The organism is Oceanisphaera ostreae, assembly GCF_042676125.1.
Classification (GTDB): Bacteria; Pseudomonadota; Gammaproteobacteria; order Enterobacterales; family Aeromonadaceae; genus Oceanimonas; species Oceanimonas ostreae.
Genome location: NZ_JBHTJS010000061.1, coordinates 1 through 49,981, shown reverse-complemented (window position 1 = coordinate 49,981; position 49,981 = coordinate 1). Strand labels below are relative to the sequence as shown.

Here is a 49,981-nt window from a genome sequence, read left to right as displayed (position 1 = left end):
AAGCCTTTAGGCTGTGCGTGACGGTCGTTACCCACAAAGGGCAGTAACTCTTTGGGCTGCCCTCCTTGTTTTGCTGCATTAATCCGACGCTGGATACTGGTGAAGTTCGAACGCTCAGGCGTATCTGCCATGTTGGCGCGGATGGGGTTTAAATCTACGTAGGTCATGCAAGCCAGTACGGCAGCTTCATCCAACAAGGCTTGGGATTTAAACCTTCCTTCCCAGAATCGGCCGGTGCACTCATCCTCTTTATTGGCCGACCTCGCAATAGGCTCGTTCAATGCCCGCATAAACCAGCTGATGTTCGTTAACCGTTGTCGGTACTCGCTAATGCGCTCATCCAATAGGTCTATAAAATAGTGCTCAATGTCTTCGCCGTTAGCAAACCGTTGAGTGAGTAACGTACCGCCAAACACCTGATGCCACTGTTTTACCACCTCCATGTCGGACCAGGCCTGTGCCTTTTCTGCATCTACTTTCAACACCACATGCAGGTGATTAGACATCACCGCGAAAGCGGCAATATCAATGGCAAACACCTGCGCCAAATGCAGCAAGCGCTTCTCTATCCAACCTCGTCTGTGTTCAAAGCATTGACCAGTGTAGGGATCTGCACCACATAAAAATGCCCTTCTTACCGTACGACTGATGCAATGGTAAAAAGGCGTATCTTCCAAGCTCACTTGGGAAAAGCGGGGTCTGGGCATGAGTGCCTCCTCAAAAAGTCCAAACGCGAACTCTTTAAGTGTAGATATCAGCTCAAAAACTAACCAGTTAACATGGGTGGCCTGTTAGTTTGTTAACATGGGTGGCCTGTTAGTTTAGTTGTCTAGTTGGTTGGTTAGTTGTTATGGCAAGAAGCGCTCACCGTGCGATTTATTACAGGAACACATCACCACCTATTTATAAGACTCGTAAAGGTATTTGCGAACCAAGTCGTATTGATTTAGAATTTTCGAATATAGATGCGTACCGTTATGAGTAATAATTTACGCATAGCACCAAGCTCACCAGCAGTGACTTTGATGTAACGAAGCGCAGACAAAGGCATCCGAATGCCGCATCTGGCTAAATTGCTATTGTTCCCCCCAAGCCATACCAGAGGAATAATGAGGGTGCTGGTATGAATCCAATATCAACCGACATATTTGCCGAAAACCCTATCGCGTACAGAATCAGCTGCCGGAGCTATTTCAACTGGCGTCACGATTTTGGGGAAACCTGGGTTGAAAACCACCGGTAGAGTTCATTCCTTTGGTTTGTCTCACCACAGCACAGAAATGAGTGCCGAAATGGCTCCCTACTGCAGCACTTGGACAAGCAGGGAGAGCGCTAACGGTGAGGCGATTAATGATCTTAGATGGAGGCAGTACCTAGCAATGGAAGATGAAAACTCTCCTGCTCTGCGGGCCGGTGTGGACTTTCGTGGCACCAAAAACGCGACTCAGCCAGTCCTTGAGCACATTAGGCCCGGCAAAAAGCGCGCTCCGTTGTTGCGCTACATCCGTATCAACCTGCCGCGTACCACCCGACTGCTACTCGTTGCCGTGATCGCCGTGATCGGCGGCGCTTCGGCGGCGGTTGCGCTATCGAACCATGAGCCATTTCTGTTCGCTGTCCCGGCGCTGTGGAGTGTCTTTGGGACGGCCGTGGTGTTCGTTACCGTTGGTTTGCTGTCCTCTGCCCGCATTTGGACATGGGGGTTAATCATCGCGCTGTGTTCTCTATTGATCTACGTTGGCGGCCTGCTCGGCAATGCCCCCTATATCTGGAATGGCGCCAGTGTGGTTGACGCTGCGATTTGGAACCTGACGCTGTTTGCCTCCATAGGCTACATGGTACTTTTTTGGGCGCTACGCTACGGCATGATCGTCGCCGCTCCCGACAACCAAAATTTTATGGACTGATAAGGGTTTTTTAATGGATCTCGGATTTCCGTGGTGGCTTCGTGTAGAGCACTTCCTCAATATCATCTTCATTTCGTTCCTCGTTCGCTCAGGCCTCGAGATTCTAGGTACCTACCCTAAACTTTACCGCTCACAGCACACCGTGCCCGGCACATCCTGGGCTCAGTTTACGGTTCAAGACGAACCTAAGCATAAGTACTACACCGTGGGCGGTGAAGACAGCAACTACTCTCCCCGCATTTCGCTCCCCGGGCGTGGCCTGCTGGGTCTGGGGCGTTACTGGCACTTTATGGCGGTGACGGGTTTTGTTACCTGCTGGGTAATCTACTTCGTGTTGCTGCTGGTTACCGGCCAGTGGCGGCGCTACGTGCCCACCAGTTGGGATGTTTTTTCTCAGGCGGGTCAGGATATGCTGGCCTACCTTGCCTTCACCATGCCCCACCCCGTCGATGGCATGGTGTTTAATGCCCTGCAGCAATTGTCTTACGGTTTCGTGATCCTGATACTAACGCCTTTGGTCATCTTAACTGGTGCATTTCAGTCTCCGGCCATTGCCAACCACTTTTCGCGTATTACGCGTGCACTCGGTGGCCGCCAAGTAATTCGTAGCACGCACTTTTTGTGCCTGCTTGGGTACGTCGCATTCTTCGCAATACACGTAATCTTGGTCTTTATGCACGGCTACTTGCACGAGACATCAAAGATGGTGTTAGGACACTCCAACAGTCCGGTTGTGGGCGGCGTCATTTTCAGTATCGGCCTGGTCCTCATAGTAACCCTGCACGTGGTCGCTACACGATGGACCTTGGCAGACGGCCGTGCCGTTGAGAAGTTGCACAACGTGATTGTGCGGCCATGGTCGAACCTGCTGTACAAGCTGCCCGCGCGCATGCACTACGATCGCTCCAATATCACGGGTAAAAACGTGGGTATTGATAACACCACTCACAACTTCCGTGGCAGCGGGCGGCCACCAGAAACCGCCGAGTACCTGGCTCTAATGGCCAACTGCTACGAAGACGACTACGTGCTCGAAATCGGTGGTTACGTTGAGCGCCCAATGACACTAACGATTGCGCAGCTTCGCGAACTTGCTGCGGGCCACTCCCAGACCACGTTGCACCACTGTGTGCAGGGCTTCACCTCAATTGGGCGGTGGCGAGGCATTACCGTGTCCGACCTTTTGGATCTAGTGAAACCCTTGCCCGGTGCAACTGACGTCGTATACACCAGCTTTCAGAACATGGGCCGCGATGATGTTCTGTATGAAGGGGGAACCTATTATGAGTCTACCCCCATGGTTGAGGCACGAATGCCCCAGACGCTGATTGCCTTTGAGCTCAACGACGAAGGCGAAATTCCGGCCAAAAATGGCGGGCCAGTGCGGCTGCGCCTAGAAACCTCGACCGGGTTTCGCAGCCTGAAGTGGCTGGAACGTATTGAGGTGACCAACCGCTACGATATTATCCTTGAGGGCCGCGGTGGCTTCTTCGAAGACACGGACTTCTACGACCGCAACCAGCTGATCTGACCGTCCGCGAAAAGAAGAGGAAATAGCAGCATGACACGGAAAAAAACACGCCCACGCACCCAAGCCGAACTAGATGCTTACATTGCCGCGCGCCCCAGACCGGTACGCAACACGTATGAAGGTATGTACCCTCTGCACGAGGATCTTGAGCTGTCGGACGAGCAAGTGCAGATTGTACAGGACTATCTGCAAGCGGTTAATTTCCATCTGCCCGGCGCCGCTGCCCATGATTTTCTCGTGGTCCGTTGGGCACGTTACACTGGGTTTCAGTTTTTGCAGGAACACCTAGAAGCTTACGCCATCGGGCTTAGGTGCACCCATCCCGGAATGGAAGATCAGCACACCTTCATTCGTATGTCTTGGGGCCAGCTGATGGGGGATCCCGAGGCCATACGTTTACCGGTCAACGAACCTGTGCTGGCGAGCGATATGATGACGCTCGCACGCTATCGCGATACCCGTACTGGACCCTCGCAAACGGGCGTTGACGCCTATGCTGCTGCGCCCGATGGCCCTGTAGCTAATTCTCTACCAGACTCTGTACCTAATTCTATACCTGAGCCGGTACCGGGCGCCGATTTCGATCTGAAGCTGTTAAACGGAGCACTCGATGACGTGCTGGAGCAGCATCTTACTGGCAAGGGTCGTGAAATAAACTCATGGTGGAACCCCGCACTTAACTGGGGTGTCGCGCTGGCCGGACGTTATCCGCGACTGAAGTACTTCGAGTCTCAGGGACGCCTCGATGAGAAAGCGCTGGCTGCTTTGCACTCTTTCGAGGCGCGAGCAGCGCGCGCGGATACAGCGTTGCAGGAGCTCGGTCTGGCCTCGCCTGCATCCGTGGCCGAGTCTGCGCTTAAGCAGGCGGAGCAAGCAGAGAGTGGAAAATTTTCCCGCCGCCATCGTATCCGCAATCCACAATCGGTCACCGAATCAAGGCCTGAAAAACCGAGCGGCAACGAATAGGCAGTCTGTGGAGGCCCATCTGGCCCGAAACAAACTGGAACTATTGGTTGGCCGAAAGCGTTACTGTGCCTGGGTGGAAGTCTTAAACTGTGCCGCAAACATAGTCACCACTAACCCAGAAGCCTTTCAGGTGCATCTATATCCTCGCGCAGAAAACGAACAATAAGCTTCTGTCTGCATTGTGTCAGGATTCAGCTATTATCATTATCGAAAGCAACGCTCAAGAAGACTCAATCTTAAAGCAACTTACACACATTTATGGTTGGCCAAAGGAGATTTAAATGAGCGACATGAAAGCCAATCGCAGTGATGACGCCGAAAAGAAGGCCAAAGAAGCCGCAGACGATCGAGAGACTCGCGCTAGGGTTAAGGATCGCGAGTCACGAGAACAAACACCAACTTCAAGCGAAAAATCGTTAACCCGCAAAGAGCGTGACTCCGTAGCCGAACACGGCAGTTTGTCGGCACTAACGGTTTACTCCATCATATTGCGCGAAGGCGAAGATGAGTTGCAACGGCCAAAAATATCACTGTGGTGGTCCGGTGTCGCAGCAGGAATTGGGATCTCTACCTCGGTTATCGCTGAGGGAATTATCCGCTCCAATTTGGGTTCAGATCATCCCTACCTGACGTTGATTGAAAGCCTAGGTTATACGTTTGGGTTTGTGTTGGTCATTTTGTGCCGACTACAACTGTTTACCGAGAACACCATTACTGTGGTGCTGCCGGTTCTGGCCGATCCAACGCGTAACCGCTTCTATTGTGTCGCGCGCCTGTGGGGAGTGGTGCTTATAGCCAATTTTATTGGTACCTTTTTAACTGCTGCCATCAGCGTTCACGGGGGTATTTTTTCTGCCGACATCTTAGTGGCGATCCTAGAAATATCTCACCATGTGGCGGAGCTGACTCCGGCCGAGACATTTTTGCGTGGCATTCCATCCGGTTTTTTTATTGCCGCATTGGTGTGGATGCTGCCTTCGGCGAAAGGAGCTGAAGTGTTGGTTATTGTGATGTTTACTTGGCTTATCGCGGCGGGTGGTTTTACCCATGTGGTTGCTGGGTCAAACGAAATCTTCGTACTGGTGCTCAATGGAGAAATGAATATCTTTACTGGCTTTATTGACCATATTTTACCAGTACTTATCGGCAACATTCTCGGCGGTACCGGTTTGTTCGCCATGCTGGCCTACGGCCAAGTTCATGAAGAAATGTGATGCACCGCTAGTGACGGGAACGCACTGAGTAAGAATTAATACCAATTATACTAGGGTCTGATGTTATTTCATGTAAAGGTCGAACAAAGGGCCTAAATTTCTTTAGGCCCTTTTAGCCGCTAACTAAGTTACCGGTTGTTGACTTTATTTATAAAAGGCTTCAACCGTTCCTTTTAGCGTCATCAGCATCGGCTGACCGCGACGGTCTAACGCTTTAGGCGAAGAGGCCTTTACCCAACCTTCACTGATGCAATACTCTTCAATATCGGTACGCTCTTTTCCGTTGAGTCGAATACCAATATTGTGCTCGAAAATTTCTGCCACATGATGTGGGCTACGGGGATTACCCGAAAGACGATCCGGTAAAGCGGGTAGCGATTTAGTGTCGTTCATCATTTGACCTGAGATAAATAAAAAGTGCGCTATTGTAGACAATGTAAGCCTAACGCTCAAGAACTGCAGAACCAATAACCATATGGCTCAGAATTCAATCCAGTATCCAGAAAGCTCGACGTCACACCAGCCACACCGTGCGATTAGGGTCTGTTCGCTGCTCACTCCCCCTTCAAGTGTAGATACCAAACGAAAAGCGAGCACAATCCATCAGCGGCACATAGCGGCCTCAAGATGGCGCTTAATCATGAGTCCGCCAGTTATTGTTGCCCCGCTTCTGCCAAGTTCACATCGCCATTAACGATCTGCCTGCTTCTTGCTCTTCCAATTCGTGTTGTGCCGCCAGTGATGAACTAGCTAGTTGTGTGAAATAGCGGCTTTGCTCTTGCTCAAGCGGCGTTTGTTGCCAGTGCTGCGTCAGCTCGGTGGCTCTGTTTTGCACCCAATCCGTGTAATTTTGCTTGGTGGTGGTCAGCTGCTGCAGAATGCGGGCCGAGGGCGTGAGTTCGGGCTGTTGCAGCAGCGGTTTATAGTGCTGCAGCGCAGCTGCATAGCCACTACCGGCCTTGTCCAACAGCTGGGCGATAGCGTCCAGCTCGGCAAACAGTTGCTCGCCCCAAGCTGCACGGCTAAGTTCGCCGCTGGCGGTTTCGAGCAGCAGATCGGGCCGACGGCCCTGCTCGGTCACGCGGGTTTGGTTGCGGGCCAGGCGTTGTTGCTCCTGCTCGCCAATTTCTGGGCTGTCTTGAAATAGGCAAAACAGTAAAAAGGTATCTAGAAAACGTATTTGGGTGTCATCTATGCCCAGCGCCAGCAGAGGGTTGATATCTAAGTTGCGCACTTCTATGTATTCCACGCCACGGTTAGCCATGGCCTGCAGCGGCGTTTCGCCGGCATGAGTTACCCGCTTGGGGCGAATATCACTGTAATACTCATTTTCTATCTGCAGAATATTGTCGTTTAGCTGTCGGGTTTCGCCGTTAACCTCGACTCCGATGCGGGTATAGGGCGCGTGGGGGGTGTTTAGGGCGCAAGTGAGATCGCGGCCGTATTCTGCCAAGCTGTTGGTGCTGATGTTCAAGCCCGCCTGGGCATCGCTTTGGTAGCCTAACCCGCTCATGCGTAACGAGGTGGCAAAGGGCAGATAGAGGGTGTCGGTACCAAGGCTTGCCAGCTGGTGCGGGCGGCCATCCATAAAGGAGCGGCTGAGTGCGGGTGAGGCGCCAAACAGATAAAGCAGCAGCCAGCCGTAACGTTGAAAGTTGCGGATTAATGAAAAATACTGAGCCGAGCGAAAATCAGCCAGCGAATCTTGGCTGCCGAGCAACTCTCGGTAGCCTTGCCAGAAACAGTCGGGCAAAGAGAAGTTGAAGTGAATGCCGGCAATACTTTGCATGATGCGGCCATAACGTACATCTAGGCCGCGACGGTAGGTGTGCTTCATTTGTCCCGAACGGGAGCTACCGTATTCACCGATGGGCACGCTGTTATTCCCCTGCAAGGCGCAGGGCATGCTGGCGGGCCACAAATGTTCATCCCCCAGCTGGCTGACGGCATAACGATGCAACTGCTCCATAAAACCGAGGGTGTCGCCAATCTGTTCACTGGGCGGCGTAATAAACTCCAACAACGACTCTGAATAGTCGGTGGTAATGTGCGGGTGCGTGAGCGCCGAGCCCAGTGTGTGCAGGTGCGGCTCTTGGGACAGTCGGCCTTTGGGCGTGACCCGCAAGGCTTCTTTTTCTATGCCGCGACGAATATGGGCCAGCGGCCGGATCAAGTCGACATCGGCCAGTTGTGCCAGGCGCGGAGTAAGGGATGGCGTCATAAAAACCTCTGTATCAAGTCAATTAATCAGGCCAATCGGCCTTACTCTTTTTTGCCAAGCTTGTGTTGCAAATCCAGTGTTGCTAACCCTGTGTTGCTAACCCAGCCTTGTTAATTCAGCTGTGCGCTCGGGCTGCCGCACGAGTAATAGCTGACACGGCATTATATTTACTCTGCACTAAGAGATAATGACCCCATAGTGCAAATGACTTTTGACTATCAGTAACAATGCTGGCCGTGATCGACGATTAGGCGGGAGTGTGCCTAGGACAAGCAGCCGTCTTTGGGAGTAATGGCGGGCGGAAGCTCGGTTTCTTCTAGTGCTTCCAGCAGGTTGATTTCGATGATGCGCGACAGCGCGCTCAGTGGCAGATCGTTGGCGGCTAGGCCAAAAGGCTGCTCCAGATCATCACTGAGGGCATCTAGTCCGAAGAAGGTATAGGCGATTACGGCACAGACTAAGGGAGTGGCCCAGCCCAAAGAAGAGACCAAGCCAAAGGGCAGCATAAAGCAATATAGATAGGTAGTGCGATGCACCAACAGCGAGTAGGCAAACGGCAGCGGCGTATTCTGAATACGCTCGCAGGCGGCTAAAACTCCTGCCATTGAGGTAAGCCGTTCGTCCATGCTCTGTACCAAAAATTCCGATAATAATCGCTGGCGCCGACTGTAACCAACCTTCTTGCCCATCAGCCGCAGCAGGCACTCGGGCAGGTTTTGTGCCTGACGCAGGCTGGCGTGATGCTCTGGCTCCACAAAACGGTCGACGTCTTGCCAAGGCGAGGTGTCACGCAGCCGATGGCGCAAGGCGTGGGTAAAGGCGATGGTCAGGTGTATCATCGCCGCTGGGTGTGCCGCCCGGTCTCGGTTTCCTCATCCATAAAAGAGATCACCTGGCGGGCCAGACTGCGGGCATCGATGGTCAACTGCCCCCTATTGTTCTCGCGCCTCCCACCAGCGTGCGTAGCTGGCGTTGTTTCTAAAACCGAGAAACAGAGACAAGGCAACGCCCAGCAAGGTGAAGGGAGCCGTGCTGTAAGAAGCAAAGAAGCCGGGAAACCAATGCTGAATGCCGGCTATTAAGACACTGAGCAGAGTGATCAGCAAAATTTGGGGATAAATCTGCGGGATGACAGAGCCGCGCAGGGTAAAAAACAGCTTAAGCGCATGCGGTTTTTGCCGAACGATCATGTCAGCCTCCAAATGATGAAATTGGTGAGTGTTGAGTTAATTAGCGTGGTAAATACAGGATATGTTTCAAGTGTAGTTGGCGCCGCCGCAGGACGGCAGGCTAATAGCCCCGAAGAGGAGTTCTTCGGAGCCTAGGCACTAGCAGGTATGTATTAGCGAGGGAGGTGCTTGGCATGAAAACGCAGGTGCTGCTCGATAAAGCTGGCGATAAAATAATAGCTATGATCATAGCCTTCACGCCGATTTAGCTCTAGCGGGTAATCGCTGTGGCTGGCGGCGGTTTCCAGTGCCTCCGGCTTGAGCTGCTCGGTGAGAAAATCGTCGGCCTCGCCCTGATCCACCAGCGCTGGCACAAACTGGCTAGCTTGGCGCATCAGTAAGCTGGCGTCATAATCGGCCCAAGCGGCGGTGTCTTTGCCCAAATAAGCATTAAACGCCTTCTTGCCCCAAGGGCAATTAACCGGGTTGCTAATGGGGCTGAAGGCTGACACCGAACGATAACGTTCAGGATTACGCATAGCCAATACCAAGGCACCGTGGCCCCCCATAGAGTGACCGGAAATTGAACGTTGCTCACTAACCGGAAACATGGACTCGATAAGTGCCGGCAACTCGTTCAGCACATAATCGTACATACGATAATGCCGGTTCCAGGGTGCCTCGGTGGCGTTAACGTAGAAACCGGCCCCCTTACCTAAATCGTAGCCGTCGTCATCCGCCACGCCATCGCCGCGGGGACTGGTGTCTGGTGCAATAATGGCCATACCCAGCTCGGCGGCAATGCGCTGGGCACCGGCTTTGTGCATGAAGTTTTCATCGGTGCAGGTAAGTCCAGACAGCCAGTATAAGGCTGGCACCTTGTTACCGCTTAACGCCTGCGGCGGAAGGTAAATGGCAAAGCGCATGGTACAGTTCAGCGTGTCTGAATAATGGCTATACTGCTTGTTCCAGCCATCGAAGCTTTTGTTGCAGCTCAGATTTTCAATACTCATTAGTATCTCCAAAAATACAAGGTGCCACGGGGGCAGTGGCAATATTATATTCAATTTCTTGCTGATGATAATGACTAGATATATTAAATAACTTTTACCAATGAGTAACAATAGTGGATATGTGCTATTTACTGAGCGTCACAAGGGGCTTTGGTGGAGGTCTGGTAGTGAAAAGCTTTGGCTAGAATGTATATTGTTTGCCAGTAATAATAAAAGCTAAACACATGAGGGTGTTGGGTTGGATGGCAATGCGCCACACCATAATGGCATGCGGATGTATCTTAGCCTGCCATTATAACTACCCTGTTAAAATTAATAATAGTCGGGAATTTTAAATTACTTTTACCCCAAAGAAACAATACAATGTGCCTATGTGGATGTGTTCGCCACCAACGTAAGGACGTAGACATGTTTATCTGGGAAGGAGTAAGTGAATTTGTAGCGGTGGCCGAGGTAGAAAGCTTTACCCAAGCAGCCAAAAGGTTGGGAATTTCTACCGCCCAAGTGAGTCGTCAGGTAAGCGCGCTGGAAGGTCGATTGTCGACCAAGTTATTTTACCGTACTACCCGCAAGGTGTCGGTGACCGAAGCTGGGCAAATCTATTATCAGCACTGCCGGCAAGTACTCGACGGGCTGGAGGAAGCAGAACGCACTATCACTAATTTGCAGCTGGCCCCCAAAGGCAAGTTAAAGCTAACCGCACCCATCACCTTCGGTGAAAAAACCATAGCGCCATTGGTCAACGATTTTGTGCTGCTTTATCCCGATTTAGAAGTACAAATGAACCTGACCAACCAAAAACTAGACTTGGTGGCGGAGGGCTACGACTTGGCCGTGCGCCTAGGTAAGCTGGAAGACTCCAGTATGATGGCTAAGCGGCTGTCTTCACGTACTCAGTATGTGTGTGCTTCGCCTAATTATCTGTCAACTTATGGTGTGCCCCACTCGTTATCGGAGCTGGAGCAACATAATTGCTTGCAGGGTAATTTGGATTACTGGCGCTTTCAGGAACAAGGTAAGGCGCGCAATGTGCGGGTAAAAGGCAATATTCGCTGCGACAGCGGCTGGGCCTTGTTGGATGCAGCGCTAAAAGGCATCGGCATAGTGCAACTGCCAGACTACTATGTTCAACCGGCGCTGGATGCGGGGCAATTAATCCCTTTATTAGATCTATATCAAGAGCCGGATGACGGTATCTGGGCCATTTATCCGCACAATCGCCATTTATCACCTAAAGTACGGATGCTGCTGGACTTTTTGAGTGAATCTATTAGGGGCTGTTGACCTTTCGAGGTAATTTTTGCAGCAGTTTGTGGGGGTTGTATACAAGACATAGCTTGTGCCATTGAGTCATTCCCCACATGTCCCATAAATACGAGCGATAACGCCGTAGCAAGGCTCCATAAATGCTGCCCTTCGGGTTCGGCTAAACGCCCTTCTCACTATACGACTAACGCCATCATAAAGGGCATGGTAGTTAAAACGCCGGCAAATGGTGGAAGTCGGCGGACATATCTGGTCAAATAATTACTTGATCCCGCCTGCTAAGCGAAGATATACATGACATTATTTGAGATCGTCGCCATTCTGCTGAGCCTCTCCGCGTTGTTCAGTTATATTAATGCTCGGTTTATCGGCCTACCAACGAGTATCGCCGTAATGGCGTTTTCGCTGGTATTTTCGCTTGCGCTAGTTGGTGTCAACCACTTGGGCGGGCAGGATCTAACCCGCTGGGCAGAGCAGCTGATTGCACAGGTAGATTTGGGTGAAACACTACTCAACGGCTTATTGAGCTTTTTGTTGTTTGCCGGTGCCCTGCACGTAAAGCTCGACGATCTAGCCGACCAAAAATGGCTGGTGGCGCTACTGGCTACTCTGGGGGTCGTGGTCACCACCTTTTTAGTGGGATGTGCCATGTGGTTGGTGCTAGGCTGGCTTACTATTCCGCTGCCGTTTATCTACTGCCTACTCTTCGGTGCCGTTGTCGCACCCACCGATCCGGTGGCTGTATTGGCCATTCTTAAATCGGTAAATACACCGAAAGCGCTATCCACCAAAATTGCGGGTGAGTCCCTGTTTAATGATGGTGTCGCAGTAGTTATGTTTATCGCCATTCTGGGTATTGCACAAGGAGATAGAGAGGCAACGTTGCAGGGCATTGGCCTGCTGTTTCTGGAAGAAGCGATGGGTGGATTGGTGTTGGGCTTTATACTGGGAGCGGCTGGATATTACCTGCTGCGTGGGCTCGACAATTACCAAGTCGAAATTCTGGTGACCATTGCCTTGGTAGCGGGTGGCTACGCGCTCGCCAGTCGGTTACATATGTCTGGCCCGTTGGCTGTGGTGGTCGCGGGGCTAATGATCGGCAACCATGGTCGACGGTATGCCATGTCGAAACAAACAGAGCGACATCTGGATTCGTTCTGGGGCCTGATTGATGAGGTGTTAAACGCGGTATTGTTCTTGCTGATTGGTCTTGAAGTATTGATCGTCACCTTCGAATTGCCGGTACTGTTGGCCGGACTGGCAGCGATTCCGCTGGTGCTTCTGGCGCGGCTGGTTGCGGTGGGTGTTCCGGTAATGGCGTTAAAGCCATTTCAAGAGCACACTTCAAGATCCATTCTGGCATTAACATGGGGGGGCCTAAAAGGCGGTATCTCCGTTGCGTTGGCATTGGCGCTGCCCGCAGGGCCGGAGCGGGATCTTATCCTGCCGATGGCCTACGTGGTTGTGGTGTTTTCCATTCTATTTCAAGGCTTAACGGTAAAGCGCTTTCTGGGGCGTACGGCAGAGAAATAAAGGGCCTTTGCTGATACAACATTTCGCCCTGCTCCCACCGCTATGATAACGCTGCAGGTTTGGAAAAGACCATAAAAATGAGGGCTTTCTAGTCCATAACGGCTAGGCGACATGCCACTCACATCAGGTGGATCTGGCACCTGATATCGCTTGCAGAGAACAACAGACTTTCTTGTAACATAATCGTGTTATCGCTTACCAAATAATGAACCTAAAATGCCCCGAATTATCTGTCGTCCAATCTGACTTCCCATACTTCTTGCGACACTTTTTACCATCGCTTCAACCGGAGTTTGCCGTGTACTCTGTCTTTTCGCCGCTGGCTTTTTAGCTGCTGTCTGAGCATTGGACTCTGCAAGTTTTTCAGCTTTTTGTTTTAATAGTTCATAGGCCGATTCACGGTCGATCACTTTATCGTAACGCCCTTTATAGGGTGAGCGTGTTATATATTCAGCGCGCTCCGCATCGGTTAAAGGCCCGATACGTGACTCGGGTGGTTTAATATAAACGAGCTCAACCGGTGTCGGCTTGCCATCAGCATCTAAAACGGAGACCAATGCCTCTCCTACACCCAGCTCGGTAATGAGCTGTTCAGTATTGATTTCAGGGTTTTGTCTGAACGAAGCCGCAGAGGCCTTCACCATTTTTTTATCTTTCGGGGTAAATGCGCGCAGAGCATGTTGAATTTTCATACCCAACTGGCCGAGAATATCTTCCGGTATGTCCATCGGGCTTTGACTAACGAAGTACACACCGACACCTTTTGAGCGTATCAGCCTAACCACCTGTTCGATTTTTTTGACCAGCACATCGGCGGCGTCATCAAATATCAGATGCGCCTCATCAAAGAATAATACAAATTTCGGCCTATCCGCATCACCCACTTCCGGCAGGTTTTCAAACAGCTCAGCGAGTAACCAGATCAAAAAACAGGCATATAATTTGGGGGACTCGTGTATAAGCTTTGTCACATCAAGCACGTTCACCACGCCGTTACCCGAAAAATCGGTCTTAATTAAATCATCCAGTTCAATCGCAGGCTCATTGAAGAAGTGTTCGGCCCCCTGCTCTTCTAATACTAATAATTTACGTTGGATTGCGCCGATGCTAGATGACGATATATTGCCATACTCGCTCTTCAATTCCCTTGCGTTGTCAGCCAGCCAAGATAACATCGAACGCAGATCTTTCAGATCGAGAAGTAGCCAGCCATTATCATCTGCGACCTTAAAGCAGGCATATAAAACACCGCTCTGTGTATCATTCAACTCTAACAGGCTACCAAGCAGCAACGGCCCCATATCTGATATGGTGGTGCGAATATTATGGCCTTTACTGCCAAACATATCCCAGAATACCGTGGGTACTGAGCGAAACTGAAAACCGTCAATATTCAGTTGTTTTACACGCGCGTCAATTTTGGGGTGGGTACTGCCGGGCGCAGCTAAACCGGAAAGATCACCTTTCACATCCGCAAGAAAAACCGGCACCCCTAAACGGGAAAAATTCTCCGTCAGATTTTGTAAGGTAATGGTTTTACCCGTACCCGTTGCACCAGCAATCAAGCCATGACGATTAGCCATGCTCGCATCCATCAAAAAATGGCCGCAAGCATTGCCACCAATTAACAAACTGGGCGTATCACTCATCAAGTTCTCCATTACCTGAAAAATACAGTTAAAAATTAATGGGGCTTGCGCTTAAGTAATGCCGCTTAACAGGTGCGGTTCTGCCGTCATTCCCGAAGGAACGTCATTCCCGCGAAGGCGGGAATCCAGAGCCTGTGGCGCAGATTTGTCAGCCTGCGCTTTTCCTGCAAAGACACTGGCCCCCCGCCTTCGCGAGGGTGACGAGAAAGGTAAACCTGCCTCATAATCCACATGAGTTACGCGGCCTTACTTATACTGCTGATGCGCTGCTTAGTTGTAATTGTTATCAATGCGTTGCCTTATTTCCCCAAAGCTCTGTTAGCCTTGCGTCACGACCACAGTTCCAACGATAAATCTTATATTGAATTGGACTTTTCTTATAGTAGTCTTGGTGATAAATCTCATCACCTTTAATGGGGTAGAATACCGATGCATTTAATATTGGTGTAATAACTTTTTTATTAGGAAACTGCTTTTCAACTTCTCTTTTAGTCTGCTCAGCAACTTTTCTTTCTGTTTCGTTTGCCACAAAAATGGCACTTAAATAGCTGGCGCCTTTATCACAAAACTGCCCTTGGTCATCAAAGGGATCAATATTAACCCAGTAATAATCTAACAACTCTGGGTAACTCACCTTGTTAGGATCATACGTTATTTCAACGGCTTCAAAATGACCGTCATGGTTACCACTGTATGTCGGGTTTTTTAAGGCGCCGCCGGTGAACCCTGAGATCACATCGGTTACCCCGTCAAGCTTTTCAAAATCTGCCTCCATACACCAGAAACACCCTCCCGCCAAAATAGCTTTATCTGCAACTGCATTAAAAGAAAAGGGTAATAAGCCTGCTGCTAAGGTCATAAATACTAGTGTATTTTTCATAAAAACCTCTTCTGTCTTCTAATATTTTAGTCGAACGAGATCTAGACATCCGTGCCCGCTAAAAGTCTAAACTCGAAGCTTTTAAGTGTAGGTGTTAGGCTGAAAACTAACCAACTAGTATGGATGAAGGCAAAACTCACAATCTGTGTCAGGATTAACCTATGATAGGTGCGATTAATTGATAACAGGCTCGATTACCTATGCCAAGCACAATGAACAGTAAGCAGCCGCACGTAGGCCCGGCTCGGCAGTTTCTGCAATTTGCCTATCGAGTTTTACGCAATTTTCTGCGTAATCACGGGGTGTTGCTGGCGGGCGGGGTTGGCTATAACGTGCTGCTGTCGGCAGTGCCAATGCTTGCCCTACTGGCAGTATTGCTTACCCGCGTGGTGAACGAAGAGCAGTTACTGGAAGTTATGACAGTGCAGGCACAGCATTTTGCTCCGGGCCATGCCAGCTTGCTACTCGATGCTGTGCGGGCTTTTATGGAGTCAAGAGACATCATCGGTATTGTTGGCCTGCCGGTGATGCTGTTCTTCAGCTCGTTCGCTTTTCGCATGCTGGAAGAGTCCATTGCTATTATATTCCACCGACCGGACAACCCCCGTCGCAACTTCTGGGTGTCTGCCGTGCTGCCCTATGCTTTCATCATGATACTGGGTGCCGGTCTACTGGCCCTGACGTTGGTGTTCAGCCTAGTCAACGCACTATACGAAGCCCCGGGGTTTATTCTGTACCTGATCAGTTTCTTTGGTGTGTTTATTCTGTTCAGCGCCATCTACAAGGTGCTGCCCATTGTGCGCGTCTCTCCTCGAAGAGCCATCGTCGGGGGGCTGGTTGCGGCTATTCTCTGGGAAGCGACCCGCTTGCTGTTAATGTACTATTTTCTCAATATATCCTTCGTTAATGTCATTTATGGCTCCTTGGCTACCATCATTGTGATACTAATTAGTTTAGAAATTTCGTCCATTATCCTGTTGCTCGGGGCCCAAGTGATCGCCGAGCTAGAACGCAGCGAACGACAAGGCCTACCCTGGTATGTCTCCCCAGACTGAAACCTGCCGTCCGTCGATAAAAAGCGTAATCCAGTCTCGACGATGCTTAATAGATTGACCTGAACATTTCCGAAAAATTGCCGTTGTTAGCCGCCGCAATATTTTCTTGCATAGCGGCCTACGCCAAGAGTAATGACGAGCCGGTTAATCTTTTTTGTCTATCGTTATCTCAATAGATTTGCTATCACCCGCAAACCACTTCTGAACATATAACGTACCCACTATAGGGGCAGTACCTTCATCTGGGACCTCCTTATAGCGAACGCTGTTTTTTGTTTCTTTCTCGTATTCAAACATCACTACTTTCTTCGACATAAAATGTTCCTTATCACTATCATCGACAAACCTAAGAATTAATGGGGCCACGCCTTACCTCAGACATGACTTTCGCATAACTTAATCGCCCCATTATTCTTCCGCCTAAACAAGGCTAGGGCCTCAAGATTTCTTCACAAACTTGGCAGTAACCATCATTTCACCGGCACCGTCCACCTTGCAGTCTAGCTCGTGATCTTTGCCTTCCACGATGCGTCGGATCACCGCCTTGGTGCCAATTTTCAGCACCAGAGAACTGCCCTTTACCTTAAGATCTTTAGCTAGGGTGATTTTGTCACCTTCCTGCAGCAGAGTGCCGTTGCCATCCTTTGCGGTGAGCGCTTGGTCTTGCTCTGCGGCTTGTGACGGATTCCATTCATGGGCACACTCAGGGCAGAGCAAATGGTCTTGATCTTGATAAACGTACTCGGAATGGCATTTGGGGCATGGTGGAAATGACATAGCTTCTTTCTTCTTTAAAGTGGTTTAACAGGATTGGTACTAGGGTCTGTTGACCTTTCGAGATGACTTTTGCAGCTGTTTGTGGAGTCTTTATACAAGGCCGTGCTTATGCCATGTAGTTATTCTCCACTTTTTCCATAAATACGAGCGATAACGCAGTAGAAAGACGCCACAAGCGCTGCCCTACAGGTTCGGCTAAACGCATTTAGCTCGAACAAAATTTAACCGCGAAAGGTCAACAGACCCTAATACAGCTTGGCTAATTAGTCTTATCGCACTTTATATAACCAGTCGGTGGTGGAAAATTTATTTTCTACCAGTGCTTTTGCCGCTGCTAATTCTTGCGGTAAGTACTGCCCAAGTTGGGTTTGGTGACGTTGCGAAAAATGGTGAATAAACGCATCTATAATGGAGGCTCTGGTTAAGCCCGTCTGGCTGCGCATAGGGTCAACACGCTTATTCGCACTGGTGATGCCTTTATCGGAAATTTTTTCTCGCCCTGTCCGTAAAATCTGTAACATTTTACTGGCGTCAATATCGTAAGCCAAGGTTGCATGATGCACCAATACCCCATTAGCAAAACGCTTTTGGGCCGCCCCTCCTATTTTACCTTGGGTAGAAGCGATGTCATTTAGTGGCACATAATGCGCTTTAATTCCTACCTCAGCTAATGCGGCTAACACCCAAGCATCTAAAAATTGGTAGGACTGCTCTATGCTCATGCCATCCACTAACGATGTAGGCACGGTTAAGGAATAGGTAATACAGTTGCCGGGCTCCATAAACATAGCCCCACCGCCGGTTACTCGGCGCACCACTTGCACTTGAGCATCATTAGCTGCAGCCATATCCACTTCATTTTTTACTGACTGAAAAGAGCCGATAACAACCACAGAATCATCCCAGTCCCAAAACCGTAAGGTCGGCGTACGTAACCCGGTAGCGACTGAATCGACTAACACCTCGTCTAAAGCGGCATGCGCTATTGCCGGTAAGATGACGGGCGCAATGATAGTAAATTGATGATCTTGCCAGCTGCTCGCCATGCCTAGTGCTCGGCGTACCGTTGTGGCCACCGCTGCTGCCGAAAAGCCAAACATCACCACATCGTCATCTAATGCAGCTAAAATAGCCTTGGTTAATGTTTGATGACTTGCTGTGCGAGGCAGCCCTATTAAGGCTTGATTGATACTGGTTAAGGCAGAATCTGGCTCTAAGAAAAAGTCACCAGAAATACTTACTTGGCTTAAACAACCCTGCTGCAGCTCTACATCTGCAACCACTAACTTGCCACCTGGCACCTTATATTCACCATGCATACTGATATCCTCAAGATGAGAGTGAGTCTCATGTTAAGAGTCAGCAAGCTTCTAAGCAAGCGCTTGAAGCCAATACTGAAATTTCAAACGGTGACACGCCACCGGGCTGGTAAAATTATGAGGGGATCCGTAGCGCCGCTTTATTACCTCCTATACTAATGGTTCTAGGGAGCCCAATCTGGGTTCGACTATCTATTACATGATAGAGAGGTGACCCTCATGCCCCCACCTTTTTCACAACTCAACAAGCTCGAATTCTCTGATCTACTGGTGCAGTTTAACTTCACTCGGCGCATTAATATGGTGCACGTCCACCATACTTGGCGGCCGAATCATGCTCAGTATCGGGGCCATGACTCTATAGAAAGCATGTGGCGCTATCACACTCAAAACAATGGCTGGCGGGATATCGCTCAGCATGTGTCTATTGGCCCCGAAGGAGCTATCTGGCTGGGCCGAAACTTCAATCTTGCCCCGGCGAGTGCCTCGGGGCACAACGGGTCGGCTGTGAGTGGCCCTTTTATGATTGAAGTTATAGGTGACTTCGATCTCGGCCAAGACCAGCTAATGGGGGTGCAGCATTCCGCGCTAATCCATGTTATCTCCGCCGTGCAGCAGCATTTCAATTTACCCAGTACGGCCATGATGTTTCATAATATGATGTCGAGTAAAAGTTGCCCTGGAACGTCCGTGGTATTTGACGAGCTGGTGGAGGAAGTCAGAGCCGAACGCGCTGGTGGAATGGTTAGCAGACAGATGACAGAGCAACAGCTGCGTATTGCCGATGCCTTAAAGCAACTTAACAGGGAGGTACCCGCCGCCCGAGGCGACGAATCTCTTGCTGAGCATGAACCCCATGATGAGTTTGAACGGGGTGGTTTTGGCCCGGCTTCCGGCCTAAGCCGCGATATAATCGACACCCTGCGCCCGCATGTTATCAACTTGCGCGGCGGGCAATTTTCCAGCGACGGCAACATGACAACCTCGCCTCAGGAGGTCGATATACTCATCGACCAGCATCTTGAGGCCGCTCTCGTCCAAGCCCAGGCGCAGCAGCAACCGCTGCGAATTATGCTCTATGCCCACGGTGGACTGGTTGATGAGAATGCTGGCCTGATGCAAGCGTACAACCGCCTTGCATGGTGGAAAAATAATCATATTTATCCGCTCAGCTTCGTCTGGGAGAGCGGTCTTTTTGAAACCATTACCGATCAGCTTAAAAAAGCGCTGGGCAAAGGTGAGAGAGCCATCGACTTTTTTGCCTCCACCGACTTTGTTATTGAAAAAGCAGCTCGCACACTGGGAGTAGACACCATATGGCGGGGTATGAAGAGCGCAGCAGAAGCTGCCAGCGCCCATGATGGCGGCGCCCTCTATACCGCAAAAAAATTGCAGGCGTTTTGTGCCCGCCACGGTAATAACGTTGAACTGCACGCCGTGGGTCACAGTGCCGGCTCTATCTTTCACGCCTATTTACTCACCGCCTGCCACCGGCTTGGCTTGCCAGCCTTTCGCTCGCTCCAATTGTTAGCCCCTGCAGCCAATATCGACCTGTTCAAGAGTCATGTAGTGCCTTTACTAGGGCAGAAACACGGCATTGACCAGCTTACCCTGTTTACCATGACTCGCCGTTATGAACAGGCGGACAACTGCGCCTATATTTATCGAAAATCATTACTCTATCTGGTTTCTGCAGCCCTAGATACGAGGGTAAATACACCTATTCTTGGTTTGGATGAATCGTTACGCGCCGATGCCGTCACCGCTCGGTTATTCGGCCTGACAGGCAATTCAAAACAGGCGGATATTCACTGGGCGGTATCCAGTACCACGGCGTCCACTTCTCACGGTGGATTTGATGATGATACGGCAACGCTAGCCAGTGTCGTACGTAATATTCTTGGCTTGAACCCAACGGATGCTGTCGTGAATTACCCATTGCATGATGATGGCAGCAAGAAACGCCGCACGATACACGCCAATCGCTATGCCCTGTGTATTGGTATTAACAACTATTCACGCAAACCTCTGGCTGGATGCGTGGCAGACGCCCGAGCCTGGGGTGCCTGGCTTAATGGCCTCGGCTTTCAAGTGAACTACCTGCTGGATCAAGAAGCCAAGGCTGCGGCCATTCTTGAGGGTATCGATGCATTACTGTCGAAGGCGATAGAGAACGATGTCGTGGTAATCCAATTTGCTGGCCACGGCACCCAGATTGCTGACGAATCTGGCGATGAATTGGATCGCCTTGATGAGGCGTGGGTACCAGTTGATTTTGAAGGCGGTAACTTCGTTATCGATGACATGCTAGGAGAACTATTTGCTCGTCACCGTGACCGAGGCGTAGAGCTCGTACTGTTCACCGATTGCTGCCACTCAGGTACGAGCACCCGTGCCGCATTTGACGCAAACGCACCAGAGCATCAGGCCAACAGTCGTTTTCTGTATGTAGAACCAGAGCTGCAAAGAAAATTCAATCAACAACATGCCGCTAGAATACGCTCAACGGCGCACAAAGATGAGGTTGGCTGGGAGATTCACTTCGCGGCATGTCTGGACCATCAATCCGCCTATGAAGAAAACGGCCAGGGTAATTTCACTCGCGCCACACTGAATATTCTGCAAGCAATACCCGGTGACCACATGACTTACGGTGCTCTGGCCGACAAAATCATTCAGAGCTTTACCAATGATGCTCGCCAGACCCCCAATTTTCGCTCCTTTAGTCACCGACGTAGCCAACCGTTGTTTGCCGCACTAACTCGGCAAAACGACGATCCCACCGGGAACGAAAAGCCCAATATGAAGAACAACCCAGAGTACAAAGATTCATTTGAACGAATTGAACGTAGACTGGATGAAATTGCCAGCCTGCTTCGCAACCGACTCAACTAGCTGGTGAGCCAGCATGACTGAGCAGATCCTATTTGGCGATCGTTTATTTTTACCGGTGCTAATGGCACCTTATCGCCTTGGTGAAAATGATCCGCAACATCGCAAGTTGTGGATATATGTTCTAGATCCGGCGGGCATAGGCCTGAAAAAACCGACACAATGTGTTGATGTTCTCTATGAGCCTCTAGGGGAAAAAGGTATTCGTGGCGCCTTGTTTGAAGTAGAGCACGCGCCATTACCGAATTATCTTCTGAAGCATCTCGATTGGCCTGACCGGCTTATTCAGGAGTTTGAAAATAAACCTTTGCATCTCGATGAACCCAGGCTGGCCATGTCTGGTGGCATTGAGCCTTGTACGGGTACTCCCCTGTTTGCAGGTCAGATGGCGTATGCGGTATGCCAACGGGTATACGAGTCTTTCGCCGATGCACTTGGTCGTTATCCAACTTGGGGGCCTTGGGCGGCACACCGTATTCGTAACGGCGAGGCGCCAACATTAAGAATTCAACCGTTCGCACTGGAAGAGGCAAACGCCTATTACGATGCGGATAGTGGCACACTTAAATTCGGTGTCTTTGAAACCGTACCTGACGGTTCGAGCAATCTGTTACCCGGCGGAGTGGTGATGACGACTTTGTCTCATGACATTATCGCCCATGAAGTCACGCACGCTCTGCTTGATGGTATGCGCGCTCATTTTCGGGTGAATACTCACCCTGATGTGCCTGCCTTTCATGAAGGGTTTGCCGATCTGGTGGCTCTGTTTCAACATTTCCGCTATCCCAGCCTGGTAGAACAAGCCATTGAAGATCACGGGGGGTTAAACTCAGACATGCTGCTGGAATTAGGCAGAGAATTCGGTGAAGCGCTGAGTGGTGTCGAGGGAAGGAGTCTGCGCCACGCGATACAACAGACGGTACTGCCTGGCCAACATCCAATAAACAAACCTTTGATTTATACAGAAGCACCGATAAATCAACCGCATAAGCGAGCAGGAATTCTGGTCTCAGCGATATTCTCCGCTTATTTACAAATTTACCAACGTCGCGCTAAAGAACTACTCCGACTCGCTAACTTTGCCACCCATGGAGAACAACAGCGCGCCTTGCCAAGCGAACTCATTTCTTTGCTAGCAAACGAGGCAACCGTCATCGCCGAGGAGTTTCTCAAGGTATGTATCAGAGCCATCGACTACTGCCCTCCTCTAGACGTGCGCTTCGGTGACTATCTGCGCGCAATCATTACTGCCGACCGAATGCTGAATAAAGAAGACGGTAGCGGCATGCGCGAAGCCCTTATTCGCGAGTTCCGTCGCCGCAATGTAGATTTAGGTAAAGTGCGCGATTTAAGTGAATATTCACTCGAATGGAATTCACCTTCGCCGGTAGACAGGCCGCAAATACCCGGGCTTGCGTGGTCTCAATTGCGATTCGACAATGACGGTATAACGGCGCAAAGCATCACAGAGGTAGAGCGGCAGGCCGGGGCTCTGGATGATTTTCTGAGACTTCAGTTAGAGCAAGACAGTCATCTTTTATCTGAGCTGGGTCTCACGCGTATCAACGGTGACTTTGGGCCGATAACCATTGAATCACTTCGTCCGGTTGCCAGACGTGCTCGAAACGGCCGGTTGCTACACGGCATGGTCGCCGAGATATCACAGATCTGCAGTACCCCAGACGGCCCCGTATGGGGCGGTTCCACTTTAGTGCTGACGGAAGAAGGAAGCATCGAGTTCGCTATCTATAAGCGGGTCGACAATGAAGAACGTCTATCCGCACAGCGGAAAAATCTGAGACTTTCAGCAGGCAATCCACACTTTTCATTCAAACACGGGCATGACTCGCATGACTCGCATGACTGATAAAATAAGTGTCGCAGTAAAAAAATTAGAGAATAAGAAGAATATTTTGGAACAGTACGTTTGCGAGTTTTGAAGCCTCATAAGTAACCCCGCATAACTGGTGTTGTTCTGTCGTCATTCCCGCGAAGGCGGGAACCCGGAACCCACATCAATTATGAGAGATTACTTAGGCAGAAAGTAAGAAGGTCTATGCGCTTAGCGTTAACAAGGAAAAATCACCACGTCATCCCCCTCTTGCCATGGCTGAAATTTAGTCATGGCTTGCAGAAAGCATGAGTGCTCCAGCCAGTGTTGTAGCCACAGATGCAGGTTAGGGTAAGGTAGGCTGTAAAAAACATCGTGATCCACATGAGCGAATTGGCGGACAAACGGCATAATGCCAATATCGGCAAGGGTCGCGTTATTCCCCAATAGATAAGGGTTTTTAGTCAGTAGTTTCTCTAAAACCTGTAAAAAGGCTTCACCCCGCTGCCGATACTCGGTCTGGGTCATTTCAAGATGACGGTCGGCGTATTTATAGCGATCCAGCCAGTGTTTAAATTCGTTGTCATTTTGCTCAATCAGAGCATTGGCTTGATGCAAAATCGTTGCATCTAACAGCCCTTGCGGATCTTGCTGCTCAAGCGCCCACACCATTATCTCCCGGCTCTCTTCAATTACTACACCATCAACAAGCTGTAACACAGGCACGGTGCCTTTCGGGCTAATCGCGAGCATCTCGGCCGGTTTGTTTTTCAGGGTTATCTCTCGCAGCTCTAACTGCAACTCGGCAAATAAGATGCCGAGACGAGCGCGCATGGCGTAGGGACAGCGACGAAAAGAGTACAGGCGATGAAATGAGGAAGTCATAGGTATTTTTCGCAGTTAAATCGAGATCAGTGGGCTCATAGCCGCTAACTCCAGCGGTTACTTAATTTTACCCTTGAACTCTGTTAAAAATGGGAGTCTGGTAGTGATTTATATCATCAATGTTTTCAAAATCAATGACTCAGACCTGAATGACTGTCTCGCTCCACCACCAATCTAAGTTGGAAGCTTACCGATCGAGCTTACTCGACAAAAATCGCGCTTCACCGTCAGTCGACCAATTTCTCGATAAAGAACCTCGGTGCCGGCTCGTAGGTCTGACTGGCTTCCTAATGCTGACTATGGAAGAATCGGGGACCGGGTGACAGTCCTCGATTTGGTCTATTCTCCCTTGATTTAGCCGGTAAGCCGCTCAGAGAGTCGTTTTGTGGAGTGGGCTATCGCCTCCAGATCTGGGATGAGTTTAAGATTCTCGTCGGATGTATTGTTCATCTCGCCCGACAGCTCTGCGATGTCCGTTATGTTCTGATTAATCTCATCACTGACGTTGGTTTGCTCTTCCGCCGCCGTAGCAACCTGTATGGTTGCGTCCTTAACGCTGCTCATGCGCTCGTTAATAGCGGCAATAATAACCTGGATGTCGTTTACCTGCTCGACACACTCCTGAGTAACCGTTTCACTTGCCCGCATAAATTCCGCGGCGTCTTTGGAACCGGACGCTATGTCTCCAATGATAAAATCAATCTCCACGGTGGCTTGCTGGGTTTTTGCAGCCAGATTCCTGACTTCATCAGCCACCACAGAGAAGCCTCTACCAGCCTCTCCTGCTCGGGCTGCCTCAATCGCAGCATTCAACGCGAGTAGATTAGTTTGATCGGCGATTTCTCGAATGACTTTCATCACATCACTGACTTTACTGCCACCAGCGGCAAGGTTGGCTACGGTTTCTCCGGTAGCACGAACCTGATCGGCAAGCCGTTCCATGCTGGTGGTGGTAGTACTGATATGTCGATCTGCATTATTAGTCTGGGTAGTGGTCTCATCAACCAAAGAGGAGACACCGGCAGCATGTTGCGCGACATCCTGAGCCGTGGCTGACATCTCATTCATCGCAACCGCGACCTGATCAATGCGCTGATTGCTACTCTGGGATTTCTCGGAAATGTTGTAGACACCCTCCTTAACTGATTCCGCAATCAAATTGAGCTCTTCTGTGTTCGATTTAGTGGTAGTTCGTATTTCCTGAAGAAATTGATGAAGCTTACGAGCTGCATCGGCCAGGTCGCCCAGTTCGTCCTTCCGCTTGAGGACCACAGGATCAGAGAGATTGCCATCACCGAGCTTCTGAAGCTGGTCGCTGATTTGCACTGTAGGCCTCACGACACGACGGCTGATAACCAACAGCGTGATACCCGTGCCAATAAAAATAACAAGAATTAATCCGCCCCCTGCAAGCAAGGTGTTTTTCTTCGCACTTTCTGCAATCACTGATGCATTTTCACTAGCAAGCAATGTGATTAGAGTGACGGCTTCTTCTATCTGCCGTGTCGGCTCCCGATCAATGCCAGCAACCGCGGCATCTCCTGCAGAATGATCGTAGCCGGAAGCCTCAAAGTGCTCAAAACCTCTACGATAGGCCTCTCCCATGGCTTTATGTTCTCTTTGGAATGACTGCAGGATGGCTCTCGCTTCTGCGTTCCCAAGTGTGTCTGTCAGCTTATTTAACTGCGCCTGGATACGACGTTCCTGCTCCTGAAAGCGTCCCCAATATTTCTCTCTCTGGCTGTCAACATCACCCCGGATCAGGACGTTTTTCCATTCTTGCACTTGGGTCTTAAAATCAATGAGAATGGCTTGCGCTTCGTTAGCGCTGGCAAACTCTTCCTCAAGCACAAAAGTGAATTTCTCAGTAACTGCCAGCGAGAAGATAAAATAACTACCTGCTACCGCGCCAATAAGAAGATTTACGGCCAAAATAAGACCTGTTACCTGCTTGGAAATACTCTTGCTAAAAAATACCACGGTTCAGCCTTTTGTCGGGTATGTGTGTCTGTTCTACGATGTGCGGGAGCAATTCTACTAGGGCTGTCCGTTGAAAATCTCCGTTACCACACCAAGCGCGGATTATTCCACGGCGTTCCGAAAGTCCACGCCCACAACTGCACTCTGGTTGTTCAGTTTGCCTTCTTCCAGCGGCCAGGGACTCTTCGACCCTGACGAGTCATATCCCCTGTCACCACTGCGTGAAGCCATCTGGACACCTAAAAGCGCGACACTACCGCACCCGCCCCAAAAAGTCTAATGACTCATGGTTGGATCAGGCGGATTCGGCGGCAATTTCCTGCAACGCCTCGCCTCTGCTGCCGGTTATGTTGATTTGTCACGTTAATGCTTAACAAAACCGATTAATAGCAAGATCAGAAACACAACGAGCAATGGCCAAAGCACGTAATCCAAACAACCTACCAACGCTGAAACTCCAAAAATCGCTTACCAACCAACGCCTATTTTCATGACTAGGCTGGCTTTCAAAGCCATTTGAATATGGGTGGCCTATAAAACATTCACTAGCAGGTTATTTCAAATGAGATCGTACAAAAAAATGGCCCGCAGTGCGGGCCAGATACTTTTTGGCGGGGGATCATGCGGGGTGCAGCACCTTGGTAAACAGGGTGTCGTTATTGAGATCCTTCAGGATCACGGTCATGGCTCGGCTTTCGGCGTCTATGTCCACCTGGCCGAAGAACTGTAACTCGGCCAAGGGCGACAGATTTTGTGTGGCGGGTGACTTCTCGTAAACTACCTGCAGACCAAAGGTGTCGTCCGGCTTTCCGGGGCCAAAGCTGCCGGCGTTCAGCGGGCCCGACACAAACTCCCAAAATGGCGCAAAGTCATTAAAGCTGGCTCTGGCGGGATCATAGTAATGGGCCGCGGTGTAGTGCACGTCGGCGGTAAACCACACCAGGTTCTCAATGCCCGCGTCTTTAATGCCCTTGAGCAGCCGGGCAATTTCCAGCTCCCTGCCCTTTGCGGGGCCGTGGTCGCCGTTGGCCACCGCCTCCCACCTGGTTTCACCGTCGGCTACCTGCAAGCCCAGTGGCATGTCGCAGAACACCGCCTTCCAGGTTGCAGTTGAGGCTTTTAGCTGCGCCAGCAGCCAGTCCACCTGCGTGCCCCCCAGAATGGCGGTGTCTGTGCCCGGCTTTGTTTGCAGGTTTTCAGTGTTGGGGCCACGGTAAGAGCGCATGTCAAGCACAAAGCGGTCCAGCAGCGGGCCGAACGGCAGGCTGCGATAGATTTGTTCACTACCTTCGGGGCCGCTGCGGCGAATTGGCGCATAATCGAAAAAGGCACGGGTAGCGCGAGCCTGCAACAGGGTGGTGCTTTTCACTTGGTAGCGGGCATCGCCGCTCAGGTCTTTTGAGGCGGAATAGTTGTTCACCACTTCGTGATCATCCCACTGCCATATCTGGGCCACCCGGCTGTTGAATAGCCGCACGTTCTCGTCCATCAGATTATAGCGGTAGCGGCCACGAAATTCATTGAGGGTTTCGGCCACTTTGCTCACCTCGGGCGTGACCAGGTTTTTCCACACCTTGCCATCTTCCACCTCGATGCGCTCAGGAATGGGGCCATCGGCATAGATGGTGTCGCCGCTGTGAACGAAAAAGTCCGGCTCCTGCTCGGCCATGGTGCGGTAAATTTTCATGCCACCTAGTTCCGGGTTAATACCAAATCCCTGCCCGGCGGTATCACCAGACCAGAGAAAGCGCACCGGCCCTACGGCCGTGGGCGCCGTCACAAAGCTGCCCGCCACCCACTCGGATAACTCGCCATTACCGGCGTCGCTGTAGCCTACCCGCACATGAATGCGACGACCGGCGGGCAGGTCGATGAGTTCAACCCTACTGGTGAAATCGCTGGGCGACAGTGCCCAGGGCCCACGTACTCGCCTGGGCTGGGCAAAGCGGTCGTCCGTATCCCACTCTACCCACATACGTGCCGGGCGATCGCTGCGGCCCCATACAATGGCGCTGTTGGCGAGCACGTCGCCAATCTGAATGCCGCTTTGCTGTTGCGGCTGGCCGGTGGCCGCCATGGCCGGCATTCTGCTTAGCAGCATGCCGCCGCCCAGCACCGCCATGCCCTGAAGAAAGTCGCGTCGTTTCATATCATTCTCTGCTTCGATAACAAAAGAACCACTGTAGAAGCCAAAGATGAACATCGGGTAAAAATTCGATGACGAATTGAAGACTCCCCAGCCCTCCCTTTGCGTTGTGCCCCGCTGTTATGCCGGTAATAACGAGGTCAAGGGAAGGAAAAAATAGCGCGAACCGGCAGTTAATCTGTCATGTTCGGGCATACAGAATAAACTTCGTGTCGGACGACTTATGTAAAATAATAATCACCATCGGGGGGCACTGAGCCTGCAATCTAGCCTCTGCGCTATGAATCATGGATTCCCGTACCCGCTTACGCGAAGATGACGATAGGATCCCAGCTGTGATGCAGCATTCTTGTTCTGCACAACGTGCAGTTGCGGCCACGATGACGGCCAGCTACATTCAGATATACCATTTATATGTTGGCATAACGTTTGCGACATGCGCGCCTGCGGAATGGAGCCGAAGGCGCAATGTAGTAGAAATCACCGTGCCTGCACTGGTTATGTTTTAAATCAACTCTCAAGATTCAACTTCATTTCTAGCAGAGAGCCTCGAAAGCCAAACTTCTCATACGCTCGAACCGCAGAATTATTCTCCGCATACACGTCAAGATAGAAGTCCGTCACTCCTCGTTGTCGACCCCAGCTGACCAAATTTTGCAAGATAACCTTGTTTAGCCCAAGCCCTCTGTACTCCTCTGCCACATACATGAAACCCAAATATCCATGGTTATCGTGGTCCAAGGCAGGCTTTGAGTGGCGCACTTGAACGTACCCTGTAGCGACAATACCGCCAGAAACCTCTCCAACGACCAACCTACTATTACGATCCGAAATCAGCTTTTCGATGTCGTAGTAATAGGCGCCTTTCTCTTTCACAGACGCATTATACGGTCGTTCAGCGTCAATCACTTTTTGCTCCAGTGCAACGAGAGAACGATAGTCGTCATCTCTTGCTTCCCGCACTATCACCCCATCTAAATTCATCATTACTCCAATCTCGGAAAACTAACGAGCCACCCATATTAAAAGAGCCTCAATAGTAACCTTTTGAACGAAAAATATAAGCGGTGACTTTCTTCTGTAATAAAAAAAGCTGGAAACAGCTCAACAACTGCGGGGCGGTGACTGATTTTAAAGCCACAGGTAAGAAATACGCTCCCATCGGACAGCTCTGGAAGCGAACCAACGGGGCCTTTAAACATATTCATAAACTCTTGGGTGATGTTGAGCCACGTTTCCTGTGAGATATTTAATCGCTCCAATATCTGTCTGCTACTGGTTTGAATTGCACCGTGCTTATCATTACTCAGTATGCGACCGGTATCACCCACGAGGCGGAGGTAATCTTGCAGTTCAAACAGCAAGCGCTGATCTAGCCTGTCACGACGATGCTCAAATGATTGACCGGAATAGTGGTCGACGGCACACAAAAAATACCCTCCTTACCGTACGACTGATGCAATGGTAAAAAGGCGTATCTTCCAAGCTCACTTGGGAAAAACGGGGCTTAAGCATAAGTGCCTCCTCAAAAAGTCAAACGCGAACTCTTTGAGTGTAGATATCAGGCCAAAAACTAATCCATTAACATGGGTGGCCTGTTAGAGAGTGAGCAACGCTACCATCAAACCTAGAATATTGCGCCGTAAACACGGAATCCGACCTTGAACTGAAAATGCCAAGCGTTGAGAATCACTCTTAAATACTTTGTTAAGTGCAATTATTGCCAACTTCCGCTGAATAAGTGATATCGATCGTAGGACTCAACATAAGACAAACATGACAATGCTTTTCCACCGCTTCTTGAGCTGCTCGCAAAATATCAGACTCCTGAAAACCACAGCCATGTACTGTAAAGTGCAAGTTTGCCGATTTATATAAATGAGGTTCTGATTCCGTTAGGGCAAAAGTAACCGTATTTTCTAAACCCTTAACTTCAAAACTTTGCTCTTGCAGTAACAAGACGACATCCGTCGCACTGCATGAACCTAAAGCCGACAATAGAACTTCAGTTGGACAAGGAGCTTTCTTACTTGTAGCGTCAACATTAAACGTAAAGCCGCTTTCAGTTAACACACTAAAATGACAATCGCCATCCCACTTTATATTAATACTCATACTTCCCTACTTTTTGATGTCACTATTGCTGATTGCACTTAACGCCGCCAACACAGGCAAACGTCAGCGAGTCCAACCAGCTTGCTGGCGTTTGTGATTGGCCTTGTTATGCGCTAACTTATGTATCTAACCATTAATTGGCTTCCACAATTTCTTTTATCTTTACTGCTTTTTCAAAATGATCCAGTTTATGCGTAATAATCCACCATTCAGCAGCTTCCATTAGTAATGCTGGGTCGTCATTTTTGTTTGCGAAAAAAGCATAGAATGAAAGACCAACATTTGTACCCTTAGTTGCAATCTTCTTGTCACAAACCTCTATAATTTTTCTTTTTAAGTTTTCTCTCATGCCAACTTCACACCCTAGGTTAATGACTCACCACATTATTAATGCCGTATAACGCCGCCAGCTCGCGCGGCTTTGCAGTGGAGGCGAAGCAGTAGCGGAAAAGATGTCGCAGTGCCTAGCCTTGCTAATTGTTGACCGGAATAGTAGTCGACGGCACACAAAAAATACCCTCCTTACCGTACGACTGATGCAATGGTAAAAAGGCGTATCTTCCAAGCTCACTTGGGTAAAACGGGGCTTAGGCATGAGTGCCTCCTCAAAAAGTCCAAACGCGCACTCTTTGAGTGTAGATATCAGGCCAAAAACTAATCCATTAACATGGGTGCCCCGTTAGAGAGAGTGTATGCCGTTAGTACCTTTTTATTGATCTTCACCAAACAATAACTAACCACATGCGCGATCACCAAGAATCAGCACCAATGCCATAGTTAAATAGACAGGATGACTTAAAGCAAGCGCTGAAAAATCAAACATGGCCATGCTCTAAAAATTGATAAATAAGACGAGCGCGACGGTAAACAGTGATCAACGTCCCCAGTACCAACAAAATCAAAGCCACATATAAACTATGCGAGCTGGCAAACACATAAAATTCAATAATCGCCAGCAAACAGGCGACAGTCACCAATGCCATTCGATGTTGCTTAGCCATAGGACCGGTAAAACTGGTTGGTGCCCCAAGACTGGTACCTAAAGTTCTGACATAAGCGGTCATCACAGACAACACACTAGCTAACCAACCGAGCACCACAGCATAGTTAACCTCACTGAGAGCATATCCCAAAGAAACCAAAATAATTACATCTGCTAAACGATCCGGAATATCGTTGAATAACTCACCAGCGGGTGTACTTTTACCACCCTCAATCGCGACCAAACCATCAAACAAGTTACACAGTAACCTGAACTGAATCATCACAGCAGCCAACAGCAAAAACCAAACATGATGACTCAAGCTAAATCCAACTAATCCAGCGCCAGCACATCCTGCAAAAAACACACTGGCAATGGATATTTGATTAGGAGTTATGTGTTTGGTGCTGATATAAGCCGCCACTTGACTCACCCATTTTTTATTTCTGACTTTCAGAACCCGCCTGCTACCCTCTTGCATGCATTGATTTCCTCTTTAATTGAATGGCTTTGAATAAACAAAATAAAAAACCCACAATCAATGCGGGCAGTCCAAACTAACAAAACTAACAAAAAACCAACAAAACTAACAAAACTAACAAAAAACCCATATTAAAAGAGCCTCAATAGTAACCTTTTGAACGAAAAATATAAGCGGATGACTCTCTTCTGTAATAAAAAAGGCGGGAAACAGCTCAACAATTGCGGGGCGGTAACTGACTTTAAAGCCACAGGTAAGAAATAAGTTCCCATCGGACAGCTTTGGCGCACTCTTGCTGGAGAGTAACAAAGAGAGCTTGAAACTAAGACCTGTTTGAGGTCAGCTAGCCCAATGTTGGCAGCTGCTGGCATGAGCTACACGTTGCATGCCCAAATTTTCACTGTAATGCGTAAGCTCTGGAAGCGAGCCTACGGGGCCTTTAAACATATTCATAAACTCTTGGGTGATGTTGAGCCCTGTTTCCTGTGAGATATTTAAACGCTCCAATATCTGCCTGCTACTGGCTTGAATCGCACCGTGCTTATCATCACGCAATATGCGGCCGGTATCGTCCACCAACATGAGGTAATCTTGCAGTTCAAACACCAAGCCTTTAGGCAGTTCGCTACGCTCGTTACCCACAAAAGGCAGTAACTCTTTAGGTTGTTTACCCTGTTTAGCTGCATTAACACGGCGTTGGATGCTGGTAAAGTCTGAGCGCTCTGGCGTGTCTGCAATTTTGGCGCGGATGGGGTTTAAATCCACATAGGTCATGCAAGCCAGTACCGCCGCCTCATCCAGCAAAGCTTGGGACTTAAAACGCCCTTCCCGCTCTTTCATAAAGTAATGGCCCGGTGCACTCATCCTCTTTATTGGCCGACCTAGCGATAGGCTCGTTTAACGCTCGCATAAATCTAAAATATAGCGCCAAGCGCCAAGCCAATGATTTAAAATATTGAAAGCCCAAACACAAGGTGCCACTGCTTTACCACCTTCATGCTGGACCAGGCTTCTGCCGTTTCCGCATCTACTTTCAATACCAGATGCAGGTGATTAGACATTACTGCATAGGCTGCAATATCAATGGAGAATACCTGCGCCAAATGCAGCAAGCGCTTCTCTATCCAACCTCTTCTGTGTTCAAAGCATTGACCAGTGTACGGATCTGCACCACATAAAAATGCCCTTCTTACCGTACGACTGATGCAATGGTAAAAAGGCGTATCTTCCAAGCTCACTTGGGTAAAACGGGGCTTAGGCATGAGTGCCTCCTCAAAAAGTCCAAACGCGAACTCTTTAAGTGTAGATATCAGGCCAAAAACCAACCAGTTAACATGGGTGGCCTGTTAGTACTTTGAAGATCTTGATATATTTAAAATATATAACGAGATTAAAAATACTCAATAATATTTGTCATTTTAACCATGCATTTTGTAGAACATAAAATGCATGGTTAATGCTATTGTCGATATTTTTTCGATAGTGTTGCTAGTTGACCAACGCAGGCTCACGCACAATAAACGCTCTTGCATGGTCATAGGTTAGGTTGTAGAAAAAGGCATAAATTGTTATACAAACAGTCACGCCAATATCCATTATAAGTGCTTGCCATAAGCCTATGTTTAATAAATATGCGATGACAGGAATAGTCGCAATTAATAAACCAGCTTGAAATATCATAGTGTGAACGATGCGCAATACTAATGTTCGTTTTGTTTTATCACCCGTTACAATTCGGTCAAACCCCCAGTTATAGATAAAATTCCATGCCATTGCGATCGTCGCTACAATTATCATTGTTCCTGATAGTGATTCTGCATCATGGGTTGTAAATGTGACCAGTACAAAAATCGCTAAGGTTACGGCTAATACTTCGAATAAAACAGCGTGGGAAATACGTTCAATCGGTTTCATTTTGTTTTTATCTCTCTATAAATTGATACCTCTACACATGTAGAAAGTGCGATTATAGAGTTCTAAAGCGCACAATAAAGTTAGTAGCTATCACAAATCGTGATAGTCTGGGTTTGTCGATTTAGAGGAGATGTTTAATGTACAGCCTAGAGCAATTAAAAATATTTGTGACCGTGTGTGAAACAGGATCTTTTTCTGCAGCAGCTCGCCAATTAAAACGTGCACAGTCAGGCGTTAGTCAATCGATTTCTAATCTTGAAATCGCGATTGATAAAACGTTATTTAATCGGGATAAAAATACGCCGACTTTGACTGAACAAGGCATTGCTTTGTTGCCTATTGCTAAGTCGATGTTGCACCAGCAACAAAATTTTGATCAAAAAGTGCAATCATTAGCACAAGGTGAAGAGCATGAATTAGTTATTGCTATTGATGAGAGCTTGGTAAACCAGGTCTTAATTAAGATCTTATCGTCTTTGGCTGAGCAGTTTCCAATTACGCATTTCGAACTGGTGGTAGCATCAACGTTTGATGTGGAAAAGATGGTGAGAGAAGGAGAGGCTCAAATTGGTATTGTGTATGTCGATGGCGAGTTGAAGGTGGATATGGATTTATTCTCTTTAGGCCATGCACGCTTTCTCACTATTGCTTCTCCAACGCATTCTTTAGCTAATTTATCTATCGTAGAAGAAGCAGATCTGAAGTTACATCGGCAATGTGTTCACCGCAGTAATCAGAAAAAAGAGTTATGGTTTAGTTATAAAATTAGCCCAACAGCCTGGTATGCGAATACACATAAGGCATTAATTGAATTAGTAAAACAAAATGTTGGTTGGGCTGTGGTACCTGAGTTGCTCGCTACTCAATACATTGAGTCTGGAGAGGTTATTTCTTTACCTGTCGCCCATGAATATGATGGCTGGCTTACTGTAGTGGGGTGCTTAGTTTCCCGAAGCCGACCATCTGGGCCAGTGTTACTAGCGGTCACTCAATTATTACAACAATATTATCTCGCTGAAAAACAGTGGATCCAGAGAGCGTAATTTATATTGATTTTTTATTAAATAGATTGCTTATTAGTGTCGCTACTAAAAAACATAATCCACCAGAAACCAAGCCCACAAAGCCCGCTTACCGCAAAGCAGCACCCAAAATCATGGTCTGGGAAAGTGCATCGGCAAGGGTCATGACGCGTGTTCTGGACACGTCAGTGGGTACGGACCGTAGCAACACAGTCCGAAAACATGCTTATCTGAATTGCTCCTATTCTTTAAGGCTTAAGAAGCGAAATCTCATCTTGACGCAAGGCGGAAGCGGTTTCACTGGCAAGCCGATGTGATGCAGCACCTGGCATGCTGCCCCAATTGGCAATCCAGCGATAGAAAATTGGCGTTAGAAACAATGTGAAAACTGTAGCAAATCCCAAACCGCCCACAATGACCCAACCGACTTCCCGACGCGCCTCAGCGCCGGCACCTGATGTCAGCACAAGCGGCAAACCACCCAGTACGGTGGAGACCATCGTCATCATGACGGGTCGGATGCGTAAGCGCAGTGCGTTGCGAATAGCCGCATCAATGTCTTGGCCGGCTTCGCGAAGCTGGTTTGCAAATTCGACAATCAGAATGCCATTTTTGGCCATCACGCCGATCAGCATCACCAGACCGATCTGACTGTAATAGTTCAAAGACCCTCCGCTGAGCGAAATCGCTAACAGTGCCGCTGCAAGTCCGAAGGGCACAGTCAGCATGATCACAACCGCGCTCGCGAAACTTTCAAACTGCGCTGCCAGAACCAACATGACAATCAGTAAGGCGGTTCCGAAAACAATATACATGGCTTGGGTGCTGTCATTTAGCGTTGAGGCTTCTCCTGTGAACGTCAAACCAACGCCATCTGGTAGCACGTCTGCTGCCAAGGCGCGTGCCGCGTTAATCCCATCAGAGAGGCTTAGACCATCAGCAAGATTTGCTTGCAAGGCGACCGACAACGCGCCACCCAGACGGGCCACCTGAGTGTCGCTGACAACAGTGTTCAACGTCGCAACAGCGGAGAGAGGTACATAAGAGCCATTATCCAGCCTGATTGAGATCGATGAAATATCAGACGGGTCATCTATTTTCGGGCCACCCGGTATAACGTTCACGTCAACCTCGGTGTCATTTTCAAAGACGCTGACTGCGACTTCACCACGAACCAGAGCGCTGATTAGGCTGGTTACAGATGCAGGCGTCAGACCCAGGTCGCCCGCGGCAGCTTGATCTATGCTTACTTTCAATTCTGCACTGACGGGTGCCGATGAAAGCTGTGGATTTACGAATGTTGCATCTTTTGACATGGCGGCAACCAAGAGTTCAGCAGCGTCTGTCAATTCTTCAAGGTTGTTGCCAGTCACCGCAAGACCAAGTCCGCTACCCCCACCCCGAATGTTCAGGCTGTTGGAAGAGCGCGCACTGATCTGCACACCGGGAATTTTTGCAAGTTGTCTGCTTAATTCTTCAACTAACTCAGCCTGTGAGAAATCACGGTCTTCCCAATCTGGCAGTCGTACAATGATCTGAGCGCTTGTACCGCCGCTCACACCGACGATGCTTTGGATCGTTTCGATTTCACCGCTTCGCAGATAAGGGGTGAGGATCTTTTCGGCCAAGATCACCTGCGTATCCAAGTATTCCGGCGTTGTGTCAGAGGCACCGCTTGCCTGTATAACAAAGAAGCCGCGATCCTCAGTTGGCGTCACGCTTGATGGTAAGGTGATTGCAGCACTGATCGCGTAGATGACAATGGCCCCGGCGATAGACAGAACCAAAACAGGTGTGCGAATTGACCAATCCATCACCGCATCAAAACCGCGCGCCAACGCGCCTTGGGTGGTGGGGGTACTGCTTGCTGAAGCTCTGGATTTACCGGGATCCAACAACGCAGACAACACGGGGACGAGGGTCAATGCAGTTATTGATGACAACGTCACGGCGAATGCCAAAACGAAACCGAATTCAGAAAAGACGCCGCCTGCCTGACCAGGCAGAAACGAAATGGGAATAAAGACAGCTGCAAGCGTTGCAGTCGTAGAGATAACGGCAAAGAACACCTCGTTTGTGCCTGCAACCGCCGCCGCAAAAGCCCCCATGCCTTCTGCACGCTTGCGCACGATATTTTCAACGACAACAATCGCATCATCAACGACCATGCCTGTGGCCAATACCAACGCCAAAAGGCTGATGGTATTTATCGAAAACCCTGTCATCCAAATGGCGGCCAAGGTGCCGATTAAGGCGACGGGGATAGTGATTGCGGGGATCAAGGTGGCGCGAGGAGAGCGCAGAAAGAGGAAGATCACCGCGATCACGATCGTTGTTGCGAGTAAGATTGAGGTCACCACCTCTTCGATGGATGCTGCGATGAACACTCCATCGTCTGACGCAATAATGAGTTCAATACCGTCCGGCATCTGTTGCCGCAGTTCTGCGACCGCTACGTTTACGGCTTTTGATATTTCTAAGGTATTCCCAACGGATTGCCGTGTGATGTCCACACTGATGGCGGCTTGACCGTTCACGCGGGTAAGGACAGTGCTTTCTTCGGGCAACAGTTGGACCAAAGCGACGTCTGCCACTTGGGTCGTGTTGTCGATTTGGATACCTTCAATGGTCTCGACGGTCACTTCTTGGTTGTCGACACTCATTGCCAAGGTCTGGCTTGCCCCTTCAAGTGACCCAAGGGCCGTGTCATCGCGCAATGTGGCTAGCGCAGAACTTACATCAAACACTGTCAATCCACGACTGAGCAGCGATGGCATGTCCAGTTCAACTTGAAATACATTCGAACGACTACCCTGCACTGTGACTTCGGCAATACCGTCAATTGTCGAAAGCCGTTCATAAATTGAAAACCTAACAACCTAACATGCCACCCATGTTAAAGCAGCCTTAAAGCAGCCTTAAAGCAGCCCCAATAGTAACCCTTTATATGAAGAACATAAATTAATTGGCCTACTCAGTAATGAAAAGGGATCAAACTGCTGAAGAGCTGAAGATGGGTACTGATTTTGATGAGTTATTCGAGAAATAAGCAGCAATCGGCCAGCGTTGGCAGACTTCGGGTAGGAGCCTAACAAAGCTAGCTTAAGATTGAGCTGACAGAGCCGTCAGCTAGCCCAATGTTGGCAGCTGTTGGCATGGGCTACACGTTGCATGCCCAAATTTTCACTGTAATGCGTAAGCTCTGGAAGCGAGCCTACGGGGCCTTTAAACATATTCATAAACTCTTGGGTGATGTTGAGCCATGCTTCCTGTGAGATATTTAAACGCTCTAGTATCTTAGCGGTGCTTTCCTGAATCGCACCGCGCTTATCATTACGCAATATGCGACCGGTATCGTCCACCAACATGAGGTAATCTTGCAGTTCAAACACCAAGCCTTTAGGCAGTTCGCTACGCTCGTTACCCACAAAAGGCAGTAACTCTTTAGGCTGTTTACCTTGTTTAGCTGCATTAACACGGCGTTGGATACTGGTAAAGTCTGAGCGCTCTGGCGTGTCTGCAATTTTGGCGCGGATGGGGTTTAAATCCACATAGGTCATGCAAGCCAGTACCGCCGCCTCATCCAGCAAAGCTTGGGACTTAAAACGCCCTTCCCAGAAGTGTCCGGTGCAGTTGTCCTCTTTATTCGCCCAGCGGGCGATAGGCTCGTTTAATGCTCGCATAAATCTAAAATATAGCGCCAAGCGCCCAGCTCCATGCGCCAAGCTAATGATTTAAAATATTGAAAGCCCAAACACCTGATGCCACTGCTTTACCACCTTCATGCCGGACCAGGCTTCTGCCGTTTCCGCATCTATTTTCAATACCAGATGCAGGTGATTAGACATTACTGCATAGGCAGCAATATCAATGGAGAATGCCTGCGCTAATAATAGTAAGCGTTGCTCTATCCAGCCACGCCGATGATCAAAAGATTGGCCACATATTTATGAAACAAGAGCCATGATCAGTTCCACACAGAAACGCCCTTCTTACCGTACGACTGATGCAATGGTAAAAAGGCGTATCTTCCAAGCTCACTTGGGTAAAACGGGGCTTAGGCATGAGTGCCTCCTCAAAAAGTCCAAACGCGAACTCTTTAAGTGTAGATATAAGGCCAAAAACTAACCAGTTAACATGGGTGGCCTGTTAGTACTGGTTAACATGGGTGGCCTGTTAGTAGTTGTTTATTTACAGCTAAACACAGCCCATCTTGATGAATGTTTATTAAATAAACTTCTCATGTATAGCTATTTTAATCCCCCTTAGGAGCAGGACATGAAATTCGCAGTTCCTTACGGTTAAAACCTGCATCTTCTGATATGGTTGTATAGCCACTAGGACAGAGTTCATTTGCTTTATTAAAACAAATATTCCAACCTAATCCAGCACCACAAGCTACTATATATTCTTGAACACCATTAGGCCGCTTTACTTCTTGAGTCGTAGTACAACCAAAAAGAAAGCTCAAACAGATTATTGTTAAAGAGATTAATTTCATATCGACCCTTCCTTGGTAAATATAACGCTAAGCTAAGCGGCGCAGCTTGCTGCGTCCAGTGCTTGAGCGCCTTGTTAAGCGTACTCTCAAACTATTCGTTATAATATAAAAGATCGTATTCACCAGTTAAAAAAGAGACATCCATGCCTAACTTTCCGCCAAGCACTTCCATTAAGCTCATTACAGATGATTGATATCTTTCCATGTTTTGACGACAAAAGTCTAGTTGGTATTTTGGAGCAAAACTAAACCCAATGTATGTAATAGGATCTTTGTAATGTACTAGGTAATCTCTTAACTTAAACAGTTCTACAAGATCGTCCCGCCATTTTAACGAGCCATAATTTATCCCGTTTGTTTTACAAATATACTTAATTTTTTCTACCGTACCCTTGAATTCCTTTTCTTCTAAACCTGCAGTGCTAGAAGTGTTTTGCCAAGCTAGATTAACAAAAGCTTCGGTCGCTATTGCCCAGCCCAGAACTGCTTGGATACATAGGGATATTGTTTTCTCATCATCAAACGCTGGGCTCATTAGTGTTATGTCTTTCGCCGTCTCTGGATCAGAGTGCTTGACTGAAACCAAATTTCTGGAGGTTTCTAACCAACTATTATTTGCGTTTTTGAGTAGAAGTTGCTCCACATTTAATCTATATCCGTAACTCAAAATGACTCCTATACGCCTAACGCCTTGCTCACCGGAAAATTGGGAGCGAAGCGACTAATTTTCCGAGTGCAGCAACTTGTTATGCCAATTTCCATTGCGAGCGCCTGTTTTGTTCCGAATACCAAGATGAAGGATGTGTTCTTCTCAAAACCTCGCCCTTATCGCTCGGTATTGACTGCTGAACCAATTGGCGCAATTCATTGTTCTTCATTTTTCCTTTGGTGCAGCAATTCACTATTACATCACCAATCTGGAAGGTTGAATTTAACCTTCGAACAAAATCCTCTTTTGCCCCGTCATGCCAAGTAGTGGCAAAAACCTCATCCCGATAGCAATCTGTTGACGATCCGAGTGAGCATTGATTCTGAACCGCATTCATCAATATTAGCCCATGATTAATATACTCAGACAGCCCGTTAACTTGTAGAAAATGCGCCCTTATTAGTTTTCCAGTTTGGCCTTTTGCAGGACCTAGACTGTTAGTGAATTCGTCAATGTGAGGCGACTCTAAAATCATGACCACGCATTTTATGTCACTGGGTCGCCTTTCAACCGAAATACGTTCAGGAAAATCAGCATTGAAGGGAAACTTAGCAATTAGTCCAACGTATTGATCTGGACAGCGCCTTGCCTCAATAGGCTTTCCGGCCTTTTTTAAAAGTACAGCTTTAGCGATTTCTTCGAAGTCCATGCAAGGTCTCAATTGGCACAGGTGGTTAGGTTCACATCCAAGTATAACGCCGCCAACACAGGCGAGCGTAGCGAGTCCAGCCAGCTTGCTGGCGGTTGTGATTGGCCTTGTTAGATGTGATTTCACAAACCTGACTTTAGTTTTTCTTTTAATTCCTCTGCCAACTGCTCTATGTTTTCATTTATATCTTTCAATTGGTAACATCGAATTCGGTACTACCAACCACCTCATATTGGATACGATCAAAAAAACCAATAACAAATTCATCTTTCCATTCATTAAATGATGAAATGTATATTTTATCGATATGATCACGCTCAGGGAAAACCCTCATATTTAATATTTTAGCACTTATATGATTAAGCTTCATCAGCTCTTGAGTAAGAGATTCGAGCTTAACATCTAGTGTCTTTAAAATATCAACTTCTACTGATGTATCAGATATAGAAGAAACTAAGTTGACTCGATGCTCATTAACTTTCATTGTTTTGGGGTTTGCTCTTGCTAATAGCATGTTTTCTGCATACACAGTCATAGAACATATATGTTTTAATAATGTTATTTTTACGTTGTAAATGGTTGAATTTCGTTGTTGAACCAGCCATTGTTGATAAACGTATAACGCAAAACCAGTTGCGACAAATCCACCTCCACCACCTAGTATCGTAAATGTTAAAGAGAGTAAATCTGAAATAGTCTTTTCACCATTAACTTCAACAGGGGTAATAAAAACACTAGCCCACATTCCCAAAACAAAGCCTAAGATCAATGCAAGCAAAGATATAAGAAAAAGCCACATTGATTAAAATTACTCCATATGTATTTTACAGCTAACGCCTCAATCAGCCACCGCGTCAGCGGTCGGCTGGATTGATTTGTTAGGCTTTTCTACTGTAGTGGTAGAGTGACCGTTATCTGCGTGCCATATGTAATAAGCATTAGAAAATGCTGCCAATAGCCCTCCGGCCAAAACACATACAGCAAGGTACTTAGCCATTCTGTAATTAAGCTCGCCAGATTTCACACGTTTCCACTCATGCTTTAGCAGAGGCTTACTAACGTCCCTCAGAGACTCGCATGCCTTCCGTGCTTCCGAGAGTTCGTTCTTGTGGTAATGCTCTCTAGTTTTATATAGGGCTGATAAAAAGTCGTCATTTAATTTTTTAGCTTTTTTGTTACTTTCCCCATCATTGATTCTAAATATTATATCGTTGTATGACTCGTTAACTCTTGCATAAATTTCTTCAACATCTCGAGCCATCTCGAACTTATCACGCTTCTCTTCAGCGCGCGCTGAATGATGAATATATAGCGTCGTTAGATATGTAAGCGATGAAATGTACCTTGCGATTGAATTTCTAAGCGAATTAATCCAGTCCTGCCTAAATTCAGATATTTTGTTCTCTTTTGACGCGACGAGATTCGTGAATGCAAAGTAACCAGCGATTAACGCAGCAAACATTGCCCCTAATAAGACAATGGCATTTTTTCCGATTACTTCGTCCAATCTATACTCTCCTGTAGCCTAACGCCTCAAACACCGGCGCAGCTTCGCTGCGTCCGAGTGATTTGACTTGTTAGTTTTTTGTTTAAACACAAAAGAACTTTTCATCCTCATCAAGAGATAAGATTACATTTTTGGATATCTCCTTGTAAGTTTCTTCTGATATTTTATCTGATAGCATTGACAAAATCTGTTGACCCGGGAGTTTCTTTGCCTCTTTGAAAATATCTTCAATCTGTTTTTGGTCAATATCCTCAATACTGTCATGAAATATAAAATTTGGTCGATTCAGCTTTAACTCATTAATGGCATGTATATATGCAAAATCAAAAGCAATGACTTCGGCTTTCTTCTTCCCACCCTCAGGATTAGTTGCTGAGTTATTGAGCTCTATAGAACAAGTACCACTATCCTTATTGAATTCTAAGTTTATGCTGTATTCTTCATCGTGAAGACTTTTAGTAAGAGATCCTAAATGTGTATTGAATTTTTTCTCAAACTCATAAACATAGTCAATCTCTTTGGAAATAGCCTCAAGGATTTTCTGCAATTGAGCTTCAGCTTCAGTTTGATCTAATTTTGCCTTGGACTGCTGCTCCATTAGACCTTCTAACTTTCCAAGCTCAACTTTAAGCTCACCAAGACGTTTCAGATTTTTAGTCACATTGTCTAAGCTTTCCTTAGACCTCATATCAGAAAAAACTTGTAACTTATCTTTCCGTATTGAACTGAGCTCTGCTTGAAGACCTTCAGATTCCTCATCCAATTTAGGCAAGTCAATCGTAAGAAAGCGCCTCTTTTTTTCAACGAGATTTCTATGGAACAAAATAACGTCTTCAAGTTCTCTTAAGGCTCCATCAATTGCTACACCAGAAAAACTATATATAGCTTTAAGCTCGTTGATTAAATAACCATCTTTGTCTTTGGATAATAGTTCGATAGTATGATTGATATTGTCTACTTTTCGCTGTATTGATAGAAGCTCTTCGGTATATCTGTCTTCTTTTACTTGTATTTCTGAAAGCCTTTCTATTGGATTCGAATATTCTGACGAGTATTCGAATGTTAAAAGGTTGTTCTCTAGCTCTTTAGCATCTGCCTTATATTTCTTGATCTCACTTGTTGGCTTTTGCTCTTTCACTAGAGCATTGATTGAAGTGGAATTTCTTTTTCGTCTATTAACCAGATTCGTTGCATCTCTTTTCTCTGTAAGTAAAGACGTATTGTTGAAGCCGAAAAGGTATAAAAAAAGTTCGCTGTAATCTTTTGGGCCTTGTCGTTTATCAAGAAACTTGGTCGTACTCAACATTCTATGACTGTCATTTCTAATGAATTTAGGCGCTACAGCTCGAACAGAAGGCCTTCTAGTAGATATATTAAAGATTTTATCCTGAATAAATGACTCATATCCCTTTTCTTCAACAACTTCACCATTTACCCAGAATTTAGATTCAGATTCTCCACCAACACATAGATTTCGAGAAATTTGATTTATTTTGTTTGAGAAGTCAAAGAAACTGAGAGAAGCAGTTACAAAGTTGTTCTTAAAAAGCGCTTCTATCTCAAGGTTTGGCTTTTTGAACTCTTCATCGATGTAAATATTGTCTATGCTTCCTAGCATTAGAAAATTAACCACTCTTGATAATGTTGATTTTCCGACGCTGTTTCCTGTACGCCCAGAATTTGGCTTGTTTGTGATGAGGTTAGGCCTGTCTCGAATTTAACCAATCTTTTTACTTCGCTATTTATCTTTATTTCAAGGTTATCAAGCTTCATTTATAAAAACCTCTGTTCCATTAATCCCAATAGCCTTAATTGCAAACAACCAATCTAATGACAATATAATGTGGTCAATCGATACTTTTAGATCTGAAGAACAGTCAGTGAGTATCGCATCCAAGGACGGATTTTCCTCTGCCACTTGCTTTAGAATTTTTGCTCCGATACTTACAATATTTATTTCTGGGTCACAACCATTTCTAGGAATCATAAGTTGGGTTTTCCATAATTATGCACTCAATAAAAGCATGAGCGACGACGACATTCACGCCCAATTCAACATGCTCTTTGTAAGCTGGAGTGTTTTTTGATTCAAATACGGTATTTTTTAATCTTTGAATAATAAAATCCAAAATTAACTCTGAATTTTCTCTGATTTTAGCTATGTCTATATCGCAAGTTAGATAGTCGATTTCAACAGCGTCTAAAGCAAGATAGTATAAATCGTTTAAATTTTGCAGGATTGTATCTTTTCCAAAAGTTATCAATGAGTCTATCTCGGAATAGGCTTCTTCTACTTTTGAGGAATGATCTAAGTATTGCTTTATGATATGACTTTTAGCTTTAAGACTATTGTATTTAATCTTCACAACTGTTTCAGAGGATGGGCGTCTTCTGCTTTTCTTAAACGTAAACGGCTTGTTAGCTAATGACTTTAGCAATTCATTTATAGCCGAGCTGATCTCATATTCGGGTGAATCCCAGATTATGATATTTCCAGCATTACGTTCAACGTGAACTGTTTTATTTGCTGGGGGTTTACCCCCTTCATTTCCTATGGTCAAGAGTTTAGTCCTTACATATCAATTTTCATGCCGCCAGAGTTGGTCTTTGTATATACATTCTTCTGGCCGTTTTGCATAACACTATCCTTACTATTATCTACTGTTGAATTCTTTGTTATTTCGCCAATTTTTATTTTCAACTGTTTATTTTTCTTTGATGCAATCACCGCAAACAATGTACTTCCTACAGTACATAGCCAAGCCAGCGTGACCCCAATGTCTGATTTTACAAATTCAATGAAAGTATCCATTTCTATCCTTGTTGATAAATGATGATGTTGATGAGAAAACTAACAGCTAATTCAACGACAAATGACATCTATGTCAACCGCACCTATTCAGCGGCAGCATACATCTCATCATTAAAATTTTCTTTTTTATCAGTAACTTAAAGCACCATAAAAATGGCAGCCAGGGGATATGCGTCAAATGTCGCTGTTCACGAAAAAAGCCTGTTCGCTTATCCATTTTTCACTCGCATCAACTAATACCCCCCCCTTCGGGGAGCTATAAGCCATCAGCTTTAAGCGATCAGCTAAAAACCAACATCTGTTTTGTAGTCCGCCCGACTCTCCAGCGAAGATACGGGTACACGACAAAAATGCCGATGTGCGCACCACTGAAATTTATACCCATGTGGTACGCAAGGGAGGGTTCGGTGTGCGAAGTCCTGTCGACGATGGTTTTTAGCGAGTAGACAGGCTACCGCCGAGCCTTGCAGGCGACTATTCCCTCGTTGACTTGGTATGAGACTATTCCGCCAATCTAAATACGGCTCAATTGAAGCTTCGCATTATATGTATAACGCCTGGCAAAATGAAAGGTGGGAGTGATTATTATTGTGCGGCACGCTGTGGTGCCGCTGTGCGCATCAGGCCTTGATGCCCTTAGGGTTAGCGCCATATTGATTATCGCCTGGCGTGCTGCCAAGCAACATGAAAACTAGCAGCACAATTGAACCAAGGATCGGGATAAAGCCAATCAGCATCCACCAACCGCTACGATTGCTATCGTGTAGTCGTCTGACAGATACGCCCAAGCCGGGTAACAGCACCGCTAGCGAATAAATGCCGCCCAGTAGCCCCATGCCTCTGTCTTCGTTTAGGGTACCGGTGGCGCCATCAATAAAGGCTAAAATAAAAAGAATGATTAGGCTGATTAAAACGAAAAACCAGTACTCTTTTCTTCTAGCTCGCCCAGTAAACACTGCATATTTTTTCAGCACCTGTATATACCAATTCATCGCACTCTCCTTGTGTGGCACTAAAAAGATAAGCATAGACGCAAAACAACACTGAGGCGTGAGGCGTGAAATTAGTCATTTCAGTCTGATGTAGTGCAACTTGTTGATCGCAATGCATGCATTATGAAATTTAGAGTGATCTTTAGTAAATTTGGGATATTGTAAAAACGTAGGGGATAATCTGGGGAAATCGTAAAGAAAACTATTTTGTCGCTTGCACCAACTTATGGTGCAAGCGACATATTTTGTCGCTTTCACCATAAGTTGACATAAAGTAGATCCAAAAATTAGTAAGTTACAGAGGACTTTTCAGCATAAAGTGACATAGAATTACAGCATAAGCTGACATAATGTATCAGTATAAAGTTAACTTTTGCCAATCTGTACAGATAGTATTCTATTACAGGAGCACCAAATTGGCTCTGCAGGTCCACTAGAGTTGGCACTGAAACGGCGTTGTTTCCTAAATCAGAGTAAAGGTAACTACTCTCCCAAGGCTTCGCTGCTTTAACTGAGGGGCTGACGAACAGGCATACCTAGCCCGATGACTTTGTTCATTACCTTGACTCCGGCCAAGACCTCACCGACTTGGCCGTTGTATTTACGTAGGCTCAGGGTCGGGCTCAGTAGCTGTTTGTATCGAGACATCGCTGTCTCTGATAATGAACGTTGATGGTAGCCTGATGCCGCTTTCCACTCCGCCAGTTGACCTGATTTCAGCGCAGCAACGGCATCATTTCTTGGATGACCATCCTCCCAGTAACCGGCATTTTTACGCGGTGGAATGGTGGCAATGCTGCCTTTTCTGAGCAGAAATCGATGGCAATTACGCGTGTCATAAGCACCATCGGCAGACACTTGATGTAAACGGCGACGCAGTGGATTGAGTAAGGTGGGCAGTACTTCGCTATCAGCCACACTTTCCAGACTCACTTCGGCGGCAATGATTTCGTGAGTATGCGCATCGACCGCGAGGTGTAACTTACGCCAGATACGGCGTTGACTCTTGCCATGCTTGCGCTGTTTCCATTCGCCTTCACCACAGACTTTGAGGCCAGTCGAGTCGATGACCAGATGCGTGACGGCCCCTTTGCTCGGTAAGCGATAGTGTATCTCCACGGTTTGCGCTCGCTTGCAAAGACAGCTGTATCCTGGCGAGGTGAGCGGGACATCCATCAACTGAAAAATGGAATTGATAAAGCCTTCTAGTGCTCGAAACGGCAAGCCAAAGAAGGTTTTGAGCATTAACGCAGTTTCGATAGCGCTGTCGCTGTAGTGGAAACTGCGGCCTCGACGGCCATGATGTTCGCTATACCACTGCTGGATGGCCTGTTCATCCACCCAAAAAGTGAGTGAGCCACGATTAATTAAGGCCCGATTGTACTGCCGCCAATTGCTGATGTTGTGTCGCGCCTTACCCATCTGTCTGCTCCTGAGTCCGTCTCTTGAGAGATCGGATCACGGGAGAGTCAGATAGTTCCCTTATTTAGGAAACAACGCCCACTAAAACTAAATCATTTTTTAGATACCACTCCTTCCCTTAAAGTGATTCGCTCTTCAATGCTTCACAGCAGCCATTTTCACAGTAGCCCCACCAGTCAGTATTCTGACCAATGATAGCTACAATGGAGGGTCTGGTATGAGATAAGCCCTTGTGCCAACTTGAAAGGTCTGTGGCAGAAGGCAAAGGATTAGATTCAGGATGGGTGTGCCACTCACCTAAATAGGTAAGATAGCCTCCTGATGTTCGCCAAAGTTGGTCAACCATGGTTTGGTGATGTTGCTTCTTACGAACGAAGCCAAAGCGCGATGCTCGGTCGTAGGGACCTGGTTCAGAAACATGAGTTATTATAATGTGAGGTGACCGCACCTCTCCAACAAACACTCCTCCTTGTTCAGACTGTCTATGGTGTAATTGCCGGTATTTATGTAAGGTTTGGAGTACGGCAGTCTCAACGACAATTAATCCACCGGCTGGATTGCTCAAGATCAATTCTGCCTTGGCGTCAGGTACAAACACGACATTCTCCAAATTTACTAAGCCTTCGGCGCTTATGATGTATGGCATTACCTGTCGAGTGCTGAGCATAGGTCCAAGGGAGTCTTTCCTGAAGTGTACTCAGTGCTGCCTCTTGAATGAGTGCGGCTGTAATCATGCTGACGCTAGCATCATTGGGGGTAAAAATGCTACCGCACGAAATACGATGGGGAGCGATAGGTCTATCGGTTTCGTTCAGAGTCACGAGGCGCTTAGCGCATTCATAGCAGGCTAGCCCGTTATCGATCATAACAACAGATGCCTGCCCATAAGCATCGTTATAGCCGTGGATAATGAAAGGAGGACGTTGAGTCGAGGCCCGCGCCAAGTAACTGAGCATTTTGCCTGTTGGTGCATGACCAGTAGCGTCAATCACAATATCATAACCACAAATATTACCTTCATTCATTTCTAAACGATATGGTTTGACATCAATCTTTGGGCTGTCCAAACAGTCACGTTTTATTAGGTCGCTTAAAGCCTCGGCTTTGTTCCAGCCGATATAGGTAGCCGGGAGAGCATGCCGACTCAGATTGCTTGGCGACAGAAAATCACCGTCACAGAAAACTAGCCTACCGATATTACCACGCCCTGCACCTGCCTTAATAAGCAACTGAGAGGCAAAGCCACCTACGGTACCGCAGCCAATTATTAAGATTTTCTTGTTCTCAAGATCAATGGAAACAGGCCGGTTACGTCGTTGAAGCTCTTGGTTACTTATCGAGCTGACGTTAAAACGGAAGAATGCAGTCGTTGCGGATTTTGATCTTAGCATCGGGAGTGTAGAACTAAGCTTCTGCTTCTGCTTCTGCTTGTGTTTACTTCCCCCAGAATTGGGGCGTTTTATAGCATGGTGTTTCAAAGCCTTCTTGGTGACTGAGCTAAAGCGGACTTCAAAGCCGATGATGCCTTCGTTCGATATATCGAACAACACCATTTGCCTGTCCTTGGTGAGGTTGGTGAGTATTCCCTTGGCCAACGAGTCATGAGCAGGGAGATCTGCAGATTTTAACCAGTCAAAGACCTCACTAAGAGATTGAGGTGGCCATTTATTTGGTGCTATCTTAGTGTTATTAACTCTGACAATGGTAACATCGCCATCGCTCCCCAAAGCTGGGTCTTCCCCTCGTAGCCTAAACCAGTTATCCCTTTGTGTAACATCGCTAAAGACCACATATTCGTTATCTGTTCGTCCATCAGCCGAAGTTACCGCTTTCAGCAACCTGTATGAGAGTTTTGACCCTAGAAGCCCGCCGGCATCGGCATAGATATAAGCATCTACGGCTCCACTCCAGTAATTCACAAACTCGGTCTGAAACTCTGCTTGTCGTTGATAACCAACGGTTACAGCATTGTCTAATGCTTTCTGGATAAGGCTGTCTAACAAGGAAATCACTGCGGGTGGATATTGAGGATCCCAATCGGCAGTGTCTTGGTTCACTAAGCATAACCTTTGAAAACTACTGATGTGAGGTAGGGCTAAGCCGATCAAGTGTACAGGTCGCTTGATAACGTACGTCTCCGGCAAACAGCTGAGATCCTCTCCTGGCCCTACAACGGCAATATCAAATGCACCGGCCTGTGTCTTGTAAGTCTTGGTATAGACAGTACATTCTTTCGGCAGGGTAATAGGCAAGCCTGTAATGTAGCGGCTCTCGACATATCGAAAGCCGCTACGTAGTAACAAATTATGGATAGACACAGTCAAGCACTCGTCATTGAATCATTCATTTGAATTTCCCGTTGCAGCTGCCGTGGTTTTTGGTATGCCGGCATAGAAACCCAAGGCTTAATAAGATCCTCACTCACAACGCTGTCACCGAAAAGTCCGTTTAGAATTTTCAGTACTTCACTCTTTGTAGAAGCCCTTTTAAGAGCTCGATCGAAATCTTTATGCAGGTTATCTGCTGTCGCGATAATGTTCTGAACAGTGTCTTTATCCATGTTCTCTTTAGGAAACTGTAGTGGCACACTTAAAGTGGCCACCTGTTCAGAGGTGATATCATCACCTCATCAGATATACAG

At 47.6% G+C, this 49,981-nt stretch carries 47 protein-coding genes and 1 pseudogene; 10 read left to right on the top strand and 38 right to left on the bottom strand.

The features are described 5' to 3' along the window. The coding region (locus ACFQ1C_RS15455) for a transposase (RefSeq protein WP_379559568.1) at positions 1-707 on the bottom strand (707 nt) is incomplete at its 3' end. Positions 708-1,379: 672 nt separating this feature from the next. Between ACFQ1C_RS15455 and ACFQ1C_RS15450 the strand changes: the two genes are divergently transcribed. The 4 genes from ACFQ1C_RS15450 to ACFQ1C_RS15435 all read left to right on the top strand — a co-directional run bounded on the left by ACFQ1C_RS15450 (position 1,380) and on the right by ACFQ1C_RS15435 (position 5,618). Continuing rightward, a complete protein-coding gene (locus ACFQ1C_RS15450; RefSeq protein ID WP_379559567.1) occupies positions 1,380-1,907 on the top strand; it encodes a hypothetical protein in 528 nt (175 codons plus the stop codon). Between the two features lie 13 nt (positions 1,908-1,920). Further along, on the top strand, positions 1,921-3,438 hold the full coding sequence (locus ACFQ1C_RS15445; RefSeq protein WP_379559566.1) for a molybdopterin-dependent oxidoreductase: 1,518 nt from the start codon (positions 1,921-1,923) through the stop codon (positions 3,436-3,438). 30 nt (positions 3,439-3,468) lie between these two features. Further along, the gene (locus tag ACFQ1C_RS15440; protein WP_379559565.1) at positions 3,469-4,404 is read left to right on the top strand and encodes a hypothetical protein; all 936 of its coding nucleotides are present in this window, start codon (positions 3,469-3,471) and stop codon (positions 4,402-4,404) included. 281 nt (positions 4,405-4,685) lie between these two features. Continuing rightward, positions 4,686-5,618 carry a formate/nitrite transporter family protein gene (locus ACFQ1C_RS15435; protein WP_379559564.1) on the top strand — a complete coding sequence of 311 codons (933 nt, stop codon included), beginning with the start codon at positions 4,686-4,688 and terminating at the stop codon, positions 5,616-5,618. Positions 5,619-5,762: 144 nt separating this feature from the next. On the opposite strand, the gene ACFQ1C_RS15430 is transcribed toward ACFQ1C_RS15435, so the two are convergent. From ACFQ1C_RS15430 to fghA, 4 genes and pseudogenes are all read right to left on the bottom strand, one after another. Then, positions 5,763-6,011, bottom strand: a complete 249-nt coding sequence (locus tag ACFQ1C_RS15430; RefSeq protein WP_379559563.1) for a DUF3297 family protein — start codon at positions 6,009-6,011, stop codon at positions 5,763-5,765. 286 nt (positions 6,012-6,297) lie between these two features. Next, positions 6,298-7,839, bottom strand: coding sequence for a glutamate--cysteine ligase (gshA, locus tag ACFQ1C_RS15425; RefSeq protein WP_379559562.1), 1,542 nt, complete (start codon positions 7,837-7,839; stop codon positions 6,298-6,300). A gap of 263 nt (positions 7,840-8,102) precedes the next feature. Continuing rightward, positions 8,103-9,029 (bottom strand): annotated as a pseudogene (locus ACFQ1C_RS15420) (bestrophin family protein). 152 nt (positions 9,030-9,181) lie between these two features. Further along, entirely contained in the window at positions 9,182-10,021 is an 840-nt protein-coding gene (gene fghA / locus ACFQ1C_RS15415; RefSeq protein WP_379559561.1) for an S-formylglutathione hydrolase, read from the bottom strand. A gap of 408 nt (positions 10,022-10,429) precedes the next feature. Here fghA and ACFQ1C_RS15410 point away from each other — a divergent pair, with 408 nt between their 5' ends. Together ACFQ1C_RS15410 and ACFQ1C_RS15405 are read left to right on the top strand one after the other, a co-directional pair. Further along, a complete protein-coding gene (locus ACFQ1C_RS15410; RefSeq protein WP_379559560.1) occupies positions 10,430-11,305 on the top strand; it encodes a LysR substrate-binding domain-containing protein in 876 nt (291 codons plus the stop codon). A gap of 276 nt (positions 11,306-11,581) precedes the next feature. After that, entirely contained in the window at positions 11,582-12,820 is a 1,239-nt protein-coding gene (locus ACFQ1C_RS15405; protein ID WP_379559559.1) for a cation:proton antiporter, read from the top strand. Positions 12,821-13,008: 188 nt separating this feature from the next. Here ACFQ1C_RS15405 and ACFQ1C_RS15400 read toward each other — a convergent pair whose 3' ends face one another. Further along, the gene (locus tag ACFQ1C_RS15400) at positions 13,009-14,469 is read right to left on the bottom strand and encodes a helicase HerA-like domain-containing protein (protein WP_379559558.1); all 1,461 of its coding nucleotides are present in this window, start codon (positions 14,467-14,469) and stop codon (positions 13,009-13,011) included. A gap of 286 nt (positions 14,470-14,755) precedes the next feature. Then, a complete protein-coding gene (gene msrA, locus ACFQ1C_RS15395; RefSeq protein WP_379559557.1) occupies positions 14,756-15,349 on the bottom strand; it encodes a peptide-methionine (S)-S-oxide reductase MsrA in 594 nt (197 codons plus the stop codon). A 200-nt stretch (positions 15,350-15,549) separates the two neighbouring features. Between msrA and ACFQ1C_RS15390 the strand changes: the two genes are divergently transcribed. After that, on the top strand, positions 15,550-16,404 hold the full coding sequence (locus ACFQ1C_RS15390) for a YihY/virulence factor BrkB family protein (protein WP_379559556.1): 855 nt from the start codon (positions 15,550-15,552) through the stop codon (positions 16,402-16,404). A gap of 144 nt (positions 16,405-16,548) precedes the next feature. On the opposite strand, the gene ACFQ1C_RS15385 is transcribed toward ACFQ1C_RS15390, so the two are convergent. The 3 genes from ACFQ1C_RS15385 to ACFQ1C_RS15375 all read right to left on the bottom strand — a co-directional run bounded on the left by ACFQ1C_RS15385 (position 16,549) and on the right by ACFQ1C_RS15375 (position 18,500). Next, the gene (locus ACFQ1C_RS15385; RefSeq protein ID WP_379559555.1) at positions 16,549-16,719 is read right to left on the bottom strand and encodes a hypothetical protein; all 171 of its coding nucleotides are present in this window, start codon (positions 16,717-16,719) and stop codon (positions 16,549-16,551) included. A gap of 123 nt (positions 16,720-16,842) precedes the next feature. After that, positions 16,843-17,181, bottom strand: coding sequence for a zinc ribbon domain-containing protein YjdM (locus ACFQ1C_RS15380; RefSeq protein ID WP_379559554.1), 339 nt, complete (start codon positions 17,179-17,181; stop codon positions 16,843-16,845). A 269-nt stretch (positions 17,182-17,450) separates the two neighbouring features. Next, positions 17,451-18,500 carry a lipoate--protein ligase family protein gene (locus tag ACFQ1C_RS15375; RefSeq protein ID WP_379559553.1) on the bottom strand — a complete coding sequence of 350 codons (1,050 nt, stop codon included), beginning with the start codon at positions 18,498-18,500 and terminating at the stop codon, positions 17,451-17,453. Positions 18,501-18,719: 219 nt separating this feature from the next. Here ACFQ1C_RS15375 and ACFQ1C_RS15370 point away from each other — a divergent pair, with 219 nt between their 5' ends. Beyond that, positions 18,720-21,395 (top strand): caspase family protein, encoded by a 2,676-nt coding sequence (locus ACFQ1C_RS15370; RefSeq protein ID WP_379559552.1) that lies wholly within the window; start codon positions 18,720-18,722, stop codon positions 21,393-21,395. Positions 21,396-21,408: 13 nt separating this feature from the next. Then, the gene (locus ACFQ1C_RS15365; RefSeq protein ID WP_379559551.1) at positions 21,409-23,259 is read left to right on the top strand and encodes a hypothetical protein; all 1,851 of its coding nucleotides are present in this window, start codon (positions 21,409-21,411) and stop codon (positions 23,257-23,259) included. 201 nt (positions 23,260-23,460) lie between these two features. Here ACFQ1C_RS15365 and ACFQ1C_RS15360 read toward each other — a convergent pair whose 3' ends face one another. The 12 genes from ACFQ1C_RS15360 to ACFQ1C_RS15305 form a co-directional block, all read right to left on the bottom strand. Continuing rightward, positions 23,461-24,108, bottom strand: a complete 648-nt coding sequence (locus ACFQ1C_RS15360) for a glutathione S-transferase (RefSeq protein WP_379559550.1) — start codon at positions 24,106-24,108, stop codon at positions 23,461-23,463. A 354-nt stretch (positions 24,109-24,462) separates the two neighbouring features. After that, positions 24,463-26,088 (bottom strand): methyl-accepting chemotaxis protein, encoded by a 1,626-nt coding sequence (locus ACFQ1C_RS15355; protein WP_379559549.1) that lies wholly within the window; start codon positions 26,086-26,088, stop codon positions 24,463-24,465. 363 nt (positions 26,089-26,451) lie between these two features. Then, entirely contained in the window at positions 26,452-26,553 is a 102-nt protein-coding gene (locus ACFQ1C_RS15350; RefSeq protein WP_379559570.1) for a mercury resistance system transport protein MerF, read from the bottom strand. A gap of 154 nt (positions 26,554-26,707) precedes the next feature. Then, positions 26,708-28,291 (bottom strand): alkaline phosphatase D family protein, encoded by a 1,584-nt coding sequence (locus ACFQ1C_RS15345; protein WP_379559548.1) that lies wholly within the window; start codon positions 28,289-28,291, stop codon positions 26,708-26,710. A gap of 453 nt (positions 28,292-28,744) precedes the next feature. Beyond that, entirely contained in the window at positions 28,745-29,221 is a 477-nt protein-coding gene (locus ACFQ1C_RS15340; protein ID WP_379559547.1) for a GNAT family N-acetyltransferase, read from the bottom strand. A gap of 35 nt (positions 29,222-29,256) precedes the next feature. Continuing rightward, positions 29,257-29,664, bottom strand: coding sequence for a hypothetical protein (locus ACFQ1C_RS15335; RefSeq protein ID WP_379559546.1), 408 nt, complete (start codon positions 29,662-29,664; stop codon positions 29,257-29,259). Between the two features lie 277 nt (positions 29,665-29,941). Further along, positions 29,942-30,349 carry an OsmC family protein gene (locus ACFQ1C_RS15330; protein ID WP_379559545.1) on the bottom strand — a complete coding sequence of 136 codons (408 nt, stop codon included), beginning with the start codon at positions 30,347-30,349 and terminating at the stop codon, positions 29,942-29,944. A 133-nt stretch (positions 30,350-30,482) separates the two neighbouring features. After that, entirely contained in the window at positions 30,483-30,698 is a 216-nt protein-coding gene (locus tag ACFQ1C_RS15325) for a DUF6500 family protein (RefSeq protein ID WP_379559544.1), read from the bottom strand. Positions 30,699-31,164: 466 nt separating this feature from the next. Continuing rightward, positions 31,165-31,812, bottom strand: a complete 648-nt coding sequence (locus tag ACFQ1C_RS15320) for a CDP-alcohol phosphatidyltransferase family protein (RefSeq protein WP_379559543.1) — start codon at positions 31,810-31,812, stop codon at positions 31,165-31,167. A gap of 339 nt (positions 31,813-32,151) precedes the next feature. Beyond that, positions 32,152-32,676, bottom strand: a complete 525-nt coding sequence (locus ACFQ1C_RS15315; RefSeq protein ID WP_379559542.1) for a hypothetical protein — start codon at positions 32,674-32,676, stop codon at positions 32,152-32,154. A gap of 83 nt (positions 32,677-32,759) precedes the next feature. Beyond that, positions 32,760-33,074 (bottom strand): hypothetical protein, encoded by a 315-nt coding sequence (locus ACFQ1C_RS15310; RefSeq protein ID WP_379559541.1) that lies wholly within the window; start codon positions 33,072-33,074, stop codon positions 32,760-32,762. 226 nt (positions 33,075-33,300) lie between these two features. Further along, positions 33,301-33,726, bottom strand: a complete 426-nt coding sequence (locus tag ACFQ1C_RS15305) for a PACE efflux transporter (protein ID WP_379559540.1) — start codon at positions 33,724-33,726, stop codon at positions 33,301-33,303. Between the two features lie 137 nt (positions 33,727-33,863). On the opposite strand from ACFQ1C_RS15305, the gene ACFQ1C_RS15300 reads away from it, so the two are divergent. Next, positions 33,864-34,769 (top strand): LysR family transcriptional regulator, encoded by a 906-nt coding sequence (locus ACFQ1C_RS15300; RefSeq protein ID WP_379559539.1) that lies wholly within the window; start codon positions 33,864-33,866, stop codon positions 34,767-34,769. 227 nt (positions 34,770-34,996) lie between these two features. Here the strand turns inward: ACFQ1C_RS15300 and ACFQ1C_RS15295 are convergent, their stop codons facing one another. The 16 genes from ACFQ1C_RS15295 to ACFQ1C_RS15220 form a co-directional block, all read right to left on the bottom strand. Beyond that, positions 34,997-37,612 carry an efflux RND transporter permease subunit gene (locus ACFQ1C_RS15295; RefSeq protein ID WP_379559569.1) on the bottom strand — a complete coding sequence of 872 codons (2,616 nt, stop codon included), beginning with the start codon at positions 37,610-37,612 and terminating at the stop codon, positions 34,997-34,999. Positions 37,613-37,873: 261 nt separating this feature from the next. Next, positions 37,874-38,452: a transposase gene (locus ACFQ1C_RS15290; protein WP_379559538.1), complete on the bottom strand. Its 579-nt coding sequence runs from the start codon at positions 38,450-38,452 to the stop codon at positions 37,874-37,876. 551 nt (positions 38,453-39,003) lie between these two features. Further along, positions 39,004-39,249, bottom strand: a complete 246-nt coding sequence (locus tag ACFQ1C_RS15285; RefSeq protein WP_379559537.1) for a hypothetical protein — start codon at positions 39,247-39,249, stop codon at positions 39,004-39,006. A 91-nt stretch (positions 39,250-39,340) separates the two neighbouring features. Further along, positions 39,341-39,916 (bottom strand): hypothetical protein, encoded by a 576-nt coding sequence (locus ACFQ1C_RS15280; RefSeq protein WP_379559536.1) that lies wholly within the window; start codon positions 39,914-39,916, stop codon positions 39,341-39,343. A 79-nt stretch (positions 39,917-39,995) separates the two neighbouring features. After that, positions 39,996-40,607 carry a hypothetical protein gene (locus ACFQ1C_RS15275; RefSeq protein ID WP_379559535.1) on the bottom strand — a complete coding sequence of 204 codons (612 nt, stop codon included), beginning with the start codon at positions 40,605-40,607 and terminating at the stop codon, positions 39,996-39,998. A gap of 190 nt (positions 40,608-40,797) precedes the next feature. After that, positions 40,798-41,406 carry a hypothetical protein gene (locus tag ACFQ1C_RS15270; protein WP_379559534.1) on the bottom strand — a complete coding sequence of 203 codons (609 nt, stop codon included), beginning with the start codon at positions 41,404-41,406 and terminating at the stop codon, positions 40,798-40,800. 39 nt (positions 41,407-41,445) lie between these two features. Next, the gene (locus tag ACFQ1C_RS15265; protein ID WP_379559533.1) at positions 41,446-42,114 is read right to left on the bottom strand and encodes a hypothetical protein; all 669 of its coding nucleotides are present in this window, start codon (positions 42,112-42,114) and stop codon (positions 41,446-41,448) included. 82 nt (positions 42,115-42,196) lie between these two features. Continuing rightward, positions 42,197-43,732, bottom strand: coding sequence for a hypothetical protein (locus tag ACFQ1C_RS15260; protein ID WP_379559532.1), 1,536 nt, complete (start codon positions 43,730-43,732; stop codon positions 42,197-42,199). A gap of 144 nt (positions 43,733-43,876) precedes the next feature. Beyond that, on the bottom strand, positions 43,877-44,101 hold the full coding sequence (locus tag ACFQ1C_RS15255) for an ABC-three component system middle component 6 (RefSeq protein ID WP_058373411.1): 225 nt from the start codon (positions 44,099-44,101) through the stop codon (positions 43,877-43,879). Continuing rightward, positions 44,091-44,675: an ABC-three component system protein gene (locus tag ACFQ1C_RS15250; protein ID WP_379559531.1), complete on the bottom strand. Its 585-nt coding sequence runs from the start codon at positions 44,673-44,675 to the stop codon at positions 44,091-44,093. The genes ACFQ1C_RS15255 and ACFQ1C_RS15250 overlap by 11 nt, the downstream gene beginning before the upstream one ends. An 11-nt stretch (positions 44,676-44,686) precedes the next feature. Then, positions 44,687-44,926 (bottom strand): hypothetical protein, encoded by a 240-nt coding sequence (locus ACFQ1C_RS15245; RefSeq protein ID WP_058373409.1) that lies wholly within the window; start codon positions 44,924-44,926, stop codon positions 44,687-44,689. 620 nt (positions 44,927-45,546) lie between these two features. Continuing rightward, on the bottom strand, positions 45,547-45,918 hold the full coding sequence (locus ACFQ1C_RS15240; RefSeq protein ID WP_379559530.1) for a DUF805 domain-containing protein: 372 nt from the start codon (positions 45,916-45,918) through the stop codon (positions 45,547-45,549). Positions 45,919-46,425: 507 nt separating this feature from the next. Next, entirely contained in the window at positions 46,426-47,340 is a 915-nt protein-coding gene (locus tag ACFQ1C_RS15235; protein ID WP_319784046.1) for an IS5 family transposase, read from the bottom strand. 118 nt (positions 47,341-47,458) lie between these two features. Next, positions 47,459-47,938: a Mov34/MPN/PAD-1 family protein gene (locus tag ACFQ1C_RS15230; RefSeq protein ID WP_319784045.1), complete on the bottom strand. Its 480-nt coding sequence runs from the start codon at positions 47,936-47,938 to the stop codon at positions 47,459-47,461. Next, the gene (locus tag ACFQ1C_RS15225; protein ID WP_379559529.1) at positions 47,925-49,658 is read right to left on the bottom strand and encodes a ThiF family adenylyltransferase; all 1,734 of its coding nucleotides are present in this window, start codon (positions 49,656-49,658) and stop codon (positions 47,925-47,927) included. The genes ACFQ1C_RS15230 and ACFQ1C_RS15225 overlap by 14 nt, the downstream gene beginning before the upstream one ends. A gap of 2 nt (positions 49,659-49,660) precedes the next feature. Continuing rightward, positions 49,661-49,900, bottom strand: coding sequence for a hypothetical protein (locus ACFQ1C_RS15220; RefSeq protein ID WP_379559528.1), 240 nt, complete (start codon positions 49,898-49,900; stop codon positions 49,661-49,663). Positions 49,901-49,981: the final 81 nt, after the last annotated feature.

What these genes read in the sequence shown, in the direction of transcription:
- ACFQ1C_RS15450 (WP_379559567.1), top strand. Translation starts at nt 1,380, where the DNA reads ATGGAAGATGAAAACTCTCCTGCTCTGCGGGCCGGTGTGGACTTTCGT.
- ACFQ1C_RS15445 (WP_379559566.1), top strand. Translation starts at nt 1,921, where the DNA reads ATGGATCTCGGATTTCCGTGGTGGCTTCGTGTAGAGCACTTCCTCAAT.
- ACFQ1C_RS15440 (WP_379559565.1), top strand. Translation starts at nt 3,469, where the DNA reads ATGACACGGAAAAAAACACGCCCACGCACCCAAGCCGAACTAGATGCT.
- ACFQ1C_RS15435 (WP_379559564.1), top strand. Translation starts at nt 4,686, where the DNA reads ATGAGCGACATGAAAGCCAATCGCAGTGATGACGCCGAAAAGAAGGCC.
- ACFQ1C_RS15430 (WP_379559563.1), bottom strand. Translation starts at nt 6,011, where the DNA reads ATGAACGACACTAAATCGCTACCCGCTTTACCGGATCGTCTTTCGGGT.
- gshA (WP_379559562.1), bottom strand. Translation starts at nt 7,839, where the DNA reads ATGACGCCATCCCTTACTCCGCGCCTGGCACAACTGGCCGATGTCGAC.
- fghA (WP_379559561.1), bottom strand. Translation starts at nt 10,021, where the DNA reads ATGAGTATTGAAAATCTGAGCTGCAACAAAAGCTTCGATGGCTGGAAC.
- ACFQ1C_RS15410 (WP_379559560.1), top strand. Translation starts at nt 10,430, where the DNA reads ATGTTTATCTGGGAAGGAGTAAGTGAATTTGTAGCGGTGGCCGAGGTA.
- ACFQ1C_RS15405 (WP_379559559.1), top strand. Translation starts at nt 11,582, where the DNA reads ATGACATTATTTGAGATCGTCGCCATTCTGCTGAGCCTCTCCGCGTTG.
- ACFQ1C_RS15400 (WP_379559558.1), bottom strand. Translation starts at nt 14,469, where the DNA reads ATGAGTGATACGCCCAGTTTGTTAATTGGTGGCAATGCTTGCGGCCAT.
- msrA (WP_379559557.1), bottom strand. Translation starts at nt 15,349, where the DNA reads ATGAAAAATACACTAGTATTTATGACCTTAGCAGCAGGCTTATTACCC.
- ACFQ1C_RS15390 (WP_379559556.1), top strand. Translation starts at nt 15,550, where the DNA reads ATGCCAAGCACAATGAACAGTAAGCAGCCGCACGTAGGCCCGGCTCGG.
- ACFQ1C_RS15385 (WP_379559555.1), bottom strand. Translation starts at nt 16,719, where the DNA reads ATGTCGAAGAAAGTAGTGATGTTTGAATACGAGAAAGAAACAAAAAAC.
- ACFQ1C_RS15380 (WP_379559554.1), bottom strand. Translation starts at nt 17,181, where the DNA reads ATGTCATTTCCACCATGCCCCAAATGCCATTCCGAGTACGTTTATCAA.
- ACFQ1C_RS15375 (WP_379559553.1), bottom strand. Translation starts at nt 18,500, where the DNA reads ATGCATGGTGAATATAAGGTGCCAGGTGGCAAGTTAGTGGTTGCAGAT.
- ACFQ1C_RS15370 (WP_379559552.1), top strand. Translation starts at nt 18,720, where the DNA reads ATGCCCCCACCTTTTTCACAACTCAACAAGCTCGAATTCTCTGATCTA.
- ACFQ1C_RS15365 (WP_379559551.1), top strand. Translation starts at nt 21,409, where the DNA reads ATGACTGAGCAGATCCTATTTGGCGATCGTTTATTTTTACCGGTGCTA.
- ACFQ1C_RS15360 (WP_379559550.1), bottom strand. Translation starts at nt 24,108, where the DNA reads ATGACTTCCTCATTTCATCGCCTGTACTCTTTTCGTCGCTGTCCCTAC.
- ACFQ1C_RS15345 (WP_379559548.1), bottom strand. Translation starts at nt 28,291, where the DNA reads ATGTTCATCTTTGGCTTCTACAGTGGTTCTTTTGTTATCGAAGCAGAG.
- ACFQ1C_RS15340 (WP_379559547.1), bottom strand. Translation starts at nt 29,221, where the DNA reads ATGATGAATTTAGATGGGGTGATAGTGCGGGAAGCAAGAGATGACGAC.
- ACFQ1C_RS15330 (WP_379559545.1), bottom strand. Translation starts at nt 30,349, where the DNA reads ATGAGTATTAATATAAAGTGGGATGGCGATTGTCATTTTAGTGTGTTA.
- ACFQ1C_RS15325 (WP_379559544.1), bottom strand. Translation starts at nt 30,698, where the DNA reads ATGAGAGAAAACTTAAAAAGAAAAATTATAGAGGTTTGTGACAAGAAG.
- ACFQ1C_RS15320 (WP_379559543.1), bottom strand. Translation starts at nt 31,812, where the DNA reads ATGCAAGAGGGTAGCAGGCGGGTTCTGAAAGTCAGAAATAAAAAATGG.
- ACFQ1C_RS15315 (WP_379559542.1), bottom strand. Translation starts at nt 32,676, where the DNA reads ATGAGTGCACCGGGCCATTACTTTATGAAAGAGCGGGAAGGGCGTTTT.
- ACFQ1C_RS15310 (WP_379559541.1), bottom strand. Translation starts at nt 33,074, where the DNA reads ATGCCTAAGCCCCGTTTTACCCAAGTGAGCTTGGAAGATACGCCTTTT.
- ACFQ1C_RS15305 (WP_379559540.1), bottom strand. Translation starts at nt 33,726, where the DNA reads ATGAAACCGATTGAACGTATTTCCCACGCTGTTTTATTCGAAGTATTA.
- ACFQ1C_RS15300 (WP_379559539.1), top strand. Translation starts at nt 33,864, where the DNA reads ATGTACAGCCTAGAGCAATTAAAAATATTTGTGACCGTGTGTGAAACA.
- ACFQ1C_RS15285 (WP_379559537.1), bottom strand. Translation starts at nt 39,249, where the DNA reads ATGAAATTAATCTCTTTAACAATAATCTGTTTGAGCTTTCTTTTTGGT.
- ACFQ1C_RS15275 (WP_379559535.1), bottom strand. Translation starts at nt 40,607, where the DNA reads ATGGACTTCGAAGAAATCGCTAAAGCTGTACTTTTAAAAAAGGCCGGA.
- ACFQ1C_RS15270 (WP_379559534.1), bottom strand. Translation starts at nt 41,406, where the DNA reads ATGTGGCTTTTTCTTATATCTTTGCTTGCATTGATCTTAGGCTTTGTT.
- ACFQ1C_RS15260 (WP_379559532.1), bottom strand. Translation starts at nt 43,732, where the DNA reads ATGCTAGGAAGCATAGACAATATTTACATCGATGAAGAGTTCAAAAAG.
- ACFQ1C_RS15255 (WP_058373411.1), bottom strand. Translation starts at nt 44,101, where the DNA reads ATGATTCCTAGAAATGGTTGTGACCCAGAAATAAATATTGTAAGTATC.
- ACFQ1C_RS15245 (WP_058373409.1), bottom strand. Translation starts at nt 44,926, where the DNA reads ATGGATACTTTCATTGAATTTGTAAAATCAGACATTGGGGTCACGCTG.
- ACFQ1C_RS15240 (WP_379559530.1), bottom strand. Translation starts at nt 45,918, where the DNA reads ATGAATTGGTATATACAGGTGCTGAAAAAATATGCAGTGTTTACTGGG.
- ACFQ1C_RS15235 (WP_319784046.1), bottom strand. Translation starts at nt 47,340, where the DNA reads ATGGGTAAGGCGCGACACAACATCAGCAATTGGCGGCAGTACAATCGG.
- ACFQ1C_RS15220 (WP_379559528.1), bottom strand. Translation starts at nt 49,900, where the DNA reads ATGGATAAAGACACTGTTCAGAACATTATCGCGACAGCAGATAACCTG.